38 protein-coding genes (1 of these 38 running past the window's edge) are annotated in these 57,671 nt (G+C 70.9%); 5 read left to right on the top strand and 33 right to left on the bottom strand.

Annotated features, from left to right (window positions below; translation table 11 throughout):
* From ABZY31_RS16915 to ABZY31_RS16885, 7 genes are all read right to left on the bottom strand, one after another.
* On the bottom strand, positions 1-511 hold the start of the coding sequence (locus ABZY31_RS16915) for a hypothetical protein (RefSeq protein WP_356410640.1). Its footprint begins 629 nt before the window's first position; the window shows 511 of its 1,140 coding nt (coding positions 1-511); it begins with the start codon at positions 509-511; the stop codon falls past the left edge of the window.
* Positions 512-597: 86 nt separating this feature from the next.
* Positions 598-1,173 carry a hypothetical protein gene (locus ABZY31_RS16910; RefSeq protein WP_356410637.1) on the bottom strand — a complete coding sequence of 192 codons (576 nt, stop codon included), beginning with the start codon at positions 1,171-1,173 and terminating at the stop codon, positions 598-600.
* A 77-nt stretch (positions 1,174-1,250) separates the two neighbouring features.
* Positions 1,251-2,525, bottom strand: a complete 1,275-nt coding sequence (locus tag ABZY31_RS16905; RefSeq protein WP_356410634.1) for a glutamate-5-semialdehyde dehydrogenase — start codon at positions 2,523-2,525, stop codon at positions 1,251-1,253.
* A gap of 296 nt (positions 2,526-2,821) precedes the next feature.
* Complete coding sequence (locus ABZY31_RS16900) at positions 2,822-3,226, bottom strand: hypothetical protein (protein WP_356410758.1); 405 nt, start codon at positions 3,224-3,226, stop codon at positions 2,822-2,824.
* Positions 3,227-3,350: 124 nt separating this feature from the next.
* The gene (gene proB, locus ABZY31_RS16895; protein WP_356410755.1) at positions 3,351-4,457 is read right to left on the bottom strand and encodes a glutamate 5-kinase; all 1,107 of its coding nucleotides are present in this window, start codon (positions 4,455-4,457) and stop codon (positions 3,351-3,353) included.
* A 98-nt stretch (positions 4,458-4,555) separates the two neighbouring features.
* Positions 4,556-5,002 (bottom strand): GtrA family protein, encoded by a 447-nt coding sequence (locus ABZY31_RS16890; RefSeq protein WP_356410631.1) that lies wholly within the window; start codon positions 5,000-5,002, stop codon positions 4,556-4,558.
* Positions 4,999-5,988: a glycosyltransferase family 2 protein gene (locus ABZY31_RS16885; RefSeq protein WP_356410628.1), complete on the bottom strand. Its 990-nt coding sequence runs from the start codon at positions 5,986-5,988 to the stop codon at positions 4,999-5,001. The genes ABZY31_RS16890 and ABZY31_RS16885 overlap by 4 nt, the downstream gene beginning before the upstream one ends.
* A 182-nt stretch (positions 5,989-6,170) precedes the next feature.
* Here ABZY31_RS16885 and ABZY31_RS16880 point away from each other — a divergent pair, with 182 nt between their 5' ends.
* Positions 6,171-9,041 carry a bifunctional glycosyltransferase family 2 protein/CDP-glycerol:glycerophosphate glycerophosphotransferase gene (locus ABZY31_RS16880; RefSeq protein WP_356410625.1) on the top strand — a complete coding sequence of 957 codons (2,871 nt, stop codon included), beginning with the start codon at positions 6,171-6,173 and terminating at the stop codon, positions 9,039-9,041.
* The gene (locus tag ABZY31_RS16875; protein WP_356410623.1) at positions 9,038-10,219 is read left to right on the top strand and encodes a glycosyltransferase; all 1,182 of its coding nucleotides are present in this window, start codon (positions 9,038-9,040) and stop codon (positions 10,217-10,219) included. The genes ABZY31_RS16880 and ABZY31_RS16875 overlap by 4 nt, the downstream gene beginning before the upstream one ends.
* An 81-nt stretch (positions 10,220-10,300) precedes the next feature.
* Here the strand turns inward: ABZY31_RS16875 and galE are convergent, their stop codons facing one another.
* From galE to ABZY31_RS16770, 21 genes are all read right to left on the bottom strand, one after another.
* On the bottom strand, positions 10,301-11,281 hold the full coding sequence (galE, locus tag ABZY31_RS16870) for a UDP-glucose 4-epimerase GalE (protein ID WP_356410621.1): 981 nt from the start codon (positions 11,279-11,281) through the stop codon (positions 10,301-10,303).
* Positions 11,282-11,297: 16 nt separating this feature from the next.
* Entirely contained in the window at positions 11,298-12,917 is a 1,620-nt protein-coding gene (locus ABZY31_RS16865) for a glycosyltransferase family 2 protein (RefSeq protein WP_356410619.1), read from the bottom strand.
* A gap of 120 nt (positions 12,918-13,037) precedes the next feature.
* Complete coding sequence (gene obgE / locus ABZY31_RS16860; protein WP_356410616.1) at positions 13,038-14,495, bottom strand: GTPase ObgE; 1,458 nt, start codon at positions 14,493-14,495, stop codon at positions 13,038-13,040.
* A 178-nt stretch (positions 14,496-14,673) separates the two neighbouring features.
* Positions 14,674-14,928: a 50S ribosomal protein L27 gene (gene rpmA / locus ABZY31_RS16855; RefSeq protein ID WP_069920265.1), complete on the bottom strand. Its 255-nt coding sequence runs from the start codon at positions 14,926-14,928 to the stop codon at positions 14,674-14,676.
* A 13-nt stretch (positions 14,929-14,941) separates the two neighbouring features.
* Positions 14,942-15,262, bottom strand: coding sequence for a 50S ribosomal protein L21 (rplU, locus tag ABZY31_RS16850; RefSeq protein ID WP_330330369.1), 321 nt, complete (start codon positions 15,260-15,262; stop codon positions 14,942-14,944).
* Positions 15,263-15,473: 211 nt separating this feature from the next.
* Positions 15,474-15,920 carry a hypothetical protein gene (locus tag ABZY31_RS16845; RefSeq protein WP_356410613.1) on the bottom strand — a complete coding sequence of 149 codons (447 nt, stop codon included), beginning with the start codon at positions 15,918-15,920 and terminating at the stop codon, positions 15,474-15,476.
* 191 nt (positions 15,921-16,111) lie between these two features.
* On the bottom strand, positions 16,112-22,978 hold the full coding sequence (locus ABZY31_RS16840; protein ID WP_356410610.1) for an RHS repeat-associated core domain-containing protein: 6,867 nt from the start codon (positions 22,976-22,978) through the stop codon (positions 16,112-16,114).
* A gap of 126 nt (positions 22,979-23,104) precedes the next feature.
* Entirely contained in the window at positions 23,105-26,701 is a 3,597-nt protein-coding gene (locus ABZY31_RS16835; RefSeq protein ID WP_356410608.1) for a LamG domain-containing protein, read from the bottom strand.
* On the bottom strand, positions 26,701-28,269 hold the full coding sequence (locus ABZY31_RS16830; RefSeq protein ID WP_356410605.1) for an integrin alpha: 1,569 nt from the start codon (positions 28,267-28,269) through the stop codon (positions 26,701-26,703). Before ABZY31_RS16830 ends, ABZY31_RS16835 begins: the two co-directional genes overlap by 1 nt.
* Before the next feature lie 357 nt (positions 28,270-28,626).
* Positions 28,627-32,796, bottom strand: a complete 4,170-nt coding sequence (locus ABZY31_RS16825; RefSeq protein ID WP_356410602.1) for an Rne/Rng family ribonuclease — start codon at positions 32,794-32,796, stop codon at positions 28,627-28,629.
* Positions 32,797-33,032: 236 nt separating this feature from the next.
* Positions 33,033-33,821, bottom strand: coding sequence for a TIGR03936 family radical SAM-associated protein (locus ABZY31_RS16820; RefSeq protein ID WP_356410752.1), 789 nt, complete (start codon positions 33,819-33,821; stop codon positions 33,033-33,035).
* Positions 33,822-33,948: 127 nt separating this feature from the next.
* A complete protein-coding gene (locus ABZY31_RS16815) occupies positions 33,949-34,803 on the bottom strand; it encodes a hypothetical protein (protein WP_356410599.1) in 855 nt (284 codons plus the stop codon).
* 104 nt (positions 34,804-34,907) lie between these two features.
* On the bottom strand, positions 34,908-36,833 hold the full coding sequence (locus tag ABZY31_RS16810; RefSeq protein WP_356410597.1) for a TIGR03960 family B12-binding radical SAM protein: 1,926 nt from the start codon (positions 36,831-36,833) through the stop codon (positions 34,908-34,910).
* A gap of 95 nt (positions 36,834-36,928) precedes the next feature.
* Positions 36,929-38,128, bottom strand: coding sequence for a rod shape-determining protein RodA (gene rodA / locus ABZY31_RS16805; RefSeq protein WP_356410594.1), 1,200 nt, complete (start codon positions 38,126-38,128; stop codon positions 36,929-36,931).
* Positions 38,128-40,302 carry a penicillin-binding protein 2 gene (gene mrdA, locus ABZY31_RS16800; RefSeq protein WP_356410591.1) on the bottom strand — a complete coding sequence of 725 codons (2,175 nt, stop codon included), beginning with the start codon at positions 40,300-40,302 and terminating at the stop codon, positions 38,128-38,130. Before mrdA ends, rodA begins: the two co-directional genes overlap by 1 nt.
* A 13-nt stretch (positions 40,303-40,315) precedes the next feature.
* Positions 40,316-41,038 carry a rod shape-determining protein MreD gene (gene mreD, locus ABZY31_RS16795; RefSeq protein WP_356410588.1) on the bottom strand — a complete coding sequence of 241 codons (723 nt, stop codon included), beginning with the start codon at positions 41,036-41,038 and terminating at the stop codon, positions 40,316-40,318.
* Between the two features lie 12 nt (positions 41,039-41,050).
* Positions 41,051-41,992: a rod shape-determining protein MreC gene (gene mreC, locus ABZY31_RS16790; RefSeq protein ID WP_356410585.1), complete on the bottom strand. Its 942-nt coding sequence runs from the start codon at positions 41,990-41,992 to the stop codon at positions 41,051-41,053.
* A 122-nt stretch (positions 41,993-42,114) separates the two neighbouring features.
* Positions 42,115-43,134 (bottom strand): rod shape-determining protein, encoded by a 1,020-nt coding sequence (locus ABZY31_RS16785; RefSeq protein WP_112453164.1) that lies wholly within the window; start codon positions 43,132-43,134, stop codon positions 42,115-42,117.
* Between the two features lie 308 nt (positions 43,135-43,442).
* On the bottom strand, positions 43,443-43,853 hold the full coding sequence (gene ndk / locus ABZY31_RS16780) for a nucleoside-diphosphate kinase (protein WP_356410582.1): 411 nt from the start codon (positions 43,851-43,853) through the stop codon (positions 43,443-43,445).
* 64 nt (positions 43,854-43,917) lie between these two features.
* On the bottom strand, positions 43,918-44,274 hold the full coding sequence (locus ABZY31_RS16775; RefSeq protein WP_356410579.1) for a DUF4233 domain-containing protein: 357 nt from the start codon (positions 44,272-44,274) through the stop codon (positions 43,918-43,920).
* A 4-nt stretch (positions 44,275-44,278) separates the two neighbouring features.
* Positions 44,279-45,790, bottom strand: a complete 1,512-nt coding sequence (locus tag ABZY31_RS16770) for a folylpolyglutamate synthase/dihydrofolate synthase family protein (RefSeq protein ID WP_356410576.1) — start codon at positions 45,788-45,790, stop codon at positions 44,279-44,281.
* Between the two features lie 117 nt (positions 45,791-45,907).
* Between ABZY31_RS16770 and ABZY31_RS16765 the strand changes: the two genes are divergently transcribed.
* A complete protein-coding gene (locus tag ABZY31_RS16765; RefSeq protein WP_356410573.1) occupies positions 45,908-46,957 on the top strand; it encodes a rod shape-determining protein in 1,050 nt (349 codons plus the stop codon).
* Positions 46,958-47,033: 76 nt separating this feature from the next.
* Here the strand turns inward: ABZY31_RS16765 and ABZY31_RS16760 are convergent, their stop codons facing one another.
* Positions 47,034-48,182: a histidine kinase gene (locus tag ABZY31_RS16760; RefSeq protein ID WP_356410570.1), complete on the bottom strand. Its 1,149-nt coding sequence runs from the start codon at positions 48,180-48,182 to the stop codon at positions 47,034-47,036.
* A gap of 209 nt (positions 48,183-48,391) precedes the next feature.
* On the opposite strand from ABZY31_RS16760, the gene ABZY31_RS16755 reads away from it, so the two are divergent.
* The gene (locus tag ABZY31_RS16755) at positions 48,392-50,977 is read left to right on the top strand and encodes a YfhO family protein (protein WP_356410567.1); all 2,586 of its coding nucleotides are present in this window, start codon (positions 48,392-48,394) and stop codon (positions 50,975-50,977) included.
* A gap of 73 nt (positions 50,978-51,050) precedes the next feature.
* On the opposite strand, the gene ABZY31_RS16750 is transcribed toward ABZY31_RS16755, so the two are convergent.
* On the bottom strand, positions 51,051-53,699 hold the full coding sequence (locus ABZY31_RS16750; protein WP_356410564.1) for a valine--tRNA ligase: 2,649 nt from the start codon (positions 53,697-53,699) through the stop codon (positions 51,051-51,053).
* 173 nt (positions 53,700-53,872) lie between these two features.
* On the opposite strand from ABZY31_RS16750, the gene ABZY31_RS16745 reads away from it, so the two are divergent.
* Positions 53,873-54,868, top strand: a complete 996-nt coding sequence (locus ABZY31_RS16745; protein WP_356410561.1) for a hypothetical protein — start codon at positions 53,873-53,875, stop codon at positions 54,866-54,868.
* A gap of 97 nt (positions 54,869-54,965) precedes the next feature.
* On the opposite strand, the gene clpX is transcribed toward ABZY31_RS16745, so the two are convergent.
* The 3 genes from clpX to ABZY31_RS16730 form a co-directional block, all read right to left on the bottom strand.
* Complete coding sequence (clpX, locus tag ABZY31_RS16740) at positions 54,966-56,252, bottom strand: ATP-dependent Clp protease ATP-binding subunit ClpX (RefSeq protein ID WP_356410558.1); 1,287 nt, start codon at positions 56,250-56,252, stop codon at positions 54,966-54,968.
* A gap of 151 nt (positions 56,253-56,403) precedes the next feature.
* Positions 56,404-57,057: an ATP-dependent Clp protease proteolytic subunit gene (locus ABZY31_RS16735; RefSeq protein ID WP_356410556.1), complete on the bottom strand. Its 654-nt coding sequence runs from the start codon at positions 57,055-57,057 to the stop codon at positions 56,404-56,406.
* Positions 57,058-57,152: 95 nt separating this feature from the next.
* Positions 57,153-57,671 (bottom strand): ATP-dependent Clp protease proteolytic subunit (locus tag ABZY31_RS16730; RefSeq protein WP_356410554.1); only part of this gene is annotated, 519 nt, incomplete at its 5' end.

Raw genomic sequence — 57,671 nt, 5'->3', positions numbered from 1 at the left:
GCACCTGGGGCTCGCTGAAGTGATCGGTGCGGCGCACCGCCGGGAGGGTGATGCCGGCCGCGCCGACCCGGTAGGAGGCGGCCGGGCCGTTCGCGTACAGGTCGGCGGGCTTGCCGCCGGGGACGGTCGTGGTCGGGGCCAGCGGCACGACGGTGGCGGTGAGTGGCTGGGCGCGTCCCGGGGGCGGGGGCACGTACGGATTGCTCAGGCCCAGGTAGACGGCCACGCCGAAGGCCATGGCGATCAGCAGCACCAGCAGCAGCCCCTGGCGGGCGGCGCGGCCCGGGGCACCGGTGGGCGGCCGGGGCGCGCCGGAGGACCACATGGAGCGGCTGCGCACGGCCCTGGCGTGCTCGCCCATGCGTTCCTCGGCGGAGAACTCCTGGAGCCGGGCAGCCCGGACGAAGTCCTCGTCGAACACCACCGACCGGTATTCGTCCGGCCGGTACTCGTCCTCGCCACCGCCGATGCCCTCGGGGGTGCCGTCGGGTGGGTCTCCTGGCACGGCCATCGCTTCTCCCCGCTGTCCCCGCTTCAGAGAAGCCCCCTGCCCGGACGTGCGCCGCAATCCGGTCGCGCGCGAGAGGGGTCGTACCTTCAGGGTTGGCGAACGGCGGGGTGCGTAAACTCGCCGGACCCGGTGACTTCCGTCAGCGGGGTACTGGCGGGGGCCGGCGCCGGGTGCGGCGCCGGGTCGGGGTCGCCGGAGGCACCGCGGTAGACGGCGGTGAAGGCGAGCGTGACCATGCCGACGCCCATCACGACGGCGAGCACCCAGGCGACGGGCCGCAGCCACCGGGCGCGGCCGCGGTAGGGGCGCAGGGAGCCCCCGTAGGCCCCGTACGGACCGTACCCATAGCCGTAGCCGTAGTCGCGCCCGGACTCGTCGAGGCCGTAGCCGTCGGGCGCGTAGCCGTACGGATAGCCCTCGGGGCCCTCGAAGTCGTCGTCGGCGACCCAGCCGCCCGCGACGGCGGCCGCGCGGGCCTCCGCCTCGGCGCGTGCCCGGTCACCCGCCCGCTGGCGCTCCAGGGCGCTCGGCTCATGGATCTCGGCGTTCCGGACGAAGTCCTCGTCGAACACCACGGAGGCGAAGTCCTGATCCGCGCCTCCGCGGTCGTCGTCGGGCTCCCCGTCGTCCGGGAACGGTTTGCCCCCCACGTCGTCCGGCACATCGCCAGCGTAGCCCCGGGGGGCCGCTTTGGGCAGGTCATCCGCCGAAATCCGGCCACCCGGGGTACTCGGGGCCGCTACCGGACGTGACCGTCGCCGGTGACGATGTACTTGGTCGAGGTCAGCTCCGGGAGCCCCATGGGGCCCCGGGCGTGCAGCTTCTGGGTGGAGATGCCGATCTCCGCGCCGAAGCCGAACTGACCACCGTCGGTGAACCGGGTGGACGCGTTCACGGCGACCGTGGTCGAGTCGACCAACTGGGTGAAGCGGCGCGCGGCGGCCTGCGAGGTGGTGACGATGGCCTCGGTGTGCCCGGAGGTCCAGCGCCGGATGTGGGCGACGGCGTCGTCGAGGGAGTCCACGACCCCCGCGGCGATGTCGTAGGACAGGTACTCGGCGGCCCAGTCCTCGTCGGTGGCGGCCAGCGCGGTCACCTTGGACTCCTCGGCGTACGAGAGCACCTCGGCGTCACCGTGCACCGTCACCCCGGCGTCCGCGAGGGCGTCCAGCGCCAGCGGGAGGAAGGCGTGCGCGATGTCGCGGTGGACCAGGAGGGTCTCGGCGGAGTTGCAGACGGAGGGGCGCTGCGCCTTGGAGTTGACGAGGATGTTCACCGCCATGGCGAGGTCGGCCTGCGCGTCCACGTAGACGTGGCAGTTGCCGGTGCCGGTCTCGATGACGGGGACGGTGGACTCCTCGACGACCGTCTTGATGAGGGAGGCGCCGCCGCGCGGGATGAGGACGTCGACGAGGCCGCGGGCGCGCATCAGCTCGCGGACGGAGTCGCGGCTCTCGCCGGGGACCAGCTGGACAGCGTCGGCGGGCAGGCCCGCGCTTTCGACCGCGTCCCGCACGATCGCGACGAGGGCGGTGTTCGAGGCGTAGGCGGAGGAGCTGCCCCTCAGCAGGACGGCGTTGCCGGACTTCAGGCAGAGGGCGGCGGCGTCGACGGTGACGTTGGGGCGGGCCTCGTAGATGATGCCGACGACGCCGAGGGGGACGCGGACCTGGCGCAGGTCGATGCCGTTGGGGAGGGTGGAGCCGCGCAGCACCTCGCCGACCGGGTCGGGCAGCGCCGCGACGTCGCGGACGTCGGAGGCGATGGCCGCGATGCGGTCGGGGGTGAGGGTGAGGCGGTCGATGACGGTCTCGCTGGTGCCGGCGGCGGCGGCCTTGGCGGTGTCGACGGCGTTGGCCTCGATGACCTCGGCCGTACGGGCCTCCAGCGCGTCCGCGATCGCCAGCAGGGCCTTGTCCTTGGCGGACCGCGGGAGGGGGGCGAGGGTGGCTGCGGCCGTCTTCGCGCGGGTGGCGGTGGCGGTGACGGGGGTGGCGTCGTTGAGCGAGGTCATGGGTGCAGGGTAGTCCCAGGGGGCGGGTCGGTGGCCGGGCTTCCACCCCGCGAGACGGGTCCCTCCGGGCTCCGCCCGGCCCCGGTCCTCAAACGCCGGACGGGCTCGATGTGCGCCGGGCTCCGCCCGCACCCGCGCCTCAAACGCCGGACGGCTTGAGGTACGGCCGGCGGGACCGGAAGCCGCTCCGGGGCGCTTGGGGTACGGCCGGCGGGACTGGGAGCGGCCCAGGGGCTCCGCCCGACCACAGTCCTCAAACGCCGGACGGGCTCTCTATGGCCCGTCACCGCGGCGGGTCAGTACGGGTGGACGCCCACCGGGTGGGCCGGGGGTGGGCCGTAGCCCTCGGCCACGCGTTGGTGGTAGGTCGCGCGGTCGATGACCTCCAGGCCGACGATCTCCCAGGCGGGGAGCTTCGCCGAGGAGCGGTGCTCGCCCCACAGCCGCAGGGCCACGGCGGCCGCGTCGTGGAGGTCGCGGGCCTCCTCCCAGTACCGGATCTCGGCGTGGTCGTCGGCGTACCGGCTGGTCAGCAGGAAGGGATGGTCGTGGGCCAGCTGTTCCAGGCCGCGCCGGACCTCGGACAGCGGGACCGGCTTGCCGGAGACGCTCAGGGTGATGTGCCACAGCCGCGAGTCGTCCCGCTCGTCGCCGCGCCCGGAGCCCGCTCCGTCGCAGTCGCCCGAGCCGACGCTGGTCAGCGCTCGTCTCACCAGCCGCCTCCTGTCTGCCCGCTCCGCGTGTCCGCCCCTCACAGTTGACCAGTCGCCGACCGGCCGCGCGGGGGTTTTGCCCAACATCGCCTCCCGCGGGCCCGGTCCGGCTTCAGTCCTGGAGCAGCACCAGGTCGTCCCGGTGGACGACCTCCCGCTCGTACGCGGGCCCCAGTTCGCGCGCGAGTTCCTTCGTGGAGCGGCCCAGCAGCAGGGGCAGTTCCTTGGCGTCGAAGTTGACGAGGCCCCGGGCGACGGCGCGGCCGCGCGCGTCCCGCAGCTCGACCGGGTCCCCCGCGATGAAGTCGCCGCCGAACGAGGCGATGCCCGCGGGCAGCAGCGAGCTGCCGCGCTCGGTGACCGCGCGGACCGCGCCGTCGTCCAGGACCAGGTGCCCCTGGGGCGCGGAGGCGTGCTGGAGCCACAGGAGGCGGTCGGTGGAACGGCGGCCGGTGGCGTGGAAGTGGGTGCCGGTGCCGCCGCCCGCGAGGGCGTCGGCGGCCTGGCTGGCGGAGGTCAGGACCACCGGGATGCCGGCCGCGGCGGCGATCCGCGCGGCCTCGACCTTGGTGACCATGCCGCCGGTGCCGACGCCCGCCTTGCCCGCGCTGCCGATGGAGACGTGCGCGATGTCCTCGGGGCCGCGGACCTCGTCGATGCGGCTGGTGCCGGGGAGGGCGGGGTCGCCGTCGTAGAGCCCGTCGACGTCGGAGAGCAGCACCAGCAGTTCGGCGCGGACCAGGTGGGCGACGAGGGCGGCCAGCCGGTCGTTGTCGCCGAAGCGGATCTCGTCGGTGGCGACGGTGTCGTTCTCGTTGACGACGGGCAGGGCGCCCATCGCGAGCAGCTGGTCCAGGGTGCGGTAGGCGTTGCGGTAGTGCGCGCGCCGGCTGGTGTCGTCGGTGGTCAGCAGCACCTGGCCGACGCGGACGCCGTAGCGGGCGAAGGAGGCGGTGTAGCGGGCGACGAGCAGGCCCTGGCCGACGCTGGCCGCGGCCTGCTGGCGGGCCAGGTCCTTGGGGCGGCGGCGCAGTCCGAGCGGGGAGAGCCCGGCGGCGATCGCGCCGCTGGAGACCAGCACGATCTCCTTCTCGCCGCCGCTGCGGGCCTTGGCGAGGACGTCGACCAGGGCGTCCACCCGGTCGGCGTCGAGCCCGCCCGCCGCGGTGGTGAGCGAGGAGGAGCCGACCTTGACCACGATCCTGCGGGCGTCGGCCACGCCCTGCCTTGCCGCCGCTGACACGTCTGTCCCCTTGCCCCTCGCCCGATGTACGGGCCTCAATCTACGGGGTGCCCTCCCGGGCGTGCCCGCCGGTTTCAGACCGTGGACGCGGGCGATGCCTTGGGCGGCTGCGGGTCGGCGGCGTCCTGGTCGGCGGCCGCCGCGGGGCCCGTCCCGGGGATCAGGATGCGCCGCGAGATCACGTAGGTGAAGGGGATCGCGATGACCGCGGCGACGAGCGGGGCGATCTTCTCGTTCATCCCGGCCCAGTCCACCAGGAGCAGCAGGCCCACGGACTGGATCACGTAGTTGGTGATGTTCGTCAGCGGGAAGAGCAGGAACTTCTTCCAGGTGGGCTTGGTGCGGTAGGTGAAGTAGGTGTTCATGAAGAACGAGCCGACCATCGCCAGTACGAAGGCCAGCGAGTAGGCGGCGAAGTACGGCATGTACGGGTGCAGCAGCAGGTACAGCACGAAGAAGGTGCCGGTGTTCACGCCGCCGACGAGGCCGAAGCGGACGATCTGGCCGAGCTGGCTCCTCATCGGGCGTCCTGCTCCGTGGGGAGCGCGGTGGGCCGCAGCGTGCGGGGCGGCGGTTCCACGGCGACGCCGTGCGCTTCCTTGACGAGGAAGTGCGGGCGGCGCTTGGTCTCGTAGTAGATGCGCCCGATGTACTCGCCGATCAGGCCCAGCATGATCATCTGGACCCCGCCGATGCCGACGATGATGGCGACCAGCGTGACGTAACCGGGTGAGTCGATGCCGTTCGTGATCGCCATGACGGTGATCCACAGGGCGTACAGGGCCGTCAGGGCGACCAGCGACACGCCCGCCCAGATCCCGATCCGCAGCGGCCGGTTGTTGAAGGAGATCAGGCCGTCCATGCCGTAGTTCAGCAGGGACCCCAGCTTCCACTTCGTCTCGCCCGCCTCGCGCTGCGCATTGCGGTAGTCGAAGTGGACGGTGTCGAAGCCGATCCAGGAGAAGAGGCCCTTGGAGAAGCGGTTGTACTCGGGCAGTGAGAGCAGCGCGTCCACGGCGGGGCGGGACAGCAGCCGGAAGTCGCCGACCCCGTCGGCCAGCTCCACGTCGACCCAGCGGTTGATCCCGCGGTAGTAGAGCCGGCTCAGGGCGCTGCGCAGCTTCTTGTCGCCCTCGCGGGTGCGCCGGGCGATGATCTGGTCGTGGCCGTTGCGGTAGTGGTCGAGCATGGTCGCGATGAGGTCCGGCGGGTGCTGGAGGTCCGCGTCCATGATCACGACGGCGTCGCCGGTGGTCTCGCGCAGGCCCGCGAGCATGCCGGCCTCCTTGCCGAAGTTGCGGCTGAAGGAGACGTACCGGGTCCGCTCGCCGTGCTCGGCGGCGATCTTCCGGAGCTTGGCGAGGGTGCCGTCGCGGCTGCCGTCGTCGACGTAGCAGACCTCGTACTCGACGGGGAGGGCGTCCAGGACCCTGCGGATCTCGGTGTCGAAGCTGTCGATCACCGCTTCTTCGTTGTAGCAGGGAACCACTACGGACAGCTTCGTCATGAACACTTCCTGCTGGATCCGAACGGGTGATCGTCAGCGGCCGGACCCGACGCTCACCTCTTCCTCAGAAGTATGCACGCCGCCGGACGGCCTGCCTGAGGTGACTGCGGTACACGGTAGCTTTGAACTGGTGGGGGTCCCTCCGGACGGAGTCCGGAGGCGGAAGGAACAACAAGATCGAGGTGCACGTGCCTGACGTCTCCGTGGTCGTCATCGTCTACAACGACGCAGAGCGTCTGCCGACTGCCGTGCGGTCGGTTCTCAACCAGACTCTCAACGGGGTCGAAGTCGTGATCGTGGACGACTGCAGCAAGGACGGGTCCTTCGAGGTGGCCCAGGAACTGGAGGCGGCCCATCCGGGCCGGATCCGGGCGTTCCAGCTCCCCGAGAACAGCGGCGGCTGCGGCGCTCCCCGCAACCACGGGATCGGGCAGGCCACCGGTACCTACGTCATGTTCCTGGACAGCGACGACGTCCTGGAACCCAACGCCTGCCGCAACATGCTCGACGCCGCCGAGCGGACCGGCTCCGACCTGGTCTCCGGCATGTGCGTCCGGGTCCACCTGGACAACCGGTTCGGCAAGACGACCGAGTGGTACCCCTGGATCTACTCCCGCACCCGCACGCTGGAGTCGATCACCGAGTACCCGGACCTGCTGGTCTACGACACCCTCTCGACCAACAAGTGCTACCGCCGCGCGTTCCTGCTGGAGCAGGGCCTGGAGTTCCCCGTCGGGATCCACTACGAGGACCTGCTCTTCTCGGCCCAGGCGTACGTCGCGGCCCGGCGGATCACGCTGATCCCCAACCAGGTCTACTTCTGGAACGTGCTGGAGAACACGGCCGCCAAGTCGATCAGCAACCGGCGCCACGAGATCGCGAACTTCGTCCACCGGATGGAGATCCACCGCCGGGTCGACGAGCTCCTCGCGAGCAAGGGCCACGACGAGATCAAGTCGGCCAAGGACGCCAAGTTCCTCAAGCACGACCTGGTGCTGCACCTGCGCGACCTGCGGCTGCTGGACGACGACTACCGCCAGGAGTTCGCCCGCCTGGCCAACGGCTACCTGGCGGGCATCGACCCGGCCGCCTACGAGCACGTCACCGCGCTCCAGGCGATCTGCGCGTACCTGCTCGGCAAGGAGGACTGGGACAACCTGCTCTCCGCCGCCGACGCCATGACGAACAAGGGGCGGCTGTCCTCCCCGCTCGCCGAGCGCGACGGGCGCGTCTACTGGTGCGCCGAGCACCTCGACGACGCCGAGGGCCGCCGGATACTGGACGTCACCGACCAGGGCTTCCACACCACGCCGCTGACCTCCCTCATCCTGGGCAACCGGCTCACCTCCTACGAGGACGACGGCCGCGGCACGGTCACCGTGGCGGGCTCCGTCGTGAACCCGCTCGGCCGGATCGCGCCCGACGCGGAGCTGAGCGCCGAGCTGGAGTTCCGGGCCCGGCGGCAGATCGGGGTGCGGTCCTTCCGCTTTCCGGTGGCAACCGTGCGCCACGCGGGTGACACGATCGAGTGGACCGCGACGGCCGACATCGGCTCGACGGTGCGCCCGCTCGGCATCATCGACGCCGTCTGGGACGTCCGGCTCAAGATGAAGGCGGGCGGGGACCGCCTCTCCACCCGCGTCTCCGTCGGCGACGTGGACCTGGAGTCGGCCGCCGCCCTGCGCGTGCGCCCGCGGCTGACCCGGCTGGTCTCCGACCGCTTCGAGCCGGAGATCACCAAGAAGGGCAACCTCTCCTACGTCCTGACCGCCGAGGGCGCCGCCGCCGTCCGCACCCAGAACCTGATCAACAACGCCATACACGGCAAGGCCGCCGGCGTCGTCAAGCGGGGACTGCGCAAGGCACTGCGGGCCCGCCGCAACATCGGGTCCGGCGAGCAGAAGGTGAAGGTCTACCACGAGGTCTTCTCCAAGCTGCCCGTCAAGAAGGGCACGGTCGTCTTCGAGAGCCACATGGGCAAGCAGTACAGCGACAGCCCCAAGGCGATCTACGAGGAGATGGTCCGCCAGGGCATCGCCTTCGAGGCGGTGTGGTCCTACGCGGGCGCCCGCCCGACCGGCTTCCCCAAGGAGGCGACCCTGGTCAAGCGCTGGAGCTGGCCCTACCTGCGCGCGCTCGCCCAGGCCGAGTACTGGATCGACAACCAGGGCTTCCCGCTCGCGCTCGCCAAGCGCCCGGGGACGACGTACATCCAGACCTGGCACGGCTCCGCGCTCAAGCGGATGGGCTTCCACGAGCCGCGCACCAAGGCGCAGGGACGCGCCGGGCAGGCCAAGTTCCAGAAGGCGGTGGACCGTTTCGACCACTTCCTGATCCGCTCGGAGCACGACGCCCGCACCCTCGCCAAGGGCTTCCGGCTGCGCGACGAGGTCCTGCTGCGCACCGGCTACCCGCGCAACGACGCGCTGGTCGCGGTGCACCGCGCCGAGACGGACAGCGGGGAGCGGGTGCGCGGTCCGCTCGCCGCGGAGCTGGGCATCGACCCGGAGAAGAAGGTGCTGCTGTACGCGCCGACCTTCCGGGCGAACGCGGACGGCGCGGTGGAGGGCTTCGCCTTCCCCTTCGACGTGGAGGAGTTCGCCGACCGCCTCGGCGACCGCTTCACGCTGCTCGTGCGCACGCACTACCTCAACAGCGTGTCGCTGCCGCCGTCGGTGGCGGGCCGGGTGATCGACGTGTCCCGCAGGCACGACATCACGCCCCTGCTGGAACTGGCGGATGCGCTGATCACCGACTACTCCTCGGTGATGTTCGACTACGCCGTCCTGGACCGGCCGATGCTCTTCTTCGCCTACGACTACGAGAAGTACTCGACGGACATCCGCGGCACGTACTTCGACCTGAAGGAGAAGGCCCCCGGCCCGGTCGTGGCCACGGCCGACGAACTCCTCCAGGCGTTGGGCGCCTTCGAAGAGGCCGACACCAAGTACGCGGAGGCGCGCGCGCGTTTCCTCGCCGAGTTCGGCGAGTACGACCGCGGGGACGCGGCCCGTCAGATCGTCGAGAAGTTCTTCACCAGGGGTGGCAAGTGAGCCAGCAGAGCGACGGGTCGCCGACGGCCGGCGGCCGGGACGTCTTCATCGTCTCCAACAGCGTGGACGAGCTGGGCGGGGTGACGACCTGGTCGCACCAGATGGCCGGGCTCCTCACCGACCGCGGCCACCGGGTGCACGTCATCGGCATCGCCCCGGTCGCCGAGGAGATCCGCCAGCGGCTCCCGGCGGACCTGCCGTACGACACGACCACCCTGTACGACGCCCACCCGCCCGCCGCCCGCCGGCTGCACGGCATCAAGGGGCGCCTCAACGCGCCCGAGCGGCGCCGCCAGGCGGCCCGCCGGGCCGGGATGCGGGCGAAGGCCGAGCAGCTGAGCGCGATGTTCCAGGCGGCCCGCCCCGGCGCGGTCGTCATCGTCACCCAGGTCTGGGCGATGGAGTGGGTGGCGCTCAGCGACACCAAGCGGCTCAGTGTCATCGGGATGAGCCACGAGTCCTTCGAGGCCAGCCACAAGTGCACCCGCGCGGCCCGCGTCCGGCGCCACTACCGCGACGTCGACCGGCTGCTGGTGCTGACGCCCGAGGACGCGGACCTCTGGATCCGCTCCGGGATGCAGAACGTCTCCAGCATGCCGAACCCGCTGCCCTTCATGCCGGACTCCCCCGCCCCGCGCACCGGGAAGGTCGTCGCCAGCGTCGGCCGCCTCGCCGACGAGAAGGGCGTCGACCTGCTCCTCGACGCCTGGGCGGACGCCGTCCCGCACCACCCGGACTGGACCCTGCGGATCTACGGCGCGGGCGTGGACGCGCAGATGCTGCGCGAGCGCTGCACCTCGCTCGGCCTGGACGACTCGGTCGAGTGGATGGGCAGCACGGACGACGTGCTGGGCGCCCTGCGCGGGGCCTCGGTGTTCGCCCAGGCCTCGCGGGCCGAGGGGTTCCCGATCACCCTGCTGGAGGCGATGGCGGCGGGCGTGCCCTGCGCCGCCTTCGACTGCGCGCCGGGCGTGCGGGCGATCGTCAGCCACGGCGAGGACGGGCTGCTCGCGCGGCTCGGCAACACCATGGAACTGGCCGGGCACCTGCGCGTCCTGATGGCGGACAAGGAGCTGCGCGACCGGATGGGCGACGCGGCCTTCCAGAGCGTGCGCCGCTATTCGAGCGCGGAGATCACCGACCGCTGGGAGCGGCTGTTCGCGTTCCTGGAACGCTGACCGGCCCGTACGTACGAAGCCGCCCGCCCCGGTACCGGTACCGGGGCGGGCGGCTTCGTACGTGGCGGTGCGGCGCCCCGGTCAGCGGCCGCGGTGGGCTTCCCAGCCCGCCCACGCCGAGGTGATCATCTCGCGGACGTCGTGGCGGGCCTTCCAGCCCAGCTCGGCCGAGATCCGGTCGGCCGAGGCCACGACCTTGGCCGGGTCGCCGGGGCGGCGCGGGGCGACGACCGGGGCGATGTCGTGCCCGGTGTGCTCGTTCATCAGCCGGACCATCTCCCGTACGGAGACGCCCTCGCCGCGCCCGATGTTGACGGTCAGGTCCCCGTACTCGCCCCGCGCGGAGCGTTCGACGAGCTTGCGTGCGGCCACGAGGTGGGCCTCGGCCAGGTCCTCGACGTGGATGTAGTCGCGGATGCAGGTGCCGTCCGGGGTCGGGTAGTCGTCGCCGAAGATCAGCGCGCCCTCGCCGGCGTCGTAGCGCTCGAAGACCATCGGGACCAGGTTGTAGACGCCGGTGTCGGCGAGTTCGGGGGTGGCCGCGCCCGCCACGTTGAAGTAGCGCAGGCACGCCGTGGAGATGCCGTGGGCCCGGCCCGCCGCGCGGACCAGCCACTCCCCGGCCAGCTTGGTCTCGCCGTACGGGCTCAGCGGCGCGCACGGGGTCTCCTCGGTGACGAGGTCCACGTCGGGCATGCCGTACACGGAGGCCGAGGAGGAGAAGAGGACGTTGCGGATCCCGGCGGCGGCGACCGCCTCCAGGAGGACCACGAGCCCCTGTACGTTCTCGTGGTAGTAGTACGCCGGCTTCTCGACGGACTCGCCGACCTGCTTCTTGCCCGCCAGGTGCACCACGCCGGTGATGTCGTACTGCTGGAAGGCCTCGTCGAGGACGAGACGGTCCAGGACGGACCCGATCACCAGCGGAACGCCCTCCGGGACGCGGTCGGCGTTGCCCGTGGAGAGGTCGTCGAGGACGACGACCTCCTCACCGGCGAGCAGCATCGCGCGGACGACGTGTGCGCCGATGTAACCGGCGCCTCCGGTGATCAGAAACGTCATGCGGTTCTCCCGAGCTCTAGCGCGGCCGACGGCCCGGACGGGCCCGGCCGAGGCGGTTGCGTACGAAGGTGGCGGCGCCCTCCGCGCCGGGTGCGAGCCGCAGCGCCAGCGATCCCGCGGCGGTGCGGTAGGGCTGCGTCAGCAGAACACCGTACCGGCCGCTGAGCAGGGCCCGGCGCCGCAGCAGGTCGCCCAGCGGGCGCAGGGCGGTGAGCAGGGAGCTGCCGTCGGCGCAGTCGACGCTCACCCGGACGTCCCACGCCTGGATCCCGCGCAGACCGCGACGGCGGCCGGTCGCGGCGAGCGCGGCGAGCCGGAAGGGCAGCTCGGCGCTCCAGCCGTCCGCGCCGTCGGGGCGCAGGGCGACCGCCTGGACGACGACCGGTTCGCCGCCCGCGCGCGGTACGAAGCGCAGCTGGGCGGTGCGGGGCGGGGCCTCGGCCAGGCGCCCGTACAGGTCGTGGACACGCAGGGTGAGACGTGCGCCGCCGCCCGCCGGTTCCGCGTCGACGGTCACGGGCAGCTCGGCGACGGGCAGCTCGGCCAGTCCGTCGAGCACGGCGGGGGTCTCCTCGCTCCACACCGGGACCCCGTCGGCGTTCCGGGCGTACGGGGGCAGCAGCCGGGGCGGCTCGGCGGCGAAGCGCATCAGGCGCCGCACGTCGGCGGGCGGCGCCGGGGCGGCGCGCAGCACGCGCACGATCCAGCGGGCCCGGGCCCCGGCCGCCTCGACGGCGGCCTCGTCGAAGCCGGCGACGTAGTCCCGCGTCAGGGTCCACCAGGCTGCCTGGTAGCCGGGGTCGGTGCCCAGCTCCCGCAGGTACATCCGCAGGTCGTACTCCAGGAACTTGACCTGGCAGGCGAGGCCGAGCGCCGGATCGGCGGCGGTGAGCACGGCGGCCGCGGCCGCGTGGGCCTGGACCCGCGCCGCCCAGTTGCCCACGTCCTTGCGGTCCAGGGAGATCGACACCCGGGCCGCGGCGCGGCGCACGTGCCAGACGTAGACCAGCTCGGGGACGACGGCGATGCGCGGGGCGGCGGCCAGCACGCGGGCGGTGAAGACGAAGTCCTCGTAGACGAAGCGGCCGTCGGGGAAGCGGATCCCGTGCTTGTCGAGGAAGGACCGCTCGTACAGCTTGTTGACGCACAGGGTGTCGCGGACCAGGCCGGGCCGGTCCGCGGGCCGCTCGATCACCTCGCCGGGGGTGTGCAGCCCGGGCATCCAGGGCACGTCGTGCCCCTGCGGCAGCTCGCGCCGCACGCACGCGCCGACGGTGACGGGCGCCCGGTGCTCCTCGGCTCCGCGCACCAGCGCCGCGGCGGCCCCCGGGGGGAGCACGTCGTCGCTGTCGAGGAAGAGGACGTACGGCTCGGTCGCGGCCGCGATCCCGTCGTTGCGGGGCGTGCCGCAGCCCCCGCTGTTCTCCGTGCGGTGCACGACCTTCAGGCGCGGGTGGACGGCGGCCAGCTCGTCGAGCACCCTGGCGGTGCCGTCGGTGGAGGCGTCGTCGACGGCGATGACCTCGCCCACCACGGGGCCCTGGGCGAGGGCCGAGGTGACGGCTTCGCCCACGAGCGCGGCGTCGTTGTAGGCGATCACCACGACGGAGACGCGGGGAGTGTTGGTGCTGCTCACCCCAGGATCCTATGGGACGTCCGGGGAGGGGTGGCCGGTACCGGCGCACTCCGTGCGAAAGCCCCCGCAAAGGTCCCGGACGGGACCCCGGCGGGGGCTTTCAACGCACGCGGGCCTCGGTCAGGCGCCGGTCTGGTTCTGGCGGAACGCGTCGTACTCCTGCTGCGCCGTGTCGCCGCGCTCGGCTTCCTTGTCGCGGCGGCGGGTCGCGGCCGGACGCGGGGCCTCCAGGCGGTGGTCCTCGCCGCGGCGGCCCAGCATCTCGGCGCCGGCCATCATGGTCGGCTCCCAGTCGAAGACGACCGCGTTCTCGTCGGAGCCGATCGCGACGCCGTCACCGGCGCGGGCGCCGGCCTTGCGCAGCCCGTCCTCGACGCCGAGGCGGTTGAGGCGGTCGGCGAGGTAGCCGACGGCTTCGTCGTTGTTGAAGTCGGTCTGGCGGACCCAGCGCTCGGGCTTCTCGCCGCGGACCTTGTAGACGTCCTCGACCTCGTCGTAGGTGATGGTGAACCCGGAGTCGTCCACGGCCTTCGGCCGGATGACGACGCGGGTCGCCTCTTCCTTCGGCTTGCGGGCGCGGGCCTTCGCGATGACCTCGGCGAGGAAGAAGGACAGCTCCTTCAGGCCGGTGCGGGCGACCGCGGAGACCTCGAAGACCTTGTAGCCGCGGGCCTCCAGGTCCGGGCGGACCATCTCGGCGAGGTCCTGGCCGTCGGGGATGTCGACCTTGTTCAGGACGACGAGGCGCGGACGCTTCTCCAGGCCGCCGCCGTAGAGCTTCAGCTCGTTCTCGATGGCGTCGAGGTCGGCGAGCGGGTCGCGGTCACTCTCCAGGGTGGCGGTGTCCAGCACGTGCACGAGGATCGAGCAGCGCTCGACGTGGCGCAGGAACTCCAGGCCGAGGCCGCGGCCCTGGCTGGCGCCCGGGATCAGGCCCGGGACGTCGGCGATCGTGTAGACCGTCGAGCCCGCGGTGACCACGCCGAGGTTGGGGACCAGGGTGGTGAAGGGGTAGTCGGCGATCTTCGGCTTGGCCGCGGAGAGCACCGAGATGAGCGAGGACTTGCCCGCGCTCGGGAAGCCGACGAGCGCCACGTCGGCGACGGTCTTCAGCTCCAGGATGACGTCGCCGCCGGTGCCGGGAACGCCGAGTAGGGCGAAGCCGGGCGCCTTGCGGCGGGCCGAGGACAGCGCGGCGTTGCCGAGGCCGCCGCGGCCGCCTTCGGCAGCGACGTAGGTGGTGCCCTGGCCGACGAGGTCGGCGAGGACGTTGCCCTCCTTGTCGAGGACGACGGTGCCGTCCGGGACGGGCAGGATCAGGTCCTGGCCGTCCTTGCCGGAACGGTTGTCGCCCGCGCCGGGCTGGCCGTTGGTGGCCTTGCGGTGGGGACTGTGGTGGTAGTCGAGCAGGGTGGTGACCGCCTGCTCCACCACGAGGATGACGTCACCGCCACGGCCGCCGTTGCCGCCGTCGGGGCCGCCGAGCGGCTTGAACTTCTCCCGGTGTACGGAGGCGCAGCCGTGGCCCCCGTTACCCGCGGCGACATGCAGCTCGACGCGGTCCACGAAGGTGGTCATGGTTGTTCCTCCAGATACAGCGGGAATATCCCGGAAAGCCCGGGGGGTAGGCCTTGCTACCCATTAAACGTGTCTATGTGACAACGCGCCGAGGGCGGACCTCTCTTCCCGGCTTTCACCGGAAAGAGCTGAGATCCGCCCTCGGGAAGTTACGTACGCGAGACCAGCAGGAGCTGGATCAGGCGGCCGGAACGATGTTGACGACCTTGCGGCCGCGGTGGGTGCCGAACTCGACGGCACCGGCCTGCAGCGCGAACAGCGTGTCGTCGCCGCCACGGCCGACGCCCGCACCCGGGTGGAAGTGCGTGCCGCGCTGGCGGACGAGGATCTCACCAGCGGAAACGACCTGACCGCCGAAGCGCTTCACGCCGAGCCGCTGGGCATTGGAGTCGCGCCCGTTCCGGGTGGAAGATGCGCCCTTCTTGTGTGCCATGTCTCAGTCCCTCTTACTTCGCAGCCGCGGGGATACCGGTGACCTTGATCGCCGTGTACTGCTGGCGGTGACCCTGGCGACGGCGGTAGCCGGTCTTGTTCTTGTACCGCAGGATGTCGATCTTGGCGCCCTTGTGGTGATCCACAATCTCGGCCGTGACCTTGATGCCGGCCAGGACCCACGGGTCGCTGGTCACGGCTTCGCCGTCGACGACGAGCAGGGTCGAGAGCTCGACCGTGTCGCCAACCTTGGCAGTGGGAATCTTGTCAACTTCAACGATGTCGCCGACAGCAACCTTGTGCTGGCGACCACCGCTGCGCACGATGGCGTACACGCGGATCTCTCTCTCACTCGAAGGGAACCCCTGAAGCCAGCCGGCCACCGCGGGAACCCGCAGGCCGGCCTCCCCCGTACCGCGAGGCGGTACGGGAGGTGAGGTGCTCAGTGGATGGCGCGTCCACAGACACGCCAGCGACCTAGGTTACGGGGCCCGGTTTGAGAGGTCAAACCGGGGGTGAGGAGCGCAGCCGCGAGCCTCCGCGGAGCTACTTCACCCCGGAGGAGAAAGTCACGATGGGCCCGTCCTCGGAATGCACGACTCCGACATCGAAAGCCCGACCGGGGAATTCCACGCACAGTGCGGCTCGCCATGCTCGCGCAATACTCTCAGCCACATAGTTCAACGCCCGTACATCCTCGTCCACATCGCGCGATTCGACCAGCTGCCATACTCGCACCCGATTGAGCGTTGCCTCAAGTCTCCGAACATCACCTGAGAGGTTCTCACGCCAGAGAGCGAAATTCGACTCCTCGTATACACGATCCCACAACACGCATCCTTGCACCTCGACAAACCTGGGCCAGAAGATACGGGAAAACGCCGCCAGCAGCGCCAGATCTCCATTTCCCTTCACATAATCGACGTAGTCGAGACCCCCTCCCCACTCATCCGCCCAGGATTTAATTTTAGGGTATTCCGTCGGGTCATACATTGAAACTCCTCGGCATCGCACCCTCGGGGGCTAACACCATGAGATATCTCGCACAGATGAACTCGTATCTCTGGCGCGGCGAACGCGTAGGTGCCCGCCACGGACTGACGGGCACCTACGATCATCACTTTATCCGGTGCGGGCCTCTCTGAAGAGGCGGTTAACAACTCCAGTTACGCCAGGGCATGCGCCTACCTGCAGCCACACAGCTCTTCTTCTGGGCGAAGAGACCGCGGCATCTTCTCCCACCTGATGAACTTCTGTCCAGTCTTCGGATTTGTATGCGTCACGGTCGAGAGGATGTGCGGGGCCGGCACATTGCCATGAGTGGCCGACTCTTCCAGCAAATCTGCGCGTTGATAGAGTTCTCCTTCGTCGTCATACCGCCCGTAGGCGGTGACCGTCCCATCTTCTTTCTGACGGAAAAGCGTTTCACCGGGATTACCCTGGTCCGGGAATCGTCCACTGACTTGCCGTGCACCGACGAGACTCAACCCACCAGTGTCGCAGTTGTGCACAAGTACCGGCACGGTCTCGGCCAATACATAGTAGGCATGAACGCCCTCGATGGTCAGGTCGTGCGTCTGGCGCAACTCATTGAAGAATCGCATCCGCGACAGCTCGACCATGGCGCCATTCGGCGTCCGCAGTCGCATTCCAGGCCGCAGGTTGCCAGCATCAATGAAACGCTGTTCGCTCTCGACCCAGAAGGGGTGGGTGATGGTCGAGACAAGCGATACCTCTCCGGATTCGAAACGTATCCCCAGGTCGACGAATTCCTTGTCGTCGCGGGTGACGATCGTTCCGACGACCTCCCGGGTTACCGTCTCCCCAGTGGACGGATCCGTCGTAGTGATCCGGTCGCCGACCCCGACGTCCTCGATCTTCTTCGTTGATCCGTCGGCAAGCAGTACCTCAGTGCCGGGCAGGAAACTGTGCGGGATGGGGCAGCTACCACCGGACCCCTTGAACCGAGCCTTGACCGCAGCCAAGGCACCCTTGGCCTTTTCGAGCTTCTCCGAGGTCTTGAACCAGGACTTGACCCCGGATATCAGGTCGCCGGCGAGCCCGGCGAGCTTCTTCCCAAGAGTGAGGGCCTTCTCCCATTGGGTCGGCCATCCGTATTTCTTGGCGATCTTGCCGGCGATGCCGCCGGCGAAGCTGCTCGCGATGTTGAGCGCTGTTTCACCGCAGGCACCGAGGTCGCCGCTGGAGAAGCAGTCAAGGGCCGCCGTGATGCCAAGCTCGTCCATGAGGATCTTGGTGATCTGCTTGACGGCGTTCTTGATCTTCGCCTGGGTGCGGTTGTGCTCGCCCTGGGCCTTGTTGTAGTTGTCCTCGGCCTCCTCGACTTCCGGATCGGGCTGCGGATCGGACTTCGGGGTGTACCTGCCGTTCGTGCATTCCGGGTTGCCCCGGCAGAACGCCCGCTCGTCCGGGTCGTACAGACCGCTCGGGTCGCTCGCCGAGACCGGCCGGTTGTGCGCGTACGCGTACGCGTTCAGCTGCTGGGCGTCGCTCGTGTCGACGACGGGGTCGGGAGTGATGAACTTCCCGAGGAACGAGTCGTACTCCCGGGCCCCGATCGTCGTCAGACCCGTGGACGCGTCGATCGTTCCGCCGACGAAGCCCTTCTCGCCCTGCCAGGTTCCTTGGGGAGTACCACGGCTGTTGCCGTAGGGATCCATCCGCCGCTGGGTGACCGCACCCGTCGTGGCGTCGATCGACATCTCGGCCGTGCCGTGGTGGTCGGAGGCCAGGAAGGACAGCTTCTTGTCCGGGGTGCGGATCGCGACGCTCTGGCCCGCGAAGGCGTAGTACCGCGTCGCCTTGGCCGTGGTCGTTCCCGCGTCCAGGCGCAGCTCCATGCCCGGCAGGTACACCGTGGTGCCGGTGGCGTCCTTGCGCTGGACCCGGCCGCCATCGGGGCCGTAGAGGAACGTCGTCTCCGACGCCTCGTTCTTGCCCGGCGTGGTGACATCGTCCGGCTGGCTGTTCCGGACCGGGGTGCCGAGGGCGTCGTACTCCAGGGTCTGGGTGTTGCCTCCGATCGTGCGGGTGGTGGTGTTGCCGGCCGTGTCGTAGCCGTAGCTGTACTGCCGGTCGCCGGTCGGGGTGTTCTCCACGACCTTCTGGACCTGGTGGCTGCCCGCCTTGTACGTGAAGGTGCGCTTGACGTCCTTCGAGGCGGTCAGGCCGGTGTCGTGCGACGTCTCGGTGAGGCGGTTGCCGACCGAGTCGAAGGTGTACGAGTTCCAGTACGGAGCCGGGCCGCCCAGCGCGGAAGCGCCGGGAGCCGTGTTGCAAGCCGCCGGGCCCGATCCCGAGACGGGGACCTGACTGCCGACGGTTCCGGACGCGGCAGCCGCGGCCTTGGTCGTCGCCGGGGTCCAGGACTCCGTCATGCGGGCCTGGTAGTCGTAGGCGAAGCACTGCAGGTCGGGCGTGGCGCTGCCGGCGGTGTCCGCGATGGACCGGACGTTGCCGACCTGATCGTAGGAGTAGTTCGACTCCTTGGCCGGGCCGGTGGTGGACCCGTAGACGTCCACCTTCGAGTTCAGCAGCCGGTCGGTACCGGTCTCGTACTGGAAGGTCTGCCAGACCTTCTTGCCGCCGTTGTTCAGCTCCAGCTGCTGGAGCAGGGTGCGGCCGGACCAGACCGCGTTCGTGACGTACGACGTCGTGCCCGTCATGCTCTTCAGGCGCTGGATGTCGTCGTAGCCGTAGGCGAGCGTCTCGGCGTCGAGACCACCCGCCGCCGGGAGGGAGTCGCTCTGCTTGGTGCCGTCACGGTTGTAGGCGCTGCTGAAGACGTAGGTGCCGGCCAGGCCCGTCCCCGACGAGGCGGGGACCGTGTAGGCCGTCTTCAGCGGCTGGTAGAACTCGTCCATCGCCTGGACGACCGACGCGAAGTACTCCGTCGCATTGATGTAGCGCAGCGAGGCGTACCCGTAGCCGAGCCAGCCGGCTTTGTCGTAGCGCTGTTCGGTGAGCTTGGTCCCGGTGGTCGCGGGGCCGTCCCACGTCGTGACGACGCGGTCGAGCTTGTCGTAGACCGTCGAGACCGTCTTGCCGCGGGCGTCCGTCGTGGATGTCGGCCGGTCGGCCTCGTCGTACGTGGTCGTGCGCTTGCCCGAGTCCGGGTCCACCGCCTCGATCTGGCGGCCGAGCTGGTCGTACTTGTAGGACCACGTGTTGTTCGCCGCGTCGGTGAGCCGCTCCAGCTTGCCCATCGGCGTGTACGCGTACTTCGTGCTGTCGTAGCCGGTCGTCGGACCGTTCGGTACCGGGGAGGCGCCCTTGTAGTGGCGCACCTCGGTCGTGCGGCCCTGCGCGTCGGTCAGCGTCGTCGTGGGCGTGCCGCCTACCGGTGGGTCCTCGTGGATCCGGTCGCCGCCGTGGACGACCGTCGTCCTCCACTGTTCGCCGCCGGCCACCGCGGAGATCTTCGCAGTGGTGCGGCCCAGACCGTCGTACTCGTACAGGGTCTGCCCGCCGACGTCGCCGTTGCGGACGATCAGCAGCTCGTCCGAGGCCGCACCCGCCGCGTTGTAGGTGGCGTTGACCTTGGCGATCTTGCCCGTCGGCGTGTAGAAGGTGTCCGCGACCATGCGGGTGCCGGACGGTCCCTCCGTCTGCTTCTGACGAGGACGCAGCAGGCTGTCGTAGAGCTCGTACTCGGCTCCGTAGGAGCCGTCGATCTCGATCTTCTCCGTCTTCACGGAGACCGGCTTGTCGAGACGGTAGTTGTAGCTGTACTTGATGCTCGGCGTCTGGAGCGCGCTCTTGGAGCGGTCCGGGAGCCAGACGGAGACCAGTCGGCCGAGCGGGTCGAGCGCCAGATCGCCGCGCTTGCCGTTCGGGTCGGTCTGGCCGATGGACAGGCCCCAGGCGGGGTCGAAGTCCCTCGTGTTGACGTGGCCAAGAGCGTTGGTGACCTTGACCTGCGAGATGAGGCCGTTGACGTCGGTGTACGCCGTCTTGGTCTCCGCGCCCACGGCATCGGTCTGGGAAGACGGACGGCCGAAGGAGTCGTACGTCGTCGTAGCGGTGACCTGATAGGTGGCCGTCGTCCCGTTGTGGGAGGTCATGCGCTCGGTCTGCGTCGCGTTGCCCACGGTGGGCGCCGCGCCGAAGGCCAGGCCGTCGTACGAGGTGCGCTCGTCCGAGATCACCTGCGTCTTGCGGTCGGGGGTCGTGGCGCACTTCACCGAGACGGACTCGACCCGCGACGCCGTGGTGAGGATGTTGGCCGCCGTGTTGTCCGCGTAGGACGTACGGGTGCAGGTGTCGTCGGCCGCGGTCGACAGGTCGCCCAGTTCTTCCGACTCCAGGATGCGGCCGGTGCCGTTCGTGAGGTCGTACGTGGCGTTCGACTCTGCCTCGCGGCGGCCGTCACCCCCCTCGGTCATCGTGTAACCACGCGTCTTGACCGTCTTGACGATCGAGGCGTGGCTGGTGCCCCAGGTGTTCGTGTCCGTCGCGGTGTAGTGCCGCATCGGGGTCTTGATGACCTTGGAGACGAGCTTGTCGCCGTCGTAGGTCGCCGACTCCAGCTCGTGGCCGCTGAACTCCTTGTGATCGGTGTACGTACCGCCCTCGGAGTCGGCCACCGTCACCGAACGGGCCGTGCCGTCCGGCTTCTTGTCGCCGTCCATGCCCTGGAGGTAGGTGTAGTCGATCCGGGTCTTGCCCGCGGCCGAGCCGCCGGTGGTCACCTTGACCTTGCCGTAGCCCTGCCAGCCGCCCCAGGTGAGGTACTTGTCCTCGGTCATGCCGTCGGGCTCGGCCTTACGCCAGGCCGCGGGGCCCTGGTACTCGTAGTCCGTGACCTGCTGGGGGGCTCCACCGGTTCGGTCGGTCTCGATGACCTGCGCGACCACGTACTTGTGGAACCAGTCGGTGACCGGGTCGAGGAAGCCCGGCGGGGACCATACGACCGGGTAGCAGCGCTTGACGGACTCGCCCGGCTTGGGCAGGGCGTCCTTGGTGCACTCCGCGGGGGCGTAGTTGACGTCGAGCTGCGCGCCGGTCTCGCTCAGGACGGTGGAGAGGCGGAAGCGGTAGAACGGGGCGATGGACTCGCCGGGGCCGTCCACCCGGTTGGCCAGCTGCGTACCCATGAGTTCGACCGAGGGGACCTTGGCGCTGCCGCCCCTGCGTCCCTCGTGGTCGATCTTGGAGAGCCACAGGGTCTTGGACTGGTCACCGTTGTCGGTGAACTGGTGCGTGAACGTCCATGCTTCCACGTCGTCGTACGTCGTGGCGTCCTTGCGGATCTGCGTGGTGACGCCGGTCAGTCGCTGCCGGGTCCAGAAGGACGCGGCGACCTGGGTGGCGGTGCACTTGGTGTTCGGCGCGCAGTACCGGTCCATCGGTACGTCCGGCCAGAAGGCGGCGTTCTCCTTCTTGAAGTCGGCCGGAAGGCACTTGAAGGTGTCCGTGGGCAGGCAGCGTTCCTGCGTCGTGAAGACGACGCGCGCCGGGGCCTTGGCCGAGTAGACGGAGGCTTCGCGCTGGCCGTAGTCGACGCGCTTGAGGTAGCCGCCCGCGGTGTACGCGGTGCCGTTGACGTCGGTCTTGCCGTTCAGGGCGTAGGAGTTGGTCTCCTTGCCGTAGAAGTACGACATGACGTTGCCCTGGCGGTCCTTGACGTAGTCGAGGTTCCAGCGCCAGGCCTGCTGGCAGGAGGCGTTCGCGAAGGTGGCGTTGTAGCAGGGCTCGCCCGCGTTGTTGCCGAAGACGGGGGCGGTCCAGACGGACGCGGTCTCCTCGTTGCCGGTCGCCCAGCCCGGAAGACGGTTGCGGCCGAACCAGTACTCGGTACCGTCCGTCGTGGTGATCTTCCAGTGCTCGCCGTCGTTGTCACCGTTCGTGGCGCCGGTGACCTGCTCGATCTTCGAGCCGTCGTCGGAGCCCATGTGCCACTTGCCGTCGGTGTCGTCCTTGACCAGCTCGGTCGACGCGCCGTTCAGCATCACGGTGGCGTTGTCGAAGGCCCAGCACTGCTCGGCGGAGCCACTCTGGCCGTCCTTGGCGCAGGGCTTGTAGTGGCGCTCGATGAAGCCCGGTTCGTAGGAGAAGCCCTCACCGACCCAGGAGCCCTGGTTGTTGGTGTCGGAGGTACGGCCGTCCGCGGACTGCGAGGAGTAGCCGAGCCCGACCGTGGGCACCAGGCCGCCGGGGGCGGGCGGGGTGCGCAGCGGGTAGGACCAGGAGAAGCCGCCCGAGGAGTTCGACACGCTCCACTTCGCCGACGGGGACAGCGGCGTCGCCGCGTAGTTGCCCTGTGCGGAGGAGTCGCCGGCCGCGAGGGCGAGCATGGACGCGCCTGCGGCCGGGCCGGCCGCCAGGGCGGACATGCCGGCCGTACGGGCCGGGGCGGTGACGTCCGCGGAGACCGTCTTCGTCCGCGGATCGTTGACGCTCTTCAGCAGCTTGGGCAGCTCGGGGCAGGCGGCGGTGCCCGGGTCGGCGACCGTCGCGCAGGCCGGGAGTTCGACGAGCCGCAGGCGGGAGCCGTAGCCGCCGCCGAAGCCGTCGGCGAAGGCCGAGTAGTCGACGTGCACGCGGACCTGGGCGCCGTCGGCGGCCTGGTCGGCCCGCTGGACGCGCAGCAGCGCGCCGACGCCGAGCTTGGCGGCGCGTTCGGGGGCCACCACATCGACCTGAACCTTGCCGGGCGGCTTCCCTCCGGCGACCGCGGCCGCGCGGAAGGAGGCGGCCGGTGCCTTGACCGTGGTGTCCTTCGGGGTGGTCACGGTGACGGGCAGACCGCCCACCGCCACCCGGGCCGGGTCCCCGGCCCCGGAGACGGCCAGCTCCGCGCTGCCGCTACCGGGCCAGAGGGGCTTGTCCAGCTTCTTGACGGCCGCCTTGGCCGTCGCGTTCGCCGGGCGCTTGGCGGCCTTGGCGGCGGTCCCCTTGACGGGGTCGCCGAAGTCCTGGACGCCGGGCCGCTTCGTGCCGCCCGGGGCGGCCTCGAGGGCTTGGACGGACGAGGCGGACAGAGCCAGGCTCAGTCCGATGACGACGGACCCCAGTGTCCGTCGTGACATGCGCCGATTCAGCAATCGGCCGCGTAGAGACATCAGTGCACTCCACAGAGAAGGGGCAAGAAGGTACTGCGAGCGGACAGGCGTGCCCGCCCTGCGAGGGGCGGGCACGCCTGTCCTGTGGATGACCTAGCGGTCGGTCAGCTCTCCGGTCGCGGCGAGCTGGACGACGGCCGTCGGGTCGATGGCGCCGTTGTACGCGCGGACCTCGTCGATGGCTCCGGCGAAGTACTCGGCGCTGCCCCGGGCCGAACGGCCCACCTGCAGGCCGCCGGTCGCAGCCCAGGTGGTGTTCTCCACACCCTGGGCGGAAGCCGCCAGCTGTCCGTTGACGTACAGCCGGATCTGACCGGCGAACGCGTCGTACACCACTGCGAGGTGCTGGCCGACGGGGTTCGTGTCCGGCATGGCCTGGTCGTCGGAGAAGACCTTCACCGCGGCGCCGGGGGTGTCCGCCGTGGCGACGGCGAGCTCCCAGCGCTTGGTGGCGGCCTGGTACCGGACCTGCACCCGGTTCGTGTTCGCGCCCGGCAGGGAGAAGACGGTCTGCGAGGCGGTGGCGTCGAGCGAGCCGAGCTGGACCCGTGCCGCGAGCGTGAAGCTCGTGGCTCCCGTGACGGGGGCGTTCGCCGTCGTGGCGTAGTCCCCGTTGCCGTCCAGGACCATGTGCCCGGCCCCGACCATGGGTGCGGTCAGGAACGGGTCGAGCGGATCGGGGGTGTAGAGCGCCGCGTTGCCGGTCAGGGTCAGCCCCTGTCCGCCTGCGACGAGGTTGGGCGTCACGCCGGACTGTGCCGAGTTGAGCTGCCAGTAGCCGGTGCGGTCGGGCTTGACGGTGGTGATCTCGGTGATCTGAGCCGGCAGGAGCGGACGGCCGAAGACGCGGACTTCGGCGAGGTCACCGGCGAAGGCGCCTTCGTAGCCCGCCTTGTCGATGTGGCGGCCGATCTGGAGTGCGCCGTACGACTTCCAGGTGGAACGGCGGACCGTCTCGCCCTTGAGCTCCTTGTTGACGTAGAGCTGGAGCTTGCCCGCGGCGCCGTCGTAAAGACCGGTCAGCAGCACCCACTCGTCCTTGACGGGGGTGACACCGGTGGACACCGCCTTCCACTCACCCAGCGTGTCCACATCGCTGAGCGGAACGGAGAACTTCCAGGTCTTGGCGATGGCGTCGTAGCCGAGGACGAAGCCCGGCTCACCGGTGCCGTCCTGGCTGACCACCGTCATGTCACGGCTGAGGTCCGACGGACGCGCCCAGGCGCTGATGCTGAAACCCTTCAGGGTGTCCAGCACCGTGCTGCCCGCATCGACCCAGCTGTCGCCGGTTCCGTCGAAGTGGGCCGCCGAGTCGATGGCGCCACCAGGCCCGGGCACACCGAAGGTGACACCGGGGCCGAAGCCGGCCGGGTACTTGCCCGTCTCCTCGTCGGCCGCGTTGCCACCGGGCGCGTCGGCCAGGTTCCATTGGGCGGCGGCGGCAGCACCTGTTGCCACGTAGAAGCTGTGCCGGGCGAGGGCGCTGGGGTGCGCGGCCTTGTCGACGGCGACGACGTCGACCCAGTGCGGCCCCGGGCGTGTGGGCGTCCAGTTCACCGAGACCGGGCCACCCGCCGTCGTGCTCGCCACCTCGGTGCTGGGCTCACCGTCGAAGGCGTAGCGGTACTTGACGACGTCCGTGTCCGGAACCGCATCGTCCGGGTTCGGCGACATGATGAAGGTGCCGACGGCCCCTACCCCGTCGTGGTACTCCTTCGTCGCCGGGTACTCCGCGGAGAACACGTTCGGCTTGCCCGGGAACGACTTGTCGTACATGAACTCACACTTGGTGCTCCACGGTCCCCAGCCGTCGCCGTCATGCGTGGCGACGCTCCACGAGATCGCGGTGTTCTCCGGGATCACGGACTGCACGGTGTGCTCGAAGGGCGTGGAAGACGTCGGAGCCTTGTAGTCCGTGTCCTCCTCATAGGACTTGGCCGCTCCGGCCGCGTCCTTCCACTCGACCTTGAACCGGACCTTGACCTGCTCGCCCGCGTCCTGGTCGTTCGCGATGGCGCGGAGCGTCGGCGGCACGTCGGTGTAGGGACGGTTCGCACCGGTGACGCAGGCACCACCGGGGTTGGACGACATGGCACCGGAGTTGATGGCCCCCGGAAGCGTGTTGTAGCTGATGCTCAGGTAGGCGTTGCCGCACACGCGCTTCCAGCCCTGGAAGCTGCCCTCGTCCTGCGCCCGGAGGTTCAGGAGCATGGAGGGCCAGCCCTCGTCCGCCGCCGTGCGTACGCTGTTCGTCAGGCCACCGGTGGCACCCGACTTGAAGTGCATGTTGGCCTGCGACTCGCAACTGGTGGGCTGGATCTTCTCGTTGAGTGTCTCCAAGGTCGTGAGCGTGCTGTTCTGCGTGTTCGTCCAGTTGCTGCCGCTGTCGATGTGGGCCGTGCTGCCGCCGATCCGCTGGAGCTGGATCGGCTCGGCGTGGGCATCGGCCGGGTAGACGTGCTGGACGCGGGCGCTGAAGGTCGCACCCAGGATCTGCTTGCCCTTGTAGAAGGACAGCGGGATCTGGAAGGCGACACGGCGGACGCCGACACCGGCGCAGGAGGCCGCGCTGTAATCCGTCGGACACCTGCCCACGCCCGCACTGCCCGAGTACTGCCATTCGCCGACCGACGGCTTGCCGGACATGACGGCGGTCCAGCCGGAACGGTCGGCGGTCTTCTGGATCGGGTCGATGACCACGGGGAAGACGGTGGCACCGTCGCGCAGCATCTTCTGGTCGGGGACCAGCGTCAGCTTGTTCGCCGACACCTCGACGCCCAGGGGCGCGGCTTTGCCTCCGCCGCCCGGGCCCGCCAGGGCGGGAGTGAGGACGGCGGCCGCATTCGCCCCCGTGGGCGCGTCGGCCCGGGCCGCGGACAGGGACTTGGCGACGGCTCGGGGGCCCTTGTCGCGGACGGCCGTCTCCTGGGAGGATGCCGAGTCCCACATGCTGGGCGCGCCGGACTGGAACACGACGCCGCCGACTGCACTGTCCACAGCGGTGACGGCGCCGTTCGCGTCCTTCTTGTACGTCAAACCCTCGGCCTTCAGGCCCAGGTCCAGTCTCTGGAGGCGCGGATCGGCCGCGGCCTGTGGCGTTTTGACCACGAGCAGATGACCGAAACCGTTGGCCTCGGCGCGCACCTTCAGGTCCACGCCCGGCAGCGCGTCCACGTAGGTTGCGGTGTCGCCGTCGAGTACCGGCGTCGCGAGCTTTCCGTACGGCCAGGACAGTGACATTTCCCGGGTACTGCGGCGCATCGTGACGAAGGGCTTGCCCGCGGCCCCGTCCGAGAAGGCCAGGCCCACGGTGGTGGCTTTCGGGCCGACACTGCCGTCCGGCCGCCTGACCAGCGTCTTGTCGATGTCGACCCATGCGCCGTTCCGTACCGCGTGTACGGGTTCGGTGTATTCGCGGGCCGTGTACGTACCGTCCGGGGCGGCGAAGATCTCCCGCTGCTCGCTGCGCAGGCCGAGGACCTCGACCTGCTTCCCGCTGGTGCGGGCAGCGGTGAGAGCCTCGGCTTCCGTTTGGACGGGGGTGCCGACGGCCACCTCCTCCGTGGCCCGCGCATGTTGCTCCGGCGGCAGGCCGAGGCCCGCGGCCAGCACGGCGCCTGCTGTCACCACAGCGGCGAGAGAGGCACGCCGCAGCAAGGTCCGGCGGATGCCGGTCGTCTGGACGCCCATCACCGGACCGCCGTTCCGAAGGTGCCGATGCCGACGGGGATTCCGTCTTGACCGGGCTTGAAGGTCTGGACGGGGGCCCCGGCGTTCGCGACGTTCCAGGAGAAGAGGTACACCGCTCGGCCGGCGGTCGGCCCGTAGGGCAGTCCGACATAGAGGCCTGCGGTACTGCTGCCAAGGCTCATGCCGGCGTACTGACGCGGCGCGGCCGGAGCCGGCATGCCGTAGCCGGGAGCGAGCAGCACATCACTGTCGCCGGGAGGACCGACGAGCGGCAGAACCTGCACCTGACCGCGGTCCGCGACGCCACTGGTGCTCTCCTTGCCCGGTATGCCGACGGCCACACGGGTGTTCTCCGGAGTACTGACGCTGTCAGGTGCGGTGTTGGCGGCCACGACACGCTGGCCGAAATGGTCGCCGGAGGTAGCCGTACCCGCTACACCGGTCGTCGCCTGGTCGATGAACTGCGTCTGCTGGAATCCGCCGACCGCGTCGAGACGGAAGACCTCCACCCCTCCCGAGTCCTGCGTCGTTGTCCTCTCCTCATTGGGAATTCCGACGACCAGGAGGGACTCGCTCGTACTGGTGGCGCCTTCTGCCCGGTACGGCACTGCGGCGATCGACGTTCCGAAGGCGTCCCCCGTCTCACAGACCCCGAACACGTTGGGGGAATCCTGCGTGATCACGTTCAGCGGTGTGGGCACGCCGGAGACCAGCGTGTGGCTGAACGTCGTCACCGACCCGGCGTCCACGATGCTTCCCTGGGACTCGCCGGGAGCGCTGATCGCGAGGTGGGTCGGGGTGGCGGCGATGGCCGTACCGAACCGGTCGTACGCCTCCGCCGCGTCCGGGACCGCGCCCGCCGTCGCCGTGTCCTGAGTGATGATGCCGACGTTCACGGTCGTGGACCCCGAGACGTAGATCACGCCGCCCGCGTCGGGCACAGTACCGAGGTCCTCACCAGGAACGCCGATGGAGAGGAACGGCACACCCGCCGAGGACTTACCGGCCGCGAGGGAGTAGCCCGCCCAGTCCTCGGCTTCGGCCGAACCGGTCAGGGGGGCCGCCCCCTGCAGGTACTGGATGCTGGCCTTGCCTGCGGCCAGGCCGGTCGGCGAGCCGTAAACGACGACGGCCCGGCCCGCGTCGGGGCGGCCGGCGACGTCCTCGTACGGGACCCCGAGCGCCAGATCCGCGCAGCCGTCGAGATCGGCGTCGTAGACGGCCAGGGAGAAGCCGAATTGGTCGCCCGCTTCGGAGGCACCGGCCTTGGCGCTCTCCTGCGTCAGTTCGAGCGTCCCCTTGCCGCCGCCGTAGACGATGTGTACGAGCCCGGCCTTGGCCGCGCCGTTCACGGTCGCGCCGGTGTCGGCGATCGCGGTGTCCCGAATGCCGTCGCCGTTGAAGTCCGCTTCGGCTCCGGCGCAGCCGGGAGCGGCGGACGCCGAGCTTGCGAAGGGGGCTGATCCTGCTGCCAGCACCAGGGCGAGGGTCGTGGAGGACAGGATGGCCGCCGTTCTGGACGTATGCCGACCGACCGCGCCCACCAGCGCTTGTGTTGTTCTGCTCACGTGTTTCGTTCTGCCTTCGTCAGTTCTCACAGGACGCCGAGCGACGCCCGGAAAAACGTGAGAAAGGACGAAACGTGAAGATGTGCAACGCAGCGAGGACCACGGGCACCTCATCGGTGCACCTGGTCCCATCCCCCCGCCCGCCAGAAGTCCCCACCCATGGCAAGCCGCCTGAAGCGTTTGATCAATGTGTCGCAATCACACCGGGTGAACAAGAGTGGATGTCCGACATCGCGTGACAAAGAGCATCACAGATTGATCACAGGTGAGGTACAGGAGACGCACAGGTGACTGAAAACAGCCCCGCCCGGCACCGTGTTCCGGTGCCGGGCGGGGCTGTGTGCAGCGGGGTGTGGATCAGGCTTCGGTCGCCGGAGCCGAGACGGACGGGAGCGACTGCTGCTCCGCCGCCGCGGTCTTCTTCGTCGCCGCCTTCTTCACGGTCTTCTTGGCGGTCGCCTTCTTCGCGACCGTCTTCTTGGCAGCCGTCGCCGTGGTCTTCTTGGCGGCGGTCGCCTTCTTGGCCGGGGCCTTCTTGGCGGCCGTCTTGCGGACCGCCTTCTTGGCCGGAGCGGGCGCCTCGGTCTCGGCCTCGGCCTCCGCGACGGGCGCGGCGGCCGGGGCCTCCTCCGCCGCGGTGGCGACCACGACGATCGCGGCGTCCGCCGCACCGGCCGGGGAACCGGCGGGCGCGGTGGCCTTGCGGGTCGCCCGGCGGCGCGGGCGCGCCGGGGCGGCCTCCACCACGGGCTCGGCGACGGCCTCGGCGACCGGCTCGGCCACCGGCTCCGGGGCGGCCTCGACGACCGGCTCCGGTGCGGGCTCCGCGACGGCCTCGGCCGTCTTGGGGGCACCCGCCGGGGCGGTGGCCTTGCGGGTGGCGCGGCGGCGGGTACGGCCCTGCGGTGCTGCCTCCTCGACCGGCTCGGCCACCGGAGCGGCCTCGGTCACCGGCGCGGGCTCGACGACCGGCTCGACGACGGCCGGGGCGACCGGCTCGGCGACGGGCGCGACCGGCTCGGCGACGGCCTCGGCCACGGGGGCCGGGGCAGCGGCCGGGGCGGCCTGGGCCGCGGTCCGGTCGGCGCGCTCCGTGCGCTCGCTCCGGTCGCCGCCACCGCGCGGGGCGCCCGCCGGAGCGGTCGCCTTGCGGGTCGCGCGGCGGCGGTTGCGGCGGCCGCTGATGCCCGCCGCGGCCTCGGCCTCGCCGGGGCTGCTGTACAGCTCCTCGTCCGGAACGAAGGGCGGCTCCGGCAGGGCGCGCGGCGCGGCGGCCTCGGCCGCCACCTCCGCCTCGGTCTCCACCGGCTCCACCTCGGCGTCGATGTCCGCCTCGGCGTCGAGCTCGTGCTCGTGACCGTTCTCGTGGTCGTGCTCGGAGGTGCGGCCCGCACGCTTCTTGGCGCGCTTGCCGTTGCCACCGCCGCCCACGGCCGTCGGCTGCTCCATGTGCACGATCACGCCGCGCCCGTTGCAGTGGACGCAGGTCTCGGAGAAGGACTCCAGCAGACCCTGGCCCACCCGCTTGCGGGTCATCTGCACGAGGCCGAGCGAGGTGACCTCGGCGACCTGGTGCTTCGTACGGTCGCGGCCCAGGCACTCCAGCATGCGCCGCAGGACCAGGTCGCGGTTGGACTCCAGGACCATGTCGATGAAGTCGATGACGACGATGCCGCCCAGGTCGCGCAGCCGCAGCTGGCGCACGATCTCCTCGGCCGCCTCCAGGTTGTTCCTGGTGACGGTCTCTTCGAGGTTGCCGCCCTGACCGGTGAACTTGCCGGTGTTGACGTCGATGACGATCATCGCTTCGGTCTTGTCGATCACCAGGGAGCCGCCCGAGGGCAGCCACACCTTGCGGTCGAGCGCCTTGGCGAGCTGCTCGTCGATCCGGTACGTCGCGAAGACGTCGACCTCGGAGGTCCAGCGCGAGAGGCGGGGGGCCAGGTCCGGGGCCACGTGGTTCACGTAGCCGTGGATGGTCTCCCAGGCGCTGTCACCGCTGACGATGACCTTCGAGAAGTCCTCGTTGAAGATGTCGCGGACGACGCGGACGGTCATGTCCGGCTCGCCGTAGAGGAGGCTCGGCGAAGAGGTCGAGATCTGCTTCGCCTTCTTCTGGATCTCCTCCCACTGGCCCTGCAGGCGCTCGACGTCGCGGCGCAGCTCGTCCTCGCTCGCGCCCTCGGCGGCGGTGCGCACGATGACGCCCGCGTCCTCGGGGACGATCTTCTTGAGGATGGTCTTCAGGCGCGCGCGCTCGGTGTCGGGCAGCTTGCGGCTGATCCCGGTCATCGAGCCCTCGGGCACGTAGACCAGGTAGCGGCCGGGCAGCGAGACCTGGCTGGTCAGGCGGGCGCCCTTGTGGCCGATCGGGTCCTTGGTGACCTGCACCAGGACCGACTGGCCGGACTTGAGGGCGGCCTCGATGCGGCGCGGGCCGTGGGCCATGCCCAGCGCCTCGAAGTTGACCTCACCGGCGTACAGGACCGCGTTGCGGCCCTTGCCGATGTCGATGAAGGCGGCCTCCATCGACGGCAGCACGTTCTGGACCTTGCCCAGGTAGATGTTGCCGACGTACGAGGTGGCTTCTTCCTTGTTGACGTAGTGCTCGACGAGCACGTTGTCCTCGAGGACGCCGATCTGGGTGCGCTCGCCGCTCTGGCGGACGACCATCACGCGCTCGACGGCCTCGCGGCGCGCCAGGAACTCGGACTCGGTGATGATCGGGACGCGGCGGCGGCCCTGCTCGCGGCCTTCGCGGCGGCGCTGCTTCTTGGCCTCCAGGCGGGTGGAGCCCTTGATGGACTGCACCTCGTCGGAGGAGGTGGAGGTGGACGCGGACTCGGCGCGCTCACGGGCCGGGCGCGGCTCGCGGACCTTGACGACGGTGCGTACGCCGTCCTCGTCACCCGCGTCGCCCTCGGCACCGGAGTCACCGCTGCGACGGCGACGGCGACGGCGGCGACGGCTGGAGCTGGAACCGGCGGGGCCGTTCTCCTCGTCCTCGGCGGACTCGTCGTCCTCGTCGGACTCCTGCTCGGCGGCGGCTTCCTCGCCCTCCTCGGACTCCTCCTCGGCGGACTCGTCCAGGTCGGCGGATTCACCACGGCGGCGACGGCGGCCACCGCGACGGCGGCGGCGCGACGGGCGGTCGCCCGACTCGTCGTGCTCGTCCTCCTCCAGCTCCGCGGCCTCGGTCTCGGCCTCGGGCTCCTCGTCCAGGACGGAGGCTACGGAGATCGGACCGGCGGCCGGGGCGGCGGGCGCCGGGGCGGCCTCCGCCTGCTCGGGCGCGGCGCCTCCACGGCGGCGGCGACGACGGCCGGCGGCCGGTGCGGCGGAGGCCGGGGCGGGGGCGACGGCCTCGGTCTCGAAGTCGAGCTCGTCCTCGTCTTCCTCGACGTCCTCGGCGACGCGCGCGGCGGCGGCGAGCATGGCGGCGGTCTCGGGGGTCTGGAACATCGGCTCGGCGAAGACCGGCGCCTGGAAGACGGCGACGGCGGGGCGCGCGGCGCGGCGGCCGCGCGGCTCGGCGGCGGGGGCGGGCGCGGCCGTGGGCTGCGGGGCTGCGGCCGGGGCGGCGGACCGGGTGGCCCGGCGGCGCGGGGCGCGACCCTTCGGGGAGTCCACGGCGTCGGCGACGGTCACGGGGGCCTTGGCGGCGGGCTCCTTGGCCTCGGCCTCCTCGACCGGCTCGGCGGCCTGCGGGGCCGGCGCCTGCGAGGTCTGCGGGGCGGCGGCCTCGGCGGCCGGGGCCGCGACGGCGCGGGTGGCGCGGCGACGGGCACGCGGCGCGGGAGCGGCGTCCTCAGCAGGCGCGGCGGGAGCGGCGGCAACCGGCTCGGCGACCGCGGGGGCCTCCTCGACCACGGCAGCGGCCTCGGCGGCCGGGGCGGTGACGGCGCGCGTGGCGCGACGACGCGCACGCGGCGCCGGAGCAGCGTCCTCAGCAGGCGCGGCGGCGACCGCGGGGGCCTCCTCGACCACGGCAGCAGCCTCGGCGGCCGGAGCCGCAACGGCGCGCGTGGCGCGACGACGGGCACGCGGCGCCGGAGCAGCATCCTCAGCGGGAGCGGCGGCGACCGGTGCAGCGGCGACCGCGGGGGCCTCCTCGACCACAGCTTCGGCAGCCTCGGCGGCCGGAGCCGCAACGGCACGGGTGGCACGGCGACGGGCACGCGGCGCCGGAGCAGCGTCCTCAGCAGGCGCGGCGGGAGCGGCGGCAACCGGCTCGGCAGCCGCGGCGGGAGCCTCCTCGACCACGGCAGCAGCCTCGGCGGCCGGAGCGGCCACGGCGCGCGTGGCGCGACGACGGGCACGCGGCGCCGGAGCGGCGTCCTCAGCGGGCGCGGCGGCAACCGGCTCGGCAGCCGCGCCGGGGGTCTCCACCGTCTCGGTGGTGCCGACGGCGCCCGGCGGACCGGCGGGCCGCGAGGCGGCGCGGCGCCGCCTGCGCGGGGGCAGGTTGTCGCTGGGGCCGCTGCCGTCGGCGGTGGTGTCGTTGGTGGTGTTCTCGTTGTTGAGCATGTGCGGGGTTCTCCCGTCGCGCTCCCGGGCGCCGCGGCTGACATCCGGTCCGGCACGGCCCCGCACGATGAGCGCGGATCCGGCCTCCGGGGCGCGTGCGCCACACGGGAGCTTGTAGTCCATGGCCGCCGGTTCCGTACGTGTTTGTCCGTACGGCCTGGCGGAAGTCTTCAGGTCTGTGCGCTGCCCGACCCACGGGGATCCCGGATGTCAGGGCGGCGCGGCAACGGCGGTCCTTACGCGGCGGGACCTTCCGGCGCCTTCGCGTCGGCCGCTACGGCAGCCGTGGGTGGGGCGGCCGTGACGGCTTCGCGGTCGGGCGCGAGCGGGTCGGTCACCGTGCCGGACTCCTCGTCGAAGGGCCCCTGCGCCAGCCTGGTCACCGCTGCGGGGACCGGCGGCGCCAGGTCGGCCACGGCTCGAAGACCGGACAGGACGTCGTCGGGTCGCACGGCAGGTGTCAAATGCCGAACAACCAGCCGCAGTATCGCACAAGCACTGTCCAGCGGCCTATCAGCCGCTACAGCCGGTGCCGCGGCCACGTCGAGACTGACTACGGCGCCGCGCGTGTCGAAGGTGCGCATGCCGTTCTTCGTCCGGCGCTGGACCTCGACGGTCTCGGCGGCCAGGAAGAGGGCCACGGCGCGTTCGGCCTCGGCGGGGTCCGTGCCGTCCAGGCGCAGCTCCCAGACCGAAGCGGTCAGCCGGTCGGCCAGGCCCGAGGTGCGGGCCTCGACGGCGTCGGTGATGTCGAGCCCGACCGGCATCGACTCGTCGAGCAGCTCGCGCAGCTTCTGCGGGTCGCGGGCCTCGGCGAGGGCGATCTCCAGGTACTCGGCCTCGCTGCCGGTCCCGGTGGGGGCGGCGTTCGCGTACGAGACCCGGGGGTGCGGGGTGAAGCCCGCCGAGTACGCCATGGGGACCTCGGCGCGGCGCAGGGCCCGCTCGAAGGCACGCTGGAAGTCTCGGTGGCTGGTGAACCGGAGGCGGCCGCGCTTGGTGTAGCGCAGTCGGATGCGCTGCACCACCGGTGCGGGAGGGGGGCCTTCGGGCTGTCGCTTGCCCAGTGGTTCTTCTCCTTGTGCGGGGCGGCCGCTCTCGCGCGCCGCCCGGAGGTCTGTGGAGCCGTCCGGCCGTGCCCGCTGCTCCGGCTCACCCCCGCTGGTGCGGGGAGATCTCGGGTGCGGGCGCGTTGCCGACAGCTGTCGTCCTACCCACACTACGCGTCCGTGACCTCCCCGGTTGCACGGAAGGTGAACCGAACAGGGCCCGCCGTACGTCGGCACGCGCCTCCCGCGCCACCGCGCGGGCCGTCCGCCACACCTCGCGCACGGCCCGCCCGGCCGGAGCGAGCGCGTACCGGTACACCCGGGACGCGGGCCACCCGACCAGTACCCACCCCGCCCGGCGCAGCGCGCGCCCCACGGCCCGGGTGATCCGCCCGGCCACGCCCCAGGCCCAGGACAGGAGCCGCCCGAGGGGAACGAGCACGTACCGCAGCAGCAGCCCGCCGAGCCACGCCAGCCCCCGGCCCACCGGAACCAGCAGGTACCGCAGCAGCAGCCCGCCGAGCCACACCAGCGCGTGCCCGGCCGGGGTCAGCACGTACCGGTGGAGCAGACCGGCCGCCCAGGCCAGGGCGTGTCCGGCGGGGGTGAGCAGGAAGCGGTAGAGGGCCCGGCCGGCCGGAGCGAGCACGTACCGCCACAGCGCGGCCCACGGCCAGACGAAGACCAGCTTGAGCAGCGTCCCCACCACCCACCCGAGCGCCCGCAGCACCGGCCGCAGCAGGTGCGCGTACACCCACCCCAGCCCCGCGCCGAGCGGTCGCAGCAGATGGCGGCGCACCAGCCGCCCGAGCGCCGCGAGCACGTCCCACACCGCCCGCACCGGCAGCACGACGAGCACCGCGACCACCTTCGCGGCCCCCTGCACCACCCCCACCAGCCATCCGCCGCCGCTCTGCTGACGGTCCGTGTATCGCGTATCCCCTGCGTGCCTTTCCATACAGCCGAGGACACGCGGAAGGCCCCCACCGTTGCGGTGGGGGCCTTCCGGTACTCAGTTGTTACGCGTGGTGCGCGCACACTTCACGCGCTCACTTCATGCGCTCACTTCACGACCGACAGCGGCAGCAGTTTCTGTCCCGTGGGGCCGATCTGGATCTGCGTGTCCATCTGCGGGCACACGCCACAGTCGAAGCACGGGGTCCAGCGGCAGTCCTCGACCTCGGTCTCGTCCAGGGCGTCCTGCCAGTCCTCCCAGAGCCAGTCCTTGTCGAGGCCGGAGTCCAGGTGGTCCCAGGGGAGGACCTCTTCGTAGGTGCGCTCGCGGGTCGTGTACCAGGGCACGTCCACGCCGTACGCGGGCAGGGTCCGCTCGGCCGCCTGCATCCAGCGGTCGTAGGAGAAGTGCTCGCGCCAGCCGTCGAAGCGGCCGCCGGACTCGTAGACCGCGCGGATGACGTCGCCGATGCGGCGGTCGCCGCGGGAGAGGAGGCCCTCGACGATGCCGGGCTTGCCGTCGTGGTAGCGGAAGCCGATGGAGCGGCCGTACTTCTTGTCGCCGCGCAGCTTGTCGCGCAGCTTCGTCAGCCGTGCGTCGGTGTCCTCGGCGGACAGCTGCGGGGCCCACTGGAAGGGGGTGTGCGGCTTGGGCACGAACCCGCCGATGGAGACCGTGCAGCGGATGTCGTTCTGCCCGGAGACCTCGCGGCCCTTGGCGATGACGTTGACCGCCATGTCGCCGATCTGCAGGACGTCCTCGTCGGTCTCGGTCGGCAGGCCGACCATGAAGTAGAGCTTCACCTGGCGCCAGCCGTTGCCGTAGGCGGTGGCGACCGTGCGGATCAGGTCCTCTTCCGAGACCATCTTGTTGATGACCTTGCGCATGCGCTCGGAGCCGCCCTCGGGGGCGAAGGTGAGGCCTGAGCGGCGGCCGTTGCGGGTGAGCTCGTTGGCCAGGTCGACGTTGAAGGCGTCCACGCGGGTGGAGGGGAGGGACAGGCCCACCTTGTCCTCCGTGTAGCGGTCCGCGAGGCCCTTGGCGATGTCGGCGATCTCGCTGTGGTCCGCGGAGGACAGGGAGAGCAGGCCGACCTCTTCGAAGCCGGTCGCCTTCAGGCCGCGCTCGACCATTTCGCCGATGCCGGTGATGCTTCGCTCCCGCACGGGGCGCGTGATCATGCCGGCCTGGCAGAAACGGCAGCCGCGGGTGCAGCCGCGGAAGATCTCCACGGACATGCGCTCGTGGACGGTCTCGGCGAGCGGGACCAGGGGCTGCTTCGGGTAGGGCCACTCGTCGAGGTCCATCACCGTGTGCTTGGACACCCGGTGGGGAACGCCGGAACGGTTCGGGAAGACACGCGCGATGCGGCCGTCCGGGAGGTACTCGACGTCGTAGAAGGCGGGGACGTAGACGCCACCGGTCTTCGCGAGGCGCAGCAGCACCTCCTCGCGGCCGCCGGGGCGGCCCTCGGCCTTCCACGCGCGGATGATCGTGGTCATGTCGAGGACGGCCTGCTCGCCGTCGCCGATGACCGCGCAGTCGATGAAGTCCGCGATCGGCTCGGGGTTGAAGGCCGCGTGGCCGCCCGCGAGGACGATGGGGTGGTCGACCGTGCGGTCCTTGGACTCCAGCGGGATGCCCGCCAGGTCCAGGGCCGTGAGCATGTTGGTGTAGCCCAGCTCCGTGGAGAAGGACAGGCCGAACACGTCGAAGGCGCCGACGGGACGGTGGGAGTCGACCGTGAACTGCGGCACCTTGTGCTCGCGCATCAGCTCTTCGAGGTCGGGCCACACGCTGTAGGTGCGCTCGGCGAGGACGCCCTCGCGCTCGTTGAGCACCTCGTACAGGATCATGACGCCCTGGTTGGGGAGCCCGACTTCGTAGGCGTCCGGGTACATGAGCGCCCAGCGGACGTCACATTCGTCCCAGTTCTTGACGGTGGAGTTCAGCTCCCCGCCGACGTACTGGATCGGCTTCTGGACGTGCGGAAGCAGGGCTTCGAGCTGGGGGAAGACCGACTCGGTCATCACGCGACTTTCGTGAAGCGGGCAGGGGGCGACTCTCAAGCGTACCCCGGGGCGCGGTCGCCCCCCGCCGCGTCGGCGGGAGGGCGGCCGCTGCCCGGTCAGGCCGACATCGGCCGTTGCACCCTGATCGACTGCAGCAGTCCGATGGCCACCCACACGGCGAACATCGAGGATCCTCCGTAGGAGACGAACGGCAGCGGCAGCCCGGCCACCGGCATGATGCCCAGCGTCATGCCGATGTTCTCGAAGGCCTGGAAGGCGAACCAGGCGATGATCCCGGCGGCGACGATCGTCCCGTACAGCTCGGAGGTCTCACGGGCGATCACGCAGGCCCGCCAGAGCACCACGCCGAGCAGGACGAGGATCAGTCCGCCCCCGACGAAGCCCAGCTCCTCCCCCGCCACGGTGAAGACGAAGTCGGTCTGCTGCTCCGGCACGAACTGGCCAGTGGTCTGGGAGCCCTGGAAGAGCCCTTCGCCGAGCAGGCCGCCGGAGCCGATGGCGATCCGGGCCTGGTTGGTGTTGTAGCCGACGCCCGCCGGGTCGAGGGCGGGGTTGGCGAAGGCCGCGAAGCGGTTGATCTGGTACTCGTCGAGGATGCCGAGCTGCCAGATGAGTACGGCGCCCGCCGCGCCGGAGCCGAGCAGTCCGAGCACCCACCGGTTGGAGGCCCCGGAGGCCAGCAGCACGCCGAGCACGATGACCAGCATGACCATGACCGAGCCGAGGTCGGGCATCAGCATGACGATGCCCATGGGGGCGGCGGCCAGGCAGAGCGCCTTGACCACGGTGCGGTGGTCGGGGTGGTCGAGGTCGCCCGCGTCCACCCGGGCCGAGAGCAGCACCGCCATGATCAGGATGATGGTGATCTTGCAGAACTCGGAGGGCTGGAGCGAGAAGCCGCCGCCGATCACGATCCAGGCGTGCGCGCCGTTGATGGTCGCGCCGAGCGGGGTGAGCACGGCGAGGACCAGGACCAGCGAGAGCCCGTACAGGACCGGCACGGCGCCGCGCAGCGTGCGGTGGCCGAGCCAGATCGTGCCGATCATCAGCACCAGGCCGATGCCGGTGTTCATGGCGTGCCGCAGGAGGAAGTAGTACGGGTCCCCGTTGTTCAGCGTGGTGCGGTTGCGGGTGGCCGACCACACCAGCAGCGAGCCGATGAAGGACAGCGCCAGGGCGCTGAGCAGTATCGGCCAGTCCAGCCGGCGCAGCACCGAGTCACGGGCGGTGAGCTTGCCGAGGGCGCCGCGGTCGGGGGCGTAGCGGGAGACGGAGAAGGTGTTGGGTCCGGGCATCAGTCCTGCCTCCCGGTTCCCGGGGCGGGCGGTCCGGCGAGGGGCGGCGGCGCGTCCTCGGGGCTCGGGGGTACGTAGGGCTTGATCTCGGGTGCGTCGATCGAGCCGTCGGCCTGGATCGTGGGCAGGGTCGACTGGGGGCGCGGCAGGAGGGCCTTGGCGGGGTCCTGCTTGCCGGCCATGTCGAGGCCGTAGATGGCGTTGTAGATGTTGCGCACGGCGGGGCCGGAGGCGCCGGAGCCGGTGCCGCCCTGGGAGATCGTCATCACGACCGTGTAGTCCTCGGTGTACGTGGCGAACCAGGACGTCGTCTGCTTGCCGTAGACCTCGGCGGTGCCGGTCTTGGCGTGCATGGGGATCTGCTTCTGCGGCCAGCCGCCGAAGCGCCAGGCGGCGGTGCCGCGCGTGGCGACACCCTCCAGCGCTTCGTTTATCTTCGACCGGGTTTCCTCGGTCATGGGCAGCTTGCCGTGCGCCTTGGGCTTGATCTCCTCGACGTTCTTGCCGTCGGCGCTGATGACGGCCTTGCCGATGGTCGGGTTCCAGAGGGTGCCGCCGTTGGAGATGGCCGCGTAGATGGTGGCCATCTGGATCGGGGTGACGAGCGTGTCGCCCTGCCCGATGGAGTAGTTGACGGCGTCACCGGCGCGCATGAGGTTGCCTTCGAGGCAGTTCTCGTAGGACAGCAGCTCGACGTAGGTGCCGCCCTTCTTGCCGGTCTTGCACCACTGGTCCTTGTTGGCCTCCCAGAACTTCTGCTTCCACTCGCGGTCGGGGACGCGGCCCTTCTCCTCGCCGGGCAGGTCCACCCCCGTCTCCGCGCCGAGGCCGAACTGGTGGGCGGTCTTGTAGAAGATCTGGGCCGGGTTCTTGATCGGCTTGAGGCCGCCGTCCTTGAGCCACTGCTGGTGGCCGAGGGCGTAGAAGACGGTGTCGCAGGACACTTCCAGGGCGCGGCCGAGGGTGATGGATCCGTGTCCCTGGGACTCGAAGTTCTTGAAGACCTGGCCGCCGATGGAGTAGGAGCTGGGGCAGGGGTAGTTGCCGTCGAAGTCGTATCCGGCGTTGACCGCGGCCGCGGTGGGGATGACCTTGAAGATGGAGCCGGGGGCGGCCTGGCCCTGGATGGCCCGGTTCATCAGCGGGACGTTGGACTCCTTGGCGGTGAGCTTGGCGTAGTCCTTGCCGGAGATGCCGCCGACCCAGACGTTCGGGTCGTAGGTCGGGTTGGAGGCCATCGCCACGACGCGGCCGGTCTTGGACTCCAGGACGACGACGGCGCCCGCGTCGGCCTTGTAGTTGACGCCGGTGTTGCGGTCGTTCTGCTTGCGGGCCTCGACCATGGCGGCGTTCAGCTCGTACTCGGCGACCGCCTGCACGCGGGCGTCGATGCTGGTGACCACGTTGGCGCCGGGGACCGCGGGGTCGTTCTTGGCCTCGCCGATGACGCGGCCGAGGTTGTCGACCTCGTAGCGGGTGACGCCCGACTTGCCGCGCAGCGCCTTGTCGTAGGTGCGTTCCAGGCCGAAGCGGCCGACCTGGTCGGATCGCAGGAAGGGGGAGTTGGTGGTCTTGGCGGCCTGGATCTCGTTGTCGGTGACGGGCGAGAGGTAGCCGAGGACCTGGCCGGTGTTGGCGCCGCCGGGGGCCGGGTAGCGGCGTACGGCGGTGGGCTCGGCGGTGATGCCGGGGAAGTCCTCGGGGCGCTCGCGGATCTGCAGGGCCTGCTGGGTGGTGGCTTCCAGGGTGACCGGGATCGGCTGGTAGGGGGAACCGTTCCAGCAGGGCTGGGGTGTCTTGGAGTCGCAGAGGCGGACCTTGTCCATGACGTCCTGCGGCTTCATGTCCAGGACCCCGGCCAGCCGGGTGAGGACGCCCTTGCCCTTGTCCTTTATCTTCATCAGCTCGGTGCGGCTGGCGGAGACGACGAGGCGGGTCTCGTTGTCGGCGAGCGGCACCCCGCGGGCGTCGAGGACCGAGCCGCGCACGGCGGGCTGGACGACCTGCTGGACGTGGTTGTTCTTGGCCTCGTCGGCGTACTCGGCGCCGTTGCGGATCTGCAGGTACCACAGCCGCCCGCCGAGGGTGAGCAGCAGCGAGAAGACGAGCACCTGGATGATGACGAGCCGGATCTGCACCCGGGGGGTGCGGCCGGTCTCGGGAATGTTGGTCACGCGTGATCCCCCGTCACAGCTTCTTGACGCTCTTCACGCCCTTGAGGCCCTTGACGCTCTTGACGCCCTTGACCCCCTTTATGCGCACGGCCCGGTCCGCGCGGCCGCGCGCGCTCTTGAGCCGCAGGCCGCCGCGCTGGCTGCCGATGCGCAGGCCCGTACCGCCGGAGAGCCAGCCGGAGGCGACGTCGGCGCCCTGCGCCGGGCCGCCGTTGGCCTCGACGGCCATCGGGTCGTTCTCCGCGCGCCGGGCCAGCGCCATCAGGAACGGCACGGTGAACGGTGCGAGCAGCAGGTCGTAGAGGACCGCGGTGAACAGCAGGCCGGTGAGCCCGACGTGGCGGGCGGCGGTGTCGCCGACCAGCGCGCCGACGCCCGCGTACAGCAGGGTGGAGCTGACGGCGGCGGCCACGACGGTGAGCATCGGCCCCCAGGCGGAGCGGAAGCGGCCGGTGTCGGGCCGCGCCAGCCCGCAGGCGTAGCCGATGAGGCAGAGCACCAGGGCGTAGCGCCCGGCGGCGTGGTCGGCGGGCGGGGCCAGGTCGGCCAGCAGTCCGGCGGCGAAGCCGATCAGGGCGCCGCTGACCGGTCCGTAGACCAGCGCGAGGGCGACGACGGTGAGCAGTACGAGGTCGGGTACGGCGCCGGGCAGCTGGAGCCGTCCCAGCACGGTGACCTGGACGACGAGGGCGACCACGATCAGCGTGGCGGAGAGCAGGATGCGGTTGAAGCGCATGACGTTCGGCTCCTACTCGTCGGCCGGCTTGAGGGACGCGCCGGCGGACGGCGTGACGGTGACGGTGACGGTCGGCGTCGGCTTGGGTCCTTCGGGCTTGGGCGGCAGGACGGCGTCGCGCGGGTCCTGGCGGGGCGGCATGACGACGACGCCGACGATGTCGAGGCGGGAGAAGCCGACGTAGGGGCGGACCCAGACCGTGCGGGTGAGGTCCCCGCGGGAGGGGTCGACCTTGACGACCTCGCCGATCGGGACGCCGGGCACGAAGGGCTTGTTGCCGCGCGAGCCGAAGGTGACGAGGCGGTCGCCGGGGCTGATCTTGGCCTTGCCGTTGAGCATCTGGACGGACAGGGCGCGGTCGCCCTGGCCGGTGGCGAAGCCGAGTTCGCCGGTCTTCTCCAGGCGGGTGCCCACCGTGAAGTCGGGGTCGTTGGCGAGGACGACGGTGGCGGTGTCGGGGCCGACGGTGGTGACCCGGCCGACGAGGCCTTCGCCGTTCAGGACGGTCATGTCGCGTTCGATGCCGTCCTTGCTGCCGGCGTCGATGGTCACGGTCCAGGAGAAGCCCTGGGCCGCTCCTATGCCGATGACCTCGGCGCCCTTGATGCCGTACTGGCCGGAGCCGGCCCGCTTGAGCATCTCGTCCAGTTCGCGGATGCGGCTCTTGTTGCGGTCGTCGCTGCCCAGTTTGGCCTTGAGCGCGGCGTTCTCGCCTTCGAGCGCGGTGATCCGGTTGTGGCGCTTCCCGGAGTCCCGCACCGCCCCTATGGCGTGGGCGACCGGGTCCACCGCGGTCGCCATGCCCTTCTCGACCGGGCCGAAGGCCGCTGCGGCGGCCTGCCGGGCACCGTCGACCGGTGACTCCTCGCCCGCTCTGATGTCCACCGTGATCAATGCGAACGCGATGGCGATCAGAAGCACCAGGAGCAGCCGGCTCTCTCGTGTGTCCCTCACGTGCGGCGGCCGTGCCTTCCTCGTCGGAATAATTCCCTGCCTGTATATCAACGATCCGCCGTACGGGAGCGGCAGCACCCGTACGGCGGATCCTTGTGTTCCGCGGCCCTCGGCCGGACGGGTCAGCGACGGGGCTGCGCGTCCAGGACCTGCTGGAGCGCCTCGAACTCCTCGACGCACTTGCCGGAGCCGAGGGCGACCGAGTCGAGCGGGTCCTCGGCGATGTGGATGGGCATGCCGGTCTCCCGGCGCAGCCGCTCGTCGAGGCCGCGCAGCAGCGCGCCGCCGCCGGTCAGGACGATGCCGCGGTCCATGATGTCGCCGGACAGCTCCGGCGGGCACTTGTCCAGGGTCGTCTTGACCGCGTCGACGATGGCGTTGACGGGCTCCTCGATGGCCTTGCGCACCTCGGCGGCGGAGATGACCACGGTCTTGGGCAGGCCCGAGACGAGGTCGCGGCCGCGGATCTCGGTGTGCTCGTCCTTGTCGAGGTCGTACGCCGACCCGATGGTGATCTTGATCTGCTCGGCGGTGCGCTCACCGAGGAGGAGCGAGTACTCCTTCTTGATGTGCTGGATGATCGCGTTGTCCAGCTCGTCGCCGGCCACCCGGATGGACTGTGCCGTGACGATTCCGCCGAGGGAGATGACGGCGACCTCGGTGGTGCCGCCGCCGATGTCCACGACCATGTTGCCGGTGGCCTCGTGGACGGGCAGGCCCGCGCCGATGGCGGCGGCCATGGGCTCTTCGATGATGTGCACCTGGCGGGCGCCGGCCTGCGTGGACGCCTCGATGACGGCGCGCCGCTCCACTCCCGTGATGCCGGAGGGTACGCAGACCACGACGCGCGGACGGGCCAGGTAGCGGCGCTTGTGGATCTTGAGGATGAAGTACCGGAGCATACGCTCGGTGATCTCGAAGTCGGCGATGACGCCGTCCTTGAGGGGTCGTACGGCGACGATGTTGCCGGGCGTGCGCCCGATCATCTTCTTCGCCTCGGTGCCGACCGCCAGGATGCCACCGGTGTTCGTGTTGATGGCGACCACGGACGGCTCGTTCAGGACGATTCCCCGGCCCCTCACGTACACCAGCGTGTTGGCGGTCCCGAGGTCGATCGCCATGTCACGGCCGATGAACGACATGTTGTTCCCCTTGTTCCCCATGAGGAGCGTCTGGCCTTCCAGTTGATAGCGGCTGCTGTCAGGGTCGGCGAGGTGGGTGTGTGGGTGGAGGCCCCATCGTAGTGCCGGTGGTACGGGCACCGCGCTGCGGGACTCCGGCAATCCCGCCGGAACGGAAACCCGCCCCCTTGGTGGTGACGTCGTGTCCTGCTGATGCGTTCCCGGGATCCGCCGTTCATACCGAAGGGCGACCGAAATTACTTCGGTCGCCCCAGGTCATGAGCGCTATTCGGCTGATGTCGCGTCAGCGGCGGGCCGTCGCTGAGCCATCAGAGGGCCGGGAAGAACAGCTTCAGCTCGCGCTCGGCGGACTCCTCGGAGTCCGAGGCGTGGATCAGGTTCTCCCGGACGATGGTGCCGAAGTCACCCCGGATGGAGCCGGGCGCCGCGGCGATCGGGTCGGTGGGTCCGGCCAACTGGCGGACACCCTCGATCACGCGTTCCCCTTCGACCACCAGGGCGACCACGGGACCGGAGGCCATGAAGCCCATGAGGGGCTCGTAGAACGGCTTGCCCTTGTGCTCGCCGTAGTGCGCCTCCAGGGTCTCCTGGTCCAGCGTGCGCAGCTCCAGCGCGGGGATGGTCCAGCCGGCCTTGCGCTCGATGCGGCCGATGACCTCGCCGATCAGGCCGCGACGGACCGCGTCGGGCTTGAGCAGGACGAGAGTGCGCTGGGTCATGTTCGAACTCCTTGCGGCATACGGGTGCGGTGCGTCGAGGCTACAGGGGCCGTACGGGTCCCCGTCACGCAGCGTCAGGTGCGGACGCCTCCGCCTGCGCGGCCCAGCGGGCCTTGATGACGTCGATCCTGCGCCCGTAGTGCACCGAACACCACCACAGGCCCGCGAACACCGCACCGAGGATGAACATCATCGGAACGACGAACCCGCTCAGCACGAGCCCGATCTGCAGCGCCCAGCCGATCTGGACCGCGCCGGGGCGCGAGAGCATCCCGCACAGCAGCACCGACAGGAGCATGGCGACCCCGCAGACCGTCCAGACCGCGGCCTGGCCGAGGTCCGGGTTCTTCATCGCGACCAGGCCGGCGAAGCCGATCACGAAGAACTCGCCGATCAGCGTGCTGGCACACAGCGTGCGCATGTCCTCAGCCCCTCTTGAGCAGCAGGCGGGCCTCGCCCACCGTGATCACGGAACCGGTCACCAGGACCCCGGCCCCCCCGAATTCGGACTCTTCCTCCGCCAGGGTGACGGCCGCCTCCAGCGCGTCGTCCAGCCGGGGCTCCACCTGCACGCGCTCGGCGCCGAAGACCTCCACCGCGATGGCGGCCAGCTCGTCCGCGCCCATCGCCCGGTGGCTGGTGTTCTCGGTCACCACGACCTCGGCGAAGATCGGCTCGAAGGCCTCGAAGACGCCCCTGACGTCCTTGCCCTCGCTCGCGGCGACCACGCCGATGAGCCGGCTGAAGCCGAAGGACTCGGTGACCGCCTCGGCGGTGGCCCGGGCGCCGGCCGGGTTGTGCGCGGCGTCCAGCACCACCGTGGGGCTGCGCCGTACGACCTCCATCCGGCCCGGGGAGGACACGGAGGCGAAGGCCTTGCGCACGGTGTCCACGTCCAGCGGGCGCGCGTGCTCGCCGCCGACCCCGAAGAACGCCTCGACCGCCGCCAGGGCGACGGAGGCGTTGTGGGCCATGTGGGCGCCGTACAGCGGCAGGAACAGGTCGTCGTACTCGCCGCCCAGGCCGCGCAGGGTGAGCCGCTGGCCGCCGACCGCCACCTCGCGGGAGACGACGCCGAACTCCATGCCCTCGCGGGCCACGGTCGCGTCCACTTCCACGGCCCTCTTCAGCAGCACCTGCGCCGCGTCCACCGGCTGCTGCGCCAGGATGACGGCGGCGCCCTGCTTGATGACCCCGCCCTTCTCCTGCGCGATCTCGCCGGTGGTGGACCCCAGCCGGTCCGTGTGGTCCAGGCTGATCGGGGTGATCACCGCGACCGTCCCGTCGATCACGTTCGTGGCGTCCCAGCTGCCGCCCATGCCGACCTCGATGACCGCCGCGTCGACGGGGGCGTCCGCGAAGGCCGCGTACGCCATCCCGGTGAGCACCTCGAAGAAGGACAGCCGGTACTCCTCGGCCGCGTCGACCATCTCCACGTACGGCTTGATGTCGTGGTAGGTCTCCACGAACCGCTCGTGGCTGATCGGCAGCCCGTCGAGGCTGATCCGCTCGGTGATCGACTGCACGTGCGGGCTGGTGTAGCGCCCGGTGCGCAGCTCGAAGGCCACCAGCAGGGACTCGATCATGCGGGCGGTGCTGGTCTTGCCGTTGGTGCCGGTGATGTGGATGGAGGGGTACGCGCGCTGCGGTGCGCCGAGGACGTCCATCAGCGCCTCGATGCGCGTGACGGACGGCTCCAGCTTCGTCTCGCCCCAGCGGCCGGCCAGCTCCTGCTCCACCTCGCGCAGGGCCCGCTCGACCTCCGGGTCCTCGGGGCGGGCGGGGGCCTGGTCGCCCTGCGGCGCCCCGCCATGGGCGCGCAGGGTGCGGCTGCCGGCCTCGATCACCGCCAGGTCGGGGTCGCGGTCGGTCTCTTCGGCCACGATCTCGTCGAACTCGTCGGGCCGGTCGTCGCTCTCAGGCTGCTGCTCACTCACGGGCCCCAGTCTACGGACGGGGAGCGGGAGGACTTTCGGCCCGGCCGGTTCGGGACCTTGGGCGCGCGGGCCGAGGGGTAGCCCGTGCGAGTGTTGCGGCAGGAGATAGGGGAACGAATGCCGCAGGCCAGCAGCAACAAGACGGGTTCCAGCCGCGACATAGGGATGGATCTGGGCACCGCGAACACCCTCGTCTACGCGCGGGGGCGCGGCATCGTGCTCAATGAGCCGTCCGTGGTGGCGGTCCGGGCGGGGACGGCGACGGCCGTGGCCGTCGGCGCCGAGGCCAAGGAGACCATCGGCCGCACCCCCGGCTCCATCACCGCGATCCGGCCGCTCAAGGGCGGGGTGATCTGCGACTACGAGGCCGCCGAGGAGATGATCCGGCACTTCGTGCGCAAGGCCGTGCCGGGCCGCAGGACCCGCACCCGCATGGTGGTCTGCGTACCCTCCGGGGTCACCCCGGTCGAGCGGCGGGCCATCGTCCACGCCTCGACCCGGGCGGGGGCCAGGGCCGTCCACCTGATCGAGGAGCCGATGGCGGCGGCGATCGGCGCCGGGCTGCCGGTCGGGGAGGCACGCGGTTCGATGGTGGTGGACATCGGCGGCGGCACCACCGAGGTGGCCGTGATCTCGCTCGGCGGGATCGTCACCGCGCGGTCGCTGCGGGTCGGCGGGGACCGGTTCGACGCCGCGATCACCGACCACGTCCGCAAGGCGCACGGACTGCTCATCGGCGAGCGGACCGCCGAGGACGTCAAGTGCGCGATCGGCACGGCCTGGCCGGTGCCCGGCGAGCCGGAGCGCGAGGAGCGCACCTTCACCGTGCGGGGCCGCGCGAAGGTCGCCGGGATGCCCACCTCGCTGGAACTGACCGCCACCGACGTGCGCGCGGCCCTCGACGAACCGGTGGAGGCGATCATCGCGGCGGTCCGCGCCACCCTGGAGGAGTGCCCGCCGGAGCTGTCCGGGGACGTGATGGAGCACGGGATCGTGCTGACCGGCGGCGGCGCGCTGCTGCCGGGCCTGGAACTGCGCCTGGCCTCGGCCACCGGCATCCCGGTCTTCGTGGCGGACGACCCGCTGGACTGCGTGGTGCTGGGCACCGGGATCTGCGTGGAGGACATGGACACGCTGAACTCGCTGCTGTCCCCGGCGGCGAAGTAGGCGAAGTAGGCGAAGGAACGGTTCTGCGGATGGGGCGCGGCCCCGGGCGTCGCCCCGGGCGCCGCCGCGTGACGGCTCAGCCGCGCGGGAGGGTGGCGACGACCCGGTAGCGGTCCTCCGTGCGCGTCGCCGTCAGGGTGCCGCCCAGGCTGCGGACCCGCTCGGCCATGCTCGCCGTGCCCGAGCCCGCCGAGACGGGCGCGCGCACCGGGCCGCGCACCGGCAGGCCGTTGCCGACCGAGATCCGCACCTGCGGCCCGTCGAGCGCGATGGACACCTCGATGGTCTCGCCGCGGGCGTGCTTGGCGGCGTTCGTCAGGCACTCCTGGACCACCCGGTACACGGCCGCCTGGCGCAGCGGCGAGAGCGCGCGCACCTCCGGGTCCATGACGAGCCGGACGGGCGAGCCGGCCCGGCCGCTCTCGTCGGCGAGCGCGGCCAGCCCGTCCACGCCCGGGGTCGCGGCCCGCTCGCCGCGCTGCACGATGATGTCGTTCAGGACCAGGTGGGCGCGGCGCGCGGTGTCGGCCAGTTCCTCGAAGTCCTTGGCGTACGCCGTCTCGCGCGCCCGCATCGAGAGCACCTCGGAGCGCACCGTCAGCAGGGTCAGTTCCCGCCCGACGAAGTCGTGCACGTCCCGGGCGACCGAGCGCCGCTCCTGCTCCACCGCCTCGTAGACGGCCGCCTCGCCGCGCCGGACGGCCAGCTCGCGCACCAGGTCGTGCCGGTAGGCGGCGATCCCGACGGCGGCGGCCAGCACGCCGATGGGGATCACCAGGCTGAGGAAACCGCTGAGGGTGTCCGCCCGTTCCTCGGGCCAGCCGGGCAGGTTGAAGAGGGCGAAGGCGAAGAGGACGTACCCGGTGGTGGCCAGGACCCCGGCCCGCCGCCCGCGGTAGCGGCCGACCGAGTACAGGGCGAACTGGATCAGGGTCAGTTCGTGCAGCCAGCCGATGAAGAGCAGCGCGGTGAGGTACGCCGCCCACGGGGTGCGGCGCCGCAGCAGCAGCGTGGCCGCTCCGGCGGTGAGCACCACCGCGGCCTGCGGGGCGCTGAGCGAGTTGTCCTCGGCGGCGAGTCCCGGCAGGTCCAGGGCCATCAGCGCGAGGCAGCCGAGGGCGGTGAGGACGTCGAGCGCGCGCGGCGAGGCGGCCCGGCTCCCGGTGAGCCGGCGGCCGGTGTCCCGGACCCACTGGAACGCCGAGGCGACGGGCTTGACGTGCATGTCCTCCATCATCCGGGGTCCGGGAGGCCGATCGGATCGGCCCGGCGCCCGGAAGAGGTGATATGCCGCACTCCGTCCCGGACCGGAAGGAATTCCGGTCGTCTGAATTTCCGCACACGGTGTTCGAATCTCCTGACGGTTTATCTAAGATCGGGGCTCTGCGGCCCTCCGGTCCGGCAGCACACCGACCACCCGAGGCCCGCATCGCGATGAGTACCGCCCCGACCACCGCCGTCGCCCTGCCCGGGGCGGCGGGCAGCCACACTGGAACGGAGCGCCGCCCCGCGCCCGCGGGCCGCCGCCGCGCGGGCGCGCTCGCCGCCCTCGTCTCGGCCCTCATGTCCATGGCCGCCTACTGCGCCGGCCTCGCCCTCCACGGCAGTTACCCCTTCGGGCCCTCGCCCCGCGCGGACAACGACCTGCGCCACCAGTACGTCCCCTTCCACACCCACTTGTGGGACCTCCAGCACGGCGCCGCGCACGGCGACCTCCTCTACAACTGGCAGAGCGGCTACGGCGTCGGCTTCCTCGGCGACTTCTTCACCTACCTGGCCAACCCCTTCTCCTGGCTCGTCGGCCTCTTCCCCCGCGACCAGAGCGAGTTCCCGGTCTTCCTGGTCAGCCTGTTCAGCACGGGCCTGGCCGCCGCCGCCATGACCGTCTGCCTCGGCAGGCTGCGCCCCGGCTCGCCGTGGCTGCGCGCCCTGATCTCCGTCGGCTACGCCCTCTGCGGCTGGAACACCTCCGAGGGCGCCATCGTCCCCATGTGGATGTGGGGGCTGGTCGCCCTCCCGCTGCTCTGCATAGCCGCCGACTGGTGTCTGACCGGCCGTCATCCCATCCTCGGCAGCCTCGTGGTCGCGCTCTGCTGGTACGCGAACTTCTACACCGCCGCCATGGCCACCCTGGCGGCCGCGCTCGTCCTGCTGCTGCGGCTGACGAGCGCCGGCACCGACCGGCGCACCCGGCTGCGGGTCCTGGGACGGGCCGCGGCCAGGACCGCCACCGGCATGCTGCTGGCCGCCCCCGCCATCCTGGTGTGCGCGCTCGCCAACGCCCAGGCGCAGCCCACCGACAAGTACGTCGTCAGCGTGGCCACCCCCGTCCGGACCTACCTGGCGATGTTCCTGCCCGGCAGCATCGCGAGCCCCTCCGCGCCGAACGTGTTCACGGGCTCCCTCGTCCTCCTGCTGGTCCTCGCACTGCCCTTCCAGTCCCGCGTCCCGGTCCGCGAACGGGTGGCCTGGGCCGTGCTGATCACCGCCACCGCGCTCTCCTTCGTGTGGACCCCCACCGCGAAGCTGTGGCAGGGCCTCGCCCTCCCGCACGGCGCCCCCTTCCGCGAATCCTTCGTCCTCAGCGGCTTCCTGGCCATGGCCGCGTGGGTCTGCCTGGCCCGCATGCCCCGCCCCCGCGCCCTGCTGGGCGGGGCCGCGCTGCTCGCCCTCCTGCTCGCCGTGACGTACGACGCCCAGCCGGTCGGCGGCCACGCGCTGACCGGCGCCCTCGCGGGCGGCGCCGCCGTCACCGCGCTCCTGCTGCTCTACGCGCGCGGGCTGCGCCGCCCGGCCCGCAGCGCCGTCGTCGCGCTGCTCGCCGTCACCGTCCTGGCGGGGGCGGCGTACTCCGCCTACGGGCTCACCGACCTCCTCGACCCCGCCCGGCGCGGCCCGGTCCGCGCCCAGACCATGACCCAGCTCGGGCTGAACACCCGTCGGGCCCTGGTGCCGCGCGAGGACTGGCCCGCCGCGCGCACCGACCCCGGACCCGGCGTCTTCGTCACCGACAACGACGCGATGCTGCTGGGCACCGGCGGCGGCTCGTACTACAGCAGCTACATCACCAAGGAGACCGCCGGGGCGCTGGCCGAACTCGGCCTCGGCGAGGCCATGGGCGGCCGCCACCTGTGGCCCGCCCGGGACCCCGTCCTGCAGGCCCTCCTCGGCATCGGCACCACCCTCGACGTGATCGGCACCGACGGGGTCCGGGTCCGCCAGACGCCCGCCGTGCCGCTGGTCGCCGTACGGCCGCCGGGCAGCGACCGGGCGTACGGCGCTCCCGCGGACTCGGTGTGGGCCCGGCGCCAGGCGGCGCTCGGCGCCCGCGTGTACGAGGTCCCCGCCCTCGCGGCTAAGGACCCGCGGCGCGGGCTGCAGCTGGCCCCCGACCCGGTGGGCACCGCGGGCGAGGCGGCCCGGGACCCGGTGGGGAACACCTTCACCGCTCGGTGCACGCCGGGGGCGCGCGCTTTCTTCCACGCGCCCGCGCTGCGCGCCGATGTCGCGGCCGCCGGCGGCGCCTCCGAAGGCTTCTACGGCGACCCCCCGCAGCGCCTGGCCCCGTTGAAGGAACTCGGCACGGTCCCGGCCGACGGCCGCTTCACCTTCACCGTCCACACCGGCGAGGACGGCCAGTCGCTCCCGGCCGACGCCCTCGGCTGCCTGGACGTCCCGGCCTTCGAGCAGGCCGTCAGGGCGCTCCGGGAGACCGGCGGCGCCGCCGTGGAGACCGGTGGCCACACGCTGACCGCCCGCCTGCCGAAGGGCTCCACCGGCACCGCCGTGGTCGCCACCACCGCTCCCCCGGGCTGGACCTGCTCGGTCGACGGCGGCCCCGCCCGGCCGCCCGTCCCGTACCAGGGGCTGCTCGGCGTACCGCTCGCGAAGGGCGGCGCCGCACGGATCGACTGCGCCTACCGCCCGCCGGGCCTGACGGCCGGGCTCGCGGGGACGGGCGCGGGCGCGCTGGCGCTCGTGGCCACCGCCTTCCTCACCCGGCGGCGCGGCCGGCGCTGACGGGCCGCGCATACGGGGAGGGCCCCGCACCGTCACCGGTGCGGGGCCCTCCCCGTGTCTGCGCCACCCGTCCTCAGGCGGCCGGCAGGGACTCCAGCTGGGCCTTGATCCGGGCGATGTCCGCCTCGGCCTTGGTCAGCCGGCCCTTGATCTTGTCCACGACGTTGTCGGGGGCCTTGGCGATGAACGCCTCGTTCCCGAGCTTCGCCTCGGCCTGCTGCTTCTCCTTCTCGGCGGCGGCCAGGTCCTTGCTCAGCCGCTTGCGCTCCGCCGGGATGTCGATGGTGCCCGACAGATCGAGCGCGACCGTGGCCCCGGCGACCGGCAGGGTCGCGGTGGCGCTGAAGTCGTCGCCCTCGGGCTGCAGGCGCAGCACCTGGCGGATCGCGGCCTCGTGCGCCGCCAGCGCGGTGGCGGACAGGTCCAGACGGGCCGGGACCTTCTGCTTGTCGTCGAGCCCCTGCTCCTTGCGGAACCGGCGGACCTCACGGACCAGGCTCTGGACGCTTTCGATCTCGCCCTCGGCGGCCGCGTCGCGGAAGCCGCCCGGGGCGTCAGCCCCAGGAACGGACACAGCCTTCGGCCATTCGGCGATCACCAGGGACTCGCCGCCGGTCAGCGCGGTCCACAGGGTCTCCGTGACGAACGGGACCACCGGGTGCAGCAGGCGCAGCATGACGTCGAGGACCTCGCCCAGGACCCGGGCGGACGCCTTTGCCGGCTCGCCGCCCGCGAAGAAGGTCGTCTTCGACAGCTCCACGTACCAGTCGAAGACCTCGTCCCACGCGAAGTGGTAGAGGGCGTCCGACAGCTTCGAGAACTGGTAGTCCTCGTAGTAGGCGTCGGCCTGCGCGACCGTCTCGTTCAGCCGGGAGAGCACCCAGCGGTCGGTCGCGGACAGTTCCCCGACCGGCGGCAGGTCGCCCTCGATCGTGGCGCCGTTCATCATCGCGAAGCGGGTGGCGTTCCAGATCTTGTTGGCGAACTTGCTGGAGGCCTGGACCCAGTCCTCGCCGATCGGGACGTCGACACCGGGGTTGGCGCCGCGCGCCAGGGTGAAGCGGACGGCGTCGGAGCCGTACTTGTCCATCCAGTCCAGCGGGTTGACCGCGTTGCCGAAGGACTTCGACATCTTCTTGCCGCGTTCGTCGCGGACCATGCCGTGCAGGGCGATGGTGTGGAACGGCGGGGTGCCGTCCATCGCGTACAGGCCGAACATCATCATCCGGGCGACCCAGAAGAAGAGGATGTCGTAGCCGGTGACGAGCACGGCGTTCGGGTAGAACTTCGCCAGGCTGTCGGTCTGGCGCGGCCAGCCGAGCGTGGAGAAGGGCCACAGGCCGGAGGAGAACCAGGTGTCCAGGACGTCCGTGTCCTGGGTCCAGCCCTCGCCCGACGGCGGCTGCTCGTCGGGGCCGACGCAGACGATCTCGCCGTTCGGGCCGTACCAGACCGGGATGCGGTGGCCCCACCACAGCTGGCGCGAGATGCACCAGTCGTGGAGGTTGTCGACCCAGTCGAAGTACCGCTTCTCCATCTCCTGCGGGTGGATCTTGACCTTGCCGTCGCGGACCGCGTCACCGGCGGCCTGGGCGAGCGGCGCGACCTTGACCCACCACTGGAGCGACAGGCGGGGCTCGATGGTCGTCTTGCAGCGCGAGCAGTGGCCGACCGAGTGGGTGTACGGGCGCTTCTCGGCGACGATCCGGCCCTCGGCGCGCAGCGCGGCGACGATGGCGGAGCGGGCTTCCAGCCGGTCCAGGCCCTGGAAGGGACCGTGGACGGTGATGACGGCGTGCTCGTCCATGATGGCGAGGTTCGGCAGGCCGTGGCGCTGGCCGATCTCGAAGTCGTTCGGGTCGTGCGCCGGCGTCACCTTGACGGCGCCGGTGCCGAACTCGGGGTCGACGTGCTCGTCCGCGACGACCGGGATGCGGCGGCCGGTCAGCGGCAGCTCGATCTCGGTGCCGACGAGGTGCTTGTAGCGCTCGTCCTCGGGGTGGACGGCGACGGCCGTGTCACCCAGCATCGTCTCGGCGCGGGTCGTGGCGACCACGATGGACGCGTCGCCCTCGCCGTAGCGGATGGAGACGAGCTCGCCCTCGTCGTCCTGGTACTCGACCTCGATGTCGGAGATCGCGGTCAGGCAGCGCGGGCACCAGTTGATGATGCGCTCGGCCCGGTAGATCAGCTCGTCGTCGTAGAGCTTCTTGAAGATGGTCTGGACGGCCTCGGACAGGCCCTCGTCCATGGTGAAGCGCTCGCGCGACCAGTCGACGCCGTCGCCGAGGCGGCGCATCTGGCCGGAGATCTGACCGCCGGACTCGCCCTTCCACTGCCAGACCCGCTCGACGAACGCCTCGCGGCCCAGGTCGTGGCGGGACTTGCCCTCCTTGGCGAGCTCGCGCTCGACGACGTTCTGCGTCGCGATGCCCGCGTGGTCCATGCCGGGCTGCCACAGCGTCTCGTAGCCCTGCATGCGCTTGCGGCGGGTGAGGGCGTCGATCAGCGTGTGCTCGAAGGCGTGCCCCAGGTGGAGGCTGCCGGTGACGTTCGGCGGGGGGATGACGATGGCGTACGGAGGCTTCTCGCTCTTCTCGTCCGCCTCGAAGTACCCACGCTCTACCCAGCGCTCGTAGAGCTTCCCCTCTACGTCGGCCGGCACGTACGCGGTCGGCAGTTCGGAGTCGGGGCTGCTGGGTGTCTGCGCGTTCTCGGTCACGCGCACAGGATACGGGCGGCCCCGGCCCCGTTACGAATCCATACCGCGTCCCGCACCGCGCCCCGGCCGCCGCGCGTCGTAGTTCGGTAACGCCGGGGGCCCCGGGGCGCGATCGCGCGCGTCCTTCCGCGAGGATGTGAGCAACATAAGAGGTTCCTAAGGGGGACGCGGGTATGAGTTACAACCAGCCGGGGCCGTACGGCGGCCAGCAGCCGCAGCAGCCGGGACCGTACGGCGGCCAGCCGGGACCGTACGGACAGCAGCCCGCGCCGCAGCCCGGCTACGGCTACCCGCAGCAGCAGCCCGGATACCAGCAGCCCGGCTACCCCCAGCAGCCCCCGCCCCCGCCCGCCCCGGGCTACGGCTACCCCCAGCAGCCGGGCGTCCCCCCGCAGGGCTACCCGCAGCAGCAGCCCGGCTTCCCCCAGCAGGGGTACCAGCAGCCCGGCTACCAGCAGCCTCCGAAGAAGTCCAAGACGGGCGTGATCGTCCTCTCGGTGGTCCTCGCGGTCGCGGTCATCGGCGGCGCGGGCTACTACTTCACGAAGGGCGGCGGCGCCTCGGGCGGCACGGTGGCCGCTGACACCAAGGGCTACAAGATCGTCTACCCCGCCTCGCTGGACGAGTACAAGAGGGACGAGACGGTGCCGGTGTCGCCCGAGACCCCGCTCACGGGAGAGGCCAAGGCGACGACCGAGGCCCTCGGGGTGAAGAACCCGCACAGCGCGTCGGTCTCGCTCCAGAACGGCAAGGGCGCCACGCTCAAGCAGATCAGCGGCTTCGGCGTGTGGGGCGAGATCGCCGACCCGGCGAAGGCCGTCGACGCGTACTTCGCCAACGTGGCAGTGGCCAGCAAGAAGAAGGCGGGGGCGGTGGCAGCGCCGTTCACCTACGAACTGGCCGACACCCCGAAGGAGTTCACCCCGGCGGGATTCAAGGGCGCCGTGATGAAGTGCGCCAACCTCAAGATGACGGCGACGAAGGCCACCAAGCCGGGCGAACCGACCTCGGCGCTGGTCCCCACCTGTGTCTGGGGTGACTACTCCACGATGGCGGCCACCCAGCGCATCGACATGACGGCGATCGCGCTCGGCGGCAGCAGCGGCACCCTCGAAGACGTCTCCAAGCTCGCCGCGAAGCTCTACAACACCAGCCGCATCAAGGCCTGATACCCGGCCTGGCCGGCGCGCACGGCACGCACACGAATGAGGGGCGCCCCGGTGATCCGGGGCGCCCCTCCTTCGTGTGCGTGCTCGGCCGCGGCCGTTACGCCGACTTCTCCTGCGGGCCCTGGTCCTTCGGGACGATCCGCGGGACCAGCGTGGGGTTCACGTTGGAGCGGACAACCTCGGAGGTGATGACCACGCGCGCCACGTCGTTGCGCGACGGGACCTCGTACATCACCGACATCAGGACCTCTTCCATGATGGCGCGCAGACCACGCGCACCCGTCTGGCGGAGGATCGCCTGGTCCGCGATCGCTTCCAGCGCCTCGCGCTCGAAGTCCAGCTCGACGCCGTCGAGTTCGAACAGCCGCTGGTACTGCTTCACCAGCGCGTTGCGCGGCTCGATGAGGATCTGGAGCAGCGCCTCGCGGTCCAGGTTGTGCACCGAGGTGATCACGGGCAGGCGGCCGATGAACTCCGGGATCATCCCGAACTTCACCAGGTCCTCCGGCATGACCTCGTGGAACTGGTCGCTGGCCTCGATCTCGCGCTTCGAGCGGATCGTGGCCCCGAAGCCGATGCCCTTGGCCCCGGCGCGCGACTCGATGATCTTCTCCAGGCCGGAGAAGGCTCCGCCCACGATGAAGAGCACGTTCGTCGTGTCGATCTGGATGAATTCCTGGTGCGGGTGCTTGCGGCCGCCCTGCGGCGGGACGGAGGCGGTCGTGCCCTCCAGGATCTTCAGCAGGGCCTGCTGGACGCCTTCGCCCGACACGTCGCGCGTGATCGACGGGTTCTCGCTCTTGCGGGCCACCTTGTCGATCTCGTCGATGTAGATGATCCCGGTCTCGGCCTTCTTGACGTCGTAGTCCGCGGCCTGGATCAGCTTGAGCAGGATGTTCTCGACGTCCTCGCCGACGTACCCCGCCTCCGTCAGCGCCGTCGCGTCGGCGATGGCGAACGGGACGTTGAGCATGCGGGCGAGCGTCTGGGCCAGCAGCGTCTTGCCGGAACCCGTGGGTCCGAGCAGGAGGATGTTGGACTTCGCGAGTTCGATCGCGTCGTCCCGGCCCTGCGCGCCGCCGTTCTCGCCGGCCTGCACGCGCTTGTAGTGGTTGTACACCGCTACGGAGAGCGCCTTCTTCGCCGGCTCCTGGCCAACGACGTAGCCCTCCAGGAACTCGTAGATCTCGCGAGGCTTGGGGAGTTCCTCCCACCTGACCTCGGAAGTCTCGGCCAGCTCCTCTTCGATGATCTCGTTGCAGAGGTCGATGCACTCGTCGCAGATGTACACACCGGGACCTGCGATGAGCTTCTTCACCTGCTTCTGGCTCTTTCCGCAGAACGAGCACTTGAGCAGGTCGCCACCATCACCGATGCGTGCCACGAGGTGCTTCCCCTTCGCCTGGGAGACGCCTGGTTCAGCGCTCCTGGTGCCTCTATCCGACGGTACCTTGCCAAGTGCCCCCTGCGGGGCCCCCTTGACGTGGTTCACATCGCCTTCTGCGACGAGCCTCCACGCCAAGGGGCGGCAAGGATCAGACCGCGTTGCTCTTGCGGGTGGAGATGATCTGGTCGACCAGACCGTAGGCGAGCGCGTCCTCGGCCGTGAGGATCTTGTCGCGCTCGATGTCGTCGCGGATCTTCTCGATCGGCGTCGTGGAGTGCTTGGCCAGCATGTTCTCCAGCTGGTCGCGCATGCGCAGGATCTCGTTGGCCGCGATCTCCAGGTCGGAGAGCTGCTCGCGGCCGGTGCCGCCGGACGGCTGGTGGATCAGCACGCGGGCGTTCGGCAGAGCCATGCGCTTGCCCGGCGTACCGGCGGCCAGCAGGACGGCGGCGGCGGAGGCCGCCTGCCCCATGCAGACCGTCTGGATGTCCGGCTTCACGAACTGCATCGTGTCGTAGATCGCCGTCAGCGCGGTGAAGGAGCCACCGGGGCTGTTGATGTAGATGGAGATGTCGCGGTCCGGGTCCATCGACTCCAGGCACAGGAGCTGCGCCATGACGTCGTTGGCGGACGCGTCGTCGATCTGCACGCCGAGGAAGATCACGCGCTCCTCGAAGAGCTTCGCGTACGGGTCGTACTCGCGCACGCCCTGCGAGGTGCGCTCGACGAAGCGCGGGATGACGTAGCGGTTGTCCACCTGCGGACCGGTGTGGAGGCCGCTCGCGGAAGAGAGGTTGTTCATGTACATCGGGGTTTTCACCATCCTGGTGGCGTTCTGCGGGCTGTCGGCCGGGTACGGGCGGTGCCGCCGGGGGTCGGGCCCCGGCGTGCCGGGGGTCAGGCCCCGGTGCCACCGCCGCCCGGAACGTTGGACGCGGCCGAGATGATCTCGTCGATGAGGCCGTACTCCTTGGCCTCCTCGGAGGTGAACCAACGGTCGCGGTCACCGTCGCGGATGATCGCCTCGACAGTCTGGCCCGAGTGGAACGCGGTGATCTCGGCCATGCGCTGCTTGGTGCGCAGCAGGTACTGGGCCTGGATCTTGATGTCCGACGCGGTGCCGCCGATGCCCGCGGAACCCTGGTGCATCAGGATGTCGGTGTTCGGCAGGGCGAAGCGCTTGCCCTTGGCGCCACCGGTGAGCAGGAACTGGCCCATCGAGGCCGCCATGCCCATGCCGATGGTGACGACGTCGTTCGGGATGTACTGCATGGTGTCGTAGACGGCCATGCCGGCCGTCACCGAGCCACCGGGGCTGTTGATGTACAGGTAGATGTCCTTCTCCGGCTCGGCGGCCAGGAGCAGGAGCTGCGCCGTGATCTTGTTCGCGATGTCGTCGTCTACCTGCTGGCCGAG

The organism is Streptomyces sp. NPDC006529 (genome assembly GCF_040611795.1).
Lineage (GTDB): Bacteria > Actinomycetota > Actinomycetes > Streptomycetales > Streptomycetaceae > Streptomyces.
Note: the sequence above shows the minus strand (reverse complement) of the source record. Positions and strands in the feature narration are given on the sequence as shown.

Coding starts and splice junctions, on each gene's coding strand:
- ABZY31_RS16905 (WP_356410634.1), bottom strand. CDS start 2,525: ATGACCTCGCTCAACGACGCCACCCCCGTCACCGCCACCGCCACCCGC.
- ABZY31_RS16890 (WP_356410631.1), bottom strand. CDS start 5,002: ATGAGGAGCCAGCTCGGCCAGATCGTCCGCTTCGGCCTCGTCGGCGGC.
- ABZY31_RS16885 (WP_356410628.1), bottom strand. CDS start 5,988: ATGACGAAGCTGTCCGTAGTGGTTCCCTGCTACAACGAAGAAGCGGTG.
- galE (WP_356410621.1), bottom strand. CDS start 11,281: ATGACGTTTCTGATCACCGGAGGCGCCGGTTACATCGGCGCACACGTC.
- obgE (WP_356410616.1), bottom strand. CDS start 14,495: ATGACCACCTTCGTGGACCGCGTCGAGCTGCATGTCGCCGCGGGTAAC.
- rpmA (WP_069920265.1), bottom strand. CDS start 14,928: ATGGCACACAAGAAGGGCGCATCTTCCACCCGGAACGGGCGCGACTCC.
- ABZY31_RS16845 (WP_356410613.1), bottom strand. CDS start 15,920: ATGTATGACCCGACGGAATACCCTAAAATTAAATCCTGGGCGGATGAG.
- ABZY31_RS16840 (WP_356410610.1), bottom strand. CDS start 22,978: ATGTCACGACGGACACTGGGGTCCGTCGTCATCGGACTGAGCCTGGCT.
- ABZY31_RS16835 (WP_356410608.1), bottom strand. CDS start 26,701: ATGGGCGTCCAGACGACCGGCATCCGCCGGACCTTGCTGCGGCGTGCC.
- ABZY31_RS16825 (WP_356410602.1), bottom strand. CDS start 32,796: ATGCTCAACAACGAGAACACCACCAACGACACCACCGCCGACGGCAGC.
- ABZY31_RS16815 (WP_356410599.1), bottom strand. CDS start 34,803: ATGGAAAGGCACGCAGGGGATACGCGATACACGGACCGTCAGCAGAGC.
- rodA (WP_356410594.1), bottom strand. CDS start 38,128: ATGCCCGGACCCAACACCTTCTCCGTCTCCCGCTACGCCCCCGACCGC.
- mreD (WP_356410588.1), bottom strand. CDS start 41,038: ATGCGCTTCAACCGCATCCTGCTCTCCGCCACGCTGATCGTGGTCGCC.
- ABZY31_RS16785 (WP_112453164.1), bottom strand. CDS start 43,134: ATGTCGTTCATCGGCCGTGACATGGCGATCGACCTCGGGACCGCCAAC.
- ndk (WP_356410582.1), bottom strand. CDS start 43,853: ATGACCCAGCGCACTCTCGTCCTGCTCAAGCCCGACGCGGTCCGTCGC.
- ABZY31_RS16775 (WP_356410579.1), bottom strand. CDS start 44,274: ATGCGCACGCTGTGTGCCAGCACGCTGATCGGCGAGTTCTTCGTGATC.
- ABZY31_RS16765 (WP_356410573.1), top strand. CDS start 45,908: ATGCCGCAGGCCAGCAGCAACAAGACGGGTTCCAGCCGCGACATAGGG.
- ABZY31_RS16760 (WP_356410570.1), bottom strand. CDS start 48,182: ATGCACGTCAAGCCCGTCGCCTCGGCGTTCCAGTGGGTCCGGGACACC.
- ABZY31_RS16755 (WP_356410567.1), top strand. CDS start 48,392: ATGAGTACCGCCCCGACCACCGCCGTCGCCCTGCCCGGGGCGGCGGGC.
- ABZY31_RS16745 (WP_356410561.1), top strand. CDS start 53,873: ATGAGTTACAACCAGCCGGGGCCGTACGGCGGCCAGCAGCCGCAGCAG.
- ABZY31_RS16735 (WP_356410556.1), bottom strand. CDS start 57,057: ATGAACAACCTCTCTTCCGCGAGCGGCCTCCACACCGGTCCGCAGGTG.